At 69.7% G+C, this 57,671-nt stretch carries 27 protein-coding genes (2 of these 27 cut by a window edge); 13 read left to right on the forward strand and 14 right to left on the reverse strand.

Annotated features, from left to right (window positions below; translation table 11 throughout):
• Positions 1-1,119, reverse strand: partial view of a hypothetical protein gene (locus ABD292_RS10295; protein ID WP_344206853.1) — the 5' end (the start) only. 5,049 nt of this gene lie to the left of the window's left edge; only the first 1,119 of its 6,168 coding nucleotides appear in the window; its start codon is at positions 1,117-1,119; the stop codon falls past the left edge of the window.
• Positions 1,120-1,427: 308 nt separating this feature from the next.
• Between ABD292_RS10295 and ABD292_RS10300 the strand changes: the two genes are divergently transcribed.
• The 5 genes from ABD292_RS10300 to ABD292_RS10320 are packed head-to-tail and all read left to right on the forward strand — an operon-like array spanning position 1,428 to position 12,434.
• Complete coding sequence (locus ABD292_RS10300) at positions 1,428-2,429, forward strand: serine/threonine-protein kinase (protein ID WP_344206854.1); 1,002 nt, start codon at positions 1,428-1,430, stop codon at positions 2,427-2,429.
• A 10-nt stretch (positions 2,430-2,439) separates the two neighbouring features.
• A complete protein-coding gene (locus ABD292_RS10305; protein WP_344206855.1) occupies positions 2,440-5,184 on the forward strand; it encodes a DEAD/DEAH box helicase in 2,745 nt (914 codons plus the stop codon).
• On the forward strand, positions 5,184-10,145 hold the full coding sequence (locus ABD292_RS10310; protein WP_344206856.1) for a class I SAM-dependent DNA methyltransferase: 4,962 nt from the start codon (positions 5,184-5,186) through the stop codon (positions 10,143-10,145). Before ABD292_RS10305 ends, ABD292_RS10310 begins: the two co-directional genes overlap by 1 nt.
• 52 nt (positions 10,146-10,197) lie before the next feature.
• Complete coding sequence (locus ABD292_RS10315; RefSeq protein ID WP_344206857.1) at positions 10,198-11,376, forward strand: ATP-binding protein; 1,179 nt, start codon at positions 10,198-10,200, stop codon at positions 11,374-11,376.
• A complete protein-coding gene (locus ABD292_RS10320) occupies positions 11,373-12,434 on the forward strand; it encodes a ParA family protein (RefSeq protein ID WP_344206858.1) in 1,062 nt (353 codons plus the stop codon). The genes ABD292_RS10315 and ABD292_RS10320 overlap by 4 nt, the downstream gene beginning before the upstream one ends.
• Before the next feature lie 248 nt (positions 12,435-12,682).
• On the opposite strand, the gene ABD292_RS10325 is transcribed toward ABD292_RS10320, so the two are convergent.
• Positions 12,683-12,832: a hypothetical protein gene (locus tag ABD292_RS10325; protein WP_344206859.1), complete on the reverse strand. Its 150-nt coding sequence runs from the start codon at positions 12,830-12,832 to the stop codon at positions 12,683-12,685.
• A 41-nt stretch (positions 12,833-12,873) separates the two neighbouring features.
• Between ABD292_RS10325 and ABD292_RS10330 the strand changes: the two genes are divergently transcribed.
• From ABD292_RS10330 to ABD292_RS10345, 4 genes are read left to right on the forward strand one after another with little or no spacing between them, the layout of a single operon-like run.
• Positions 12,874-19,245 carry a DEAD/DEAH box helicase gene (locus tag ABD292_RS10330; protein WP_344206860.1) on the forward strand — a complete coding sequence of 2,124 codons (6,372 nt, stop codon included), beginning with the start codon at positions 12,874-12,876 and terminating at the stop codon, positions 19,243-19,245.
• Positions 19,242-21,368 (forward strand): UvrD-helicase domain-containing protein, encoded by a 2,127-nt coding sequence (locus ABD292_RS10335; protein WP_344206861.1) that lies wholly within the window; start codon positions 19,242-19,244, stop codon positions 21,366-21,368. The genes ABD292_RS10330 and ABD292_RS10335 overlap by 4 nt, the downstream gene beginning before the upstream one ends.
• Entirely contained in the window at positions 21,335-22,264 is a 930-nt protein-coding gene (locus tag ABD292_RS10340; protein ID WP_344206862.1) for a serine/threonine-protein kinase, read from the forward strand. Before ABD292_RS10335 ends, ABD292_RS10340 begins: the two co-directional genes overlap by 34 nt.
• 5 nt (positions 22,265-22,269) lie before the next feature.
• The gene (locus ABD292_RS10345; RefSeq protein ID WP_344206863.1) at positions 22,270-24,189 is read left to right on the forward strand and encodes an N-6 DNA methylase; all 1,920 of its coding nucleotides are present in this window, start codon (positions 22,270-22,272) and stop codon (positions 24,187-24,189) included.
• On the opposite strand, the gene ABD292_RS10350 is transcribed toward ABD292_RS10345, so the two are convergent.
• The 6 genes from ABD292_RS10350 to ABD292_RS10375 are packed head-to-tail and all read right to left on the reverse strand — an operon-like array spanning position 24,114 to position 35,561.
• Positions 24,114-26,168, reverse strand: a complete 2,055-nt coding sequence (locus ABD292_RS10350) for a hypothetical protein (protein WP_344206864.1) — start codon at positions 26,166-26,168, stop codon at positions 24,114-24,116. The two genes, ABD292_RS10345 and ABD292_RS10350, sit on opposite strands and share 76 nt — an antisense overlap.
• Positions 26,165-28,411: an AAA family ATPase gene (locus ABD292_RS10355; protein WP_344206865.1), complete on the reverse strand. Its 2,247-nt coding sequence runs from the start codon at positions 28,409-28,411 to the stop codon at positions 26,165-26,167. The genes ABD292_RS10350 and ABD292_RS10355 overlap by 4 nt, the downstream gene beginning before the upstream one ends.
• Positions 28,408-29,988: a hypothetical protein gene (locus tag ABD292_RS10360; RefSeq protein ID WP_344206866.1), complete on the reverse strand. Its 1,581-nt coding sequence runs from the start codon at positions 29,986-29,988 to the stop codon at positions 28,408-28,410. Before ABD292_RS10360 ends, ABD292_RS10355 begins: the two co-directional genes overlap by 4 nt.
• A gap of 4 nt (positions 29,989-29,992) precedes the next feature.
• The gene (locus tag ABD292_RS10365; protein WP_344206867.1) at positions 29,993-33,424 is read right to left on the reverse strand and encodes a DEAD/DEAH box helicase; all 3,432 of its coding nucleotides are present in this window, start codon (positions 33,422-33,424) and stop codon (positions 29,993-29,995) included.
• Positions 33,421-34,857, reverse strand: coding sequence for a protein kinase domain-containing protein (locus ABD292_RS10370; RefSeq protein WP_344206868.1), 1,437 nt, complete (start codon positions 34,855-34,857; stop codon positions 33,421-33,423). The genes ABD292_RS10365 and ABD292_RS10370 overlap by 4 nt, the downstream gene beginning before the upstream one ends.
• A 14-nt stretch (positions 34,858-34,871) precedes the next feature.
• On the reverse strand, positions 34,872-35,561 hold the full coding sequence (locus tag ABD292_RS10375; protein WP_344206869.1) for a vWA domain-containing protein: 690 nt from the start codon (positions 35,559-35,561) through the stop codon (positions 34,872-34,874).
• A 321-nt stretch (positions 35,562-35,882) separates the two neighbouring features.
• On the opposite strand from ABD292_RS10375, the gene ABD292_RS10380 reads away from it, so the two are divergent.
• Positions 35,883-36,053: a hypothetical protein gene (locus ABD292_RS10380; RefSeq protein ID WP_344206870.1), complete on the forward strand. Its 171-nt coding sequence runs from the start codon at positions 35,883-35,885 to the stop codon at positions 36,051-36,053.
• A 123-nt stretch (positions 36,054-36,176) separates the two neighbouring features.
• Here ABD292_RS10380 and ABD292_RS10385 read toward each other — a convergent pair whose 3' ends face one another.
• The 6 genes from ABD292_RS10385 to ABD292_RS10410 all read right to left on the reverse strand — a co-directional run bounded on the left by ABD292_RS10385 (position 36,177) and on the right by ABD292_RS10410 (position 53,546).
• On the reverse strand, positions 36,177-37,154 hold the full coding sequence (locus tag ABD292_RS10385; protein ID WP_344206871.1) for a threonine ammonia-lyase: 978 nt from the start codon (positions 37,152-37,154) through the stop codon (positions 36,177-36,179).
• Positions 37,155-37,168: 14 nt separating this feature from the next.
• The gene (locus ABD292_RS10390) at positions 37,169-45,361 is read right to left on the reverse strand and encodes a non-ribosomal peptide synthetase/MFS transporter (RefSeq protein WP_344206872.1); all 8,193 of its coding nucleotides are present in this window, start codon (positions 45,359-45,361) and stop codon (positions 37,169-37,171) included.
• A complete protein-coding gene (locus ABD292_RS10395; RefSeq protein WP_344206873.1) occupies positions 45,358-50,079 on the reverse strand; it encodes an amino acid adenylation domain-containing protein in 4,722 nt (1,573 codons plus the stop codon). The genes ABD292_RS10390 and ABD292_RS10395 overlap by 4 nt, the downstream gene beginning before the upstream one ends.
• 225 nt (positions 50,080-50,304) lie before the next feature.
• Positions 50,305-50,430, reverse strand: coding sequence for a hypothetical protein (locus tag ABD292_RS10400; RefSeq protein ID WP_344206874.1), 126 nt, complete (start codon positions 50,428-50,430; stop codon positions 50,305-50,307).
• 119 nt (positions 50,431-50,549) lie between these two features.
• Entirely contained in the window at positions 50,550-51,485 is a 936-nt protein-coding gene (locus ABD292_RS10405; protein WP_344206875.1) for a GNAT family N-acetyltransferase, read from the reverse strand.
• A 21-nt stretch (positions 51,486-51,506) separates the two neighbouring features.
• A complete protein-coding gene (locus tag ABD292_RS10410) occupies positions 51,507-53,546 on the reverse strand; it encodes a family 43 glycosylhydrolase (RefSeq protein ID WP_344206876.1) in 2,040 nt (679 codons plus the stop codon).
• A gap of 368 nt (positions 53,547-53,914) precedes the next feature.
• Between ABD292_RS10410 and xynC the strand changes: the two genes are divergently transcribed.
• The 3 genes from xynC to ABD292_RS10425 all read left to right on the forward strand — a co-directional run.
• On the forward strand, positions 53,915-55,588 hold the full coding sequence (gene xynC / locus ABD292_RS10415; RefSeq protein ID WP_344206878.1) for a glucuronoarabinoxylan endo-1,4-beta-xylanase XynC: 1,674 nt from the start codon (positions 53,915-53,917) through the stop codon (positions 55,586-55,588).
• Between the two features lie 194 nt (positions 55,589-55,782).
• The gene (locus tag ABD292_RS10420) at positions 55,783-57,108 is read left to right on the forward strand and encodes an extracellular catalytic domain type 1 short-chain-length polyhydroxyalkanoate depolymerase (protein WP_344206879.1); all 1,326 of its coding nucleotides are present in this window, start codon (positions 55,783-55,785) and stop codon (positions 57,106-57,108) included.
• Between the two features lie 22 nt (positions 57,109-57,130).
• Positions 57,131-57,671: the beginning of a glycoside hydrolase family 43 protein gene (locus ABD292_RS10425; RefSeq protein ID WP_344206880.1), read on the forward strand. It continues 836 nt past the right edge of the window; the window shows 541 of its 1,377 coding nt (coding positions 1-541); its start codon is at positions 57,131-57,133; its stop codon lies beyond the right edge, outside the window.

The raw sequence follows: 57,671 nt of genomic DNA on the forward strand, positions 1-57,671 counted from the left end.
CTCCTGGAGCAACCCCTCCAACTGAGAGGGTCCGGTGAGGTGAGCGAGGGGGAGAACCTCGTGGCGTGCCGTCTCTACCGACTCGAGAACAGTGAGCGCTTCATCGAGGCTGTCGGTGGTGGCTGCAGAGATGGGGCTGCCTTGCGCGGACTCCAGCTTGTCGCGAAGACCGTCGAAGTCCTGAACACCCTGTGCGATCATGTCGATGTCCTGAGCTGAGGGACGCGCACCGCGAGCGAAGGCCGTCCGTGTGCGTTCGGCGGCATCAGCTGCTTTCAGGAACGACTCGCGCAGGAGGCCCAACTCCGCTCGCAGAGCATCGATCGGGAATGGATCGCCTACGTGACCTGGCTCGTGAGAAGTCATCTCACTTCCTTCCGGCGCGCTGCCCTCGTCGTTGACCGGCGTCACCCCGACGATCGGGACTGGCCGAGGGGGAAGGGACAACGCGACGTCTCTGAGTTGATCTAACGAGACCGGCTGTTCGGGAAGCTCGGGGTGGAGAGCACGAAGCTCGGCCCAAGCCGAATCGACGGCCCGAGCGGCGTCCGGTGCCATGCGCTGGCTGGAATGGGTGAGAAGCGCGAGCGCGACGGGAGACAGCGGTACGTCAAGCCGGTAGATCTCCGCGAGCACAAGGTCGGTCAGCGACGCCCCCAGCGCTCTGGTGTTCGCCAGTCCCACGGCGAGTGCGTGTGTCTTGCCGAGGGAAGCCGCAGCGGAGGCGGGACGCAGCAGATCCGCGCAATCTTCCCGGGAGAGCTCGTCGTGATTCTCGAACGCCGAGATGAACGGACCGGCCAGGTTACGAACCAACGAGGTACGCCGGCGTCGGTCGTTGCCGCGCAGAGTCCGGGCGAGGCTGACGACCGTCAGCTTGGTGATCGACCGCATGTCGCGAAGCCCGACGTGGCTCAGAATGCTCTTACGGAGCGGTACAGGGTAGACGCGGATCGCGAGGAGATCATCCTCCGTCACCCTGGCGGCCACGTCCACGCTGACCAGGTCGGCCTGCCCGAACGCCGGAAGCGCGCTGACACTGCCCAGCGGTCTCGAATGCGATCGATGGGGGTTCTTGGCGCCGTGGCTTTGCTGCAAGATATCGCCGCCCTTCTGCATCGGTCTCGATCGTGAGACGGTGGGTCACGAGTTGGCTACTGGAGCGAACGAATCAGGACGCTGAAGAGTCGAAGACTTCAGAAGTGAGACATCGAGGGGCTGAATGCCTTTGTGCCGTTCCCCTCCGTGACCGGAAGTAGCTGGATGCTACCGACTATCGACATGCGGCGCAACGGCCTCGCAAGAAAGAGTATGTGAACTGAATACACTGGCCGTACCATGGGATCTTGCGCTACTGTTTGCTCCCCAGATGCTGCTGGTGCAGCATCGCGGATACCCTGAGTTCTTCGTCATGGAGGCGGGCGGGCATGGATCCTTTGGAGCGCTCCGATCCCAAACGGGTCGGCACCATCATGCTCCGCGGCCGCCTGGGATTCGGTGGCATGGGGCGCGTCTTCTACGGCGTCACTGACGATCACGAGGCCGTGGCGGTCAAGGTGATTCGTGAGGATCTGGTCGCCAGAGCCGAGGTACGGGCCCGTTTCGTCCGTGAGACGGACGCGCTGCGTACGATCCAAGGCCCGCACATCGCCGCTCTCGTGGACGCCTCGGAAGAGGACGAGGAGCAGCCGTGGCTCGCGGTCGAATTCGTCCGCGGCCTGACCTTGAAGGAATTCGTCGAGACGCGCGGCCCACTGACGGAGTCAGACGCGGCCGCGCTCGGTGTCGTGCTGGCCGGCGCGCTGAGCGACATCCATGCCGCCGGGCTGCTCCATCGCGACCTCAAACCGGCCAACGTCCTGCTCGGCCAGGACGGGCCCAAGGTCATCGACCTGGGGCTGGTCGCCTTCGCCGACGGTCCCACGGATCTGACCACGACCGAGTCGACATTGGGAACCCCCGCGTGCATGTCGCCCGAGCAGGCGAACACCCCCAAGCAGATCACTTCCGCCGCCGACGTCTACGCGGTCGGCGCCACGCTGTTGTTCGCGTTGACCAGGCACTACCCCTACGACGGCGGCAACGCCGCGGCGATGCTCATGAACATCATCAGCGCCGGCGTCCAGCCGAATCTCGAAGGTCTGCCTGACCGCACAAGACCTCTGATCGAGAAGATGCTCGCTCACGATCCCGTCGCACGCCCGACAGTCGCGCAGGCACGTGATCGGTTGAAGGAGCTGTGCGGTCCCGCACCGCTGAAGCGGCTCGTCGAAGCGACCTACGTCGAGCGCGAAAGCGATCCCGAGGAGATCGCTCCGCCGCCCAGACCTCGGAGGAAAGACCTTTCCGAGGTCGTGCGTCCCGGCTCGGTCGTCGCCAAGCTGGCCGACCGTCTGCGTTCCACCTACTCCGTCAATGCCGCCTTCTAGGAGCAGCTCAGTGCCTGAGACCGCCTACCCCCCGGGCGCCCGGATCGAAGTCCGGGACGCCGAGTGGATCGTCCGCACCTGCGCCAAGACCGCGCACGACGGACACAAGATCACGGCGGTCGGGGCGTCGGAGTTCGTTCGCGACGAGGACGCGGTCTTCTTCACCGCACTGGAGAAGGTCAGTCTGCTCAGACCTGAGGAGACCGTCCTCGAACAGGACGAAACCTCTCGTTTCGCCAAAAGCAGATTGTTTCTCGAAGCTGTTCTCCGCAGGACCCCGCTCCCTCAGACCGAAAAGGGTCTGGCGCTCGGCGACCGGTTCCTCCTCGACCCGCTGCCCTACCAGCAGCGTCCCGCCGAGCTCGCGCTCAAAGGGCTGCGCCCGCGCATTCTCATCGCCGACGTGGTGGGGCTGGGCAAGACTCTGGAGATCGGCCTCATCCTCGCAGAGCTGATCAAGCGCGGCAGAGGGGAGCGCATCCTGGTCGTCACCCCGCAACAGGTCCTGGAGCAGTTCCAGCACGAGCTGTGGACCCGCTTCGCCATCCCGCTGATCCGCCTGGACTCCGTCGGCGTCGAACGGATCCAGCGCGACATCCCGGCGGGCCGCAACCCCTTCACGTACTACAAGCGGATCATCATCTCCATCGACACGCTGAAGAACGCGGGCAAGTACGGCCAGCATCTGGAGAAGCTGCACTGGGACGCGGTCGTCATCGACGAGTCGCACAACCTGATGGGCGAGAAGACCGACCGCAACAAGCTGGCCAAGCTGCTGGCCCGCCAGACCGACGCGCTGCTGCTGGCCAGCGCCACCCCGCACAACGGCAACAGCGAGTCCTTCGCCGAGCTGATCCGCATGCTCGACCCCGCGGCGATCGCTGACGACAGCAAGTACTCGGCCGCCGACATCGACCATCTCTACATTCGCCGCACCAAGATCAGCCCTGAGGTGCGCGACCAGATGGGCGGCAAGTGGCCTGACCGCGGGCCTTCCGTCCCCGTCAGGTGCAAGGCCAGTGACGCAGAAGAGAAGATCTTTGAAGAGCTCACCCAGGTCTGGCTCGCGGGCGACCAGCGCATCGGCGGCCCTGTCGTCTCCGCCAAGAACCGCCTCTTCCCCTACACGCTTCTCAAGGCATTCCTGTCCAGCCCCGTGGCTCTCGCGAAGACGGTTGCCAACCGGCTGAAGAATGCCACGGAGGCCCGGGAGATCGATGCGCTGAAGACCCTCCAGCACCTGGCCGCCCAGATCGACGAGCCGGCCAAACTCGCCGCGCTGATCGACGAACTCCGGGCGATCGACCTGAAGAAGAACCGCGTCGTTGTCTTCTCCGAAAGCGTCGAAACCGTCAAATGGCTGGCCGCCGTTCTCCCCGAACGCCTCGGACTGAAGCAGGACGCCGTCGACGTCATGCTCGGCAACGGCATGTCCGACCAGCAGCAGCAGGACGTCATCGAACGCTTCGGCCTGGCCGAGAGTCCGGTCCGGCTGCTCGTCACCACCGACGTGACGAGCGAGGGCGTCAACCTGCACCGGCAGTGCAACCACCTGATCCATTTCGACGTGCCGTGGAGTCTCATCCGGATCGAGCAGCGCAACGGCCGAATCGACCGCTACGGCCAGGAGCACCAGCCGCAGTTCAAAGCGCTCATCCTCACTTCCGATGTCGAGGGTGCCAAGGATGACAGAACCGTCGCCGAGAAACTGCTGGAGAAGGAGGCGACCGCGCACCGCACTCTCGGCACCGCCGAAGCCGTGACCGGTGAGTATCGCGCCGAGCGCGAGGAACGGCGGCTCATCCAGGACCTGCTGGAAGGCAAGACGGTCGAGGAGTCCATCGAAGACCGCCCCATCGACGACTTCCTCGCCGACCTGCTCGGCTCGGTCGGCGCCGAGCCCGCCAATCCGGAACCGCGTAAGGCGGACGTGCCCAGGCTGTTCGACACCTCCGAGACCTTCGTCAAGGAGGCCATCGCCACGCTCGGCCTGCTCAAGGATCTGGAGGACGACGGCGAGTTGATGGCGTTCACCCCGCCGCCGGACCTGGTCCACCGGTTGTCGGCGCTGCCCGCCGACTACCTGCGCACTCATGATGTCCGCAAGCGGATGAAGGTCACCTTCGACCGGGCGCTCGCGCAGCGCAAGCTCACCGAGGCCCGGCGTACCAAGACGATGTGGCCCGAGATCGCCTACCTCTCCGACCTGCACCCGCTGGTCGACTGGATCACCGACAAGGTCCTCGTACGGCTCGGCCGCCAGAAGGCTCCCGTCATCACCGCGAAGGTGGATGAGCCGACCTTCCTCATCCAGGGCATCTACTCCAACACCCTCGGCCAGCCGACCGTGGTCGAATGGATGGCGGTCAGCGGCGAAGAAGTGCTCCGAGATCCGATGACCGAGGTCCTCGCCAAAGCCGGGGTCGGGCCGCGCATGACCAACACCGGCCGGCCCATCGACCTCCAGCCGCTCCAGACCCGCCTTCCCCAAGCGGTCGCCACCGCCCGCGAGCATCTGGAAGTCCGCCGGGCCGCATACGACGCGGCGGTCGTCGCGCCGCTCGACGCCTACCGCGAACACCTCGACACCTGGCAGCAGCTCACCCTCGACGGTGTGCACGTCTCCCAGCGCACGCGCAAGGAGCGACGCGTTCGCGACACCGTCGAACGGCAGAAGCGCCTGCTCGACTCCATGCAGACCACCGGCGAACCGCTGCTGCGGGTCCTCGCCGTCCTCGTTCCCCAGGATGTGTGATGAGACTCGACTCGCTGGTCAACCGTGGCGACTACTTCTCGGCTCACTACCTGGCCGAGGTGCTGCCCAAGGATCTGAAGAAGAAGGACGGTCTGCTCGCCCGCTGGGCCGCGGAGGAGAAGGACGGCCGCATCACGCCGCGCAAGGGCCTTCGCGCGCTTGGCAAGCCGTACTTCACCGACCGGCCCTTCTTCGCCGACATGGACGCACGGCTCAACGAGGGTGAGATCCCCGAGGAACTGCCGCAGTGGCGCAAGCAGCTCGGCCAGTTGCACATCCACGTGCTCAAGGCACTCGGCTACCAGGCCGAGCCCCGTGAGATCATCGTCGAACGGGCGGGCAAGGACTACCCGGTTCACGTCGCCTACGCGGACGAACACCTGATCGCGATCGAGTGCTCCTGGGCCGCCGAGGTCGACGCCGGTCTCGACGGGCGGCTCCTGCACCCCGTGCAACTGGACGGGCGCGAGCAGATCGAGAGCGGTCCCAAGCTGGCCTCCTGGCTGCTGGCCGGCGAGAACCCGCCGCGCTACGTCCTCATCCTGGCCGGCGGCGTGGTCATCCTCGCCGACCGGGCCACCTGGGGTGAGGGCCGCTACCTGGCGGTCTCCCTCGACGTCGCCCTGGGCCGCAACGACCCCGCGGAGCTGGAGGTCATCGCCGCTCTGTTCGGCGCCGACTCACTGCTGCCCCCTGCCGAGGGCGGCTCAGAACCACTCGCCGACCTGCTGACCAGCTCGCGCAACCACGCGGTCGGGGTGTCCAAGGAGTTGCGCGACGGGCTCAAGGAGTCTGTCGAGCTCATCGCCAACGAGGTCCTCGCCCGCATCCGCGCGGCAGGGGTGCAGGCCGGCGACATCATGGAGCCCACCGCCCTGGCTCGCGAACTCGGCCGCGAGTCGCTGCGCTACCTGTACCGGATCCTCTTCCTGCTGTACGCCGAGGCCAGGCCCGAGCTGGGCATCCTGCCGACCGACGACGAGGACTACACCCGCGGCTACAGCCTGGCCCGCCTCGGCGACCTGGTCGTCCGCGACCTCGCCGGCGAGGAGGCCAGAAACGGCTTCCACCTGTACGAGTCGCTCGACCTGCTGTTCCGCATGGTCAACGAGGGGCACCGGCCGCGGACCGGCGACGAGGTGTCCGAGGAGGAGGGACTGCACTTCGAGCCGCTGAAGTCCGCCCTCTTCGAATCGTCCGCCACCGGCCTCATCCGCCGCGATCTGCCCCTCGACGAGGACGACCCCCGCACTATCGACACCCGGCTGCGCAACGAGACCCTCTACAAGGTGCTGCGCAAGCTCATGCTCACGCGCGGGCGCCGCAAGGAGCGCGGCGGGTTCATCTCGTACGCGCAGCTCGGCATCAACCAGCTCGGCGCGGTGTACGAGGGCCTGATGTCCTATACCGGGTTCATCGCCACGGAGGACCTGTATGAGGTCGCCAAGGGCGGCGACCCCAAGGACGGATCCTGGATGATCCCGGCGTCCAAGGTCGACGACTACCCGTCCGAGGTCTTCGTCATCCGGACCGACGACGACGGCAACAAGACCGACGAATACGTGCGTTACCCGGCGGGATCGTTCGTCTACCGCCTGGCCGGCCGTGACCGCGAGACCAGCGCTTCCTACTACACGCCCGAGTCGCTGACGCGCGTCACGGTCCAGCTCGCGCTCCAGCACCGGGTCACCGAGGACACCACGGCGCGCGACATCCTGTCCTGGAAGATCTGCGAGCCGGCTCTCGGCTCCGGGGCGTTCCTCAACGAGGCCATCAACCAGGTCGCCGAGCTTTACCTGAAGCGCCGCCAGCAGGAGCTCGGCCGCTCCATCGACCCCGAGTCGTACGAGGAGGAGCTGCAGCGGGTCAAGGCGTACATCGCCCTGCACAACTCCTACGGGGTCGACCTCAACGACACCGCGATCGAGCTGGCCGAGGTCTCCGTCTGGCTCAACGTCATGCACCCCGGGCTGCAGGCGCCCTGGTTCGGGCTTCACCTGCGGCGAGGCAATTCGCTCATCGGGGCTGGGCGGCGCGTTTACGGCGCGGCACAGCTCACCAAGGGGGAGTGGCTCAAGACCGCTCCGGCGGACCTCCCCTTCTCGACCGGAGCTGTTCCCGCGGGCCAGGTCCATCACTTCCTGCTGCCCGCCGAGGGCTGGGGAGCTGTCGCCGACGCCAAGGAGGCCAAGAACCTGGCGCCGGAGGAGGCCAAGCAGCTCAAGGCCTGGCAGAAGAAGATCCGCGCCAAGGTCTCCGACAAGAAGCCCGCCGGTCGGCGGCTGTCCCAGCTCCAGCGGCTCCAGGCGCTGTCCGGTCGGGCCGAATACCTGTGGGACCTGGTCGTCCAGCGCCTCACCATTTCCGAGCGGGAGATCAGCCGCAAGATCGACGTCTGGGGCGCCGACTGGATCACCCAGCCTGCCGAGCCCGTGGGCAAGGAGAAGGTCTACGACGACCTGACCTCGCCGGGCACGCCGTACTGGCGGCTCAAGAAGGTCATGGACGCCTGGTGCGCGCTGTGGTTCTGGCCGCTCGACAAGGCCGGCCTTCTCGACGGCACCGATCCGATCTACGCGCCGACCGCGACCGCCGAACTGGAGTCGGTAGTCCTCGCCGAGTCAGCTGTACGGTCTGCGCCGGAGGAGTCGCTCGGGTTCGGGCAGGTGTACGTAACCGACTCGCTGTTCGAGACCGGAAACAAGCAACTGGACCTGGCCGATGCGAGGACCATGGTCGGAGGCGGCCCAAAGCGAACTGCCAAGCCACGCTCGGAGCCCGACCCGGTGCGCAGGGTCATCCCGCTGGCGGACCTGAACGACTGGCTCGACTTCGCCGAGGCCGTGCTCGGCCGGGCGGATATCCCGGAGGATTCGCTGGTTGCTAGCTTCGCGTCGCTGGCTGACCTGGAGACCTACGAGGACCAGCTTCCCGCGTGGATGGGGATGGACTCGGCGTTCAAGCTGTCGGAGCGCTTCCCTTGGTTGGGGGCGGCCGAGGACATCGCGGAGGACCAGGGGTTCTTCCACTGGGAGCTGCAGTTCGCGCAGATCTTCACCCGGGGTGGCTTCGACCTCCAGGTTGGAAACCCACCGTGGGTTCGGCCCACATGGCAGGAGGATGCGGTCCTTGCCGAGTGGGAGCCGTGGTTCAAGCTGGCGGACAAGCCGAGCGTGCCCGAGTGGCGCGACCGCAAGACCGAGGTGCTGGCCGATAATGTGGCGAACACATCATTCTTGGAAGAGCTTTCAGTCAATGTAGGGGTTACCGAGTTTCTCGGCTCGGGGATCGCTTACCCGCTCCTTGCAGGCACTCAGCCGGATCTCTATCGCGCGTTCATGTGCCGAGTGTGGGCGAACCTAAAGGATATGGGAGCGGCTGGTCTCATCCATCCGGACACTCACTTCGGTGGTGTTAAGGAAGGTCGGTTGCGAGCTGCCGCATATCGTCACCTCCGCGTTCACGCGAAATTTATCAACGCGGCCAATTGGGCCTTCGATGACCTCAGTCGAACACAGGAATTCGGCCTTCATGTCTACGGCTCAGAGCGCCAAATTGCATTCAGTCACTTCAGCGATCTCTATGGAGTAGAGGTTGTGCCGTACTCTCTGGCACATGATGGCGAAGGTGCTCTCCCGGGCATCAAACACGAAGGCAAATGGGATATCCGGCCACATCGCGCCCGGATCATCAAGGTTGATGATGGCGTTTTGCGTGAGTGGCGCCGACTCCTCAACGCCGAGGATATTGCGCCTGAACAGACGCCGTTGCTTTATCCCGTGACCGTAGCAGAGGCGGGCGCGATCGAAGCGCTGGCAAACTACGCGCGGCGACTGGGCTTCACTGGCCCGCGAATCAGTTCCGGCTATCACGAGAAGACCGCCAAGGACGACGGACTGATCCGCTGGTCGCCGGGAGCGCGGGACTCGCTGCGTGACGTGATTCTCCAGGGGTCGCACATCAGTGTCGCTACGCCTTTTGCCAAGCAGCCGCCGCTCTTTAAGAGCTCCGACCAGCCGCAGGACCTGACCGTTCTCGCAGTCGATGCGGTGCATGCGGCTAACTACGAGCGGGCGTGTGACGAAGATGCCTACCTTGCCGCACAGGACCGCTGGGGGGCGGCGGACGGCGGCACTCGCCGCTATGCAGAGCTCTACCGCCTGGCCTGGCGTGTCATGATTCCGTTCAACGGTGAACGTTCACTATTTGCGGCGCTGATTCCTCCCGGGCCGGCGCACGTGGATGCCGTGCACACGATGGCGTTGCCCAGCAATCGCGGCACTGCGCTGGCGGCTGGGTTCTGGGCGGCGCTGCCGCTTGACTACATGCTTCGTATAACCGGACGGTCACACCTCCGGAATGCGGAGGCCAATGCCATGCCCGCCGCCGATCCGGATCACCCCCTGGCTTCGGCGTTGCTCTTGCGTACCCTGCGCCTGAACTGCCTGACCAGCGCCTACACCGATCTCTGGACCGAGCTTCACGACCCGGCTTGGCAGCATGAAACCTGGGCCATCGACTGGTCGGGGCTCAAGCCGGTTGCCGAGAACGTCACCCCCGAGTGGCACTACGGCACGCCACTCCGCACCGAACGTGAGCGCCGCGCCGCCCTCGTCGAGCTTGACGCGATGGTCGCCCTCTGGCTCGGCATGACCGCCGACCAGCTCGTAGCGATTTACCGCTCCCGCTACCCCGTCCTGTCCGACTACGAAGCGCAGATCTGGTTCGACGCCAACGGGCGGAAGATCGCGGGCAACCACAACACCTACGGCTACGGCCAGACCAAGGCGGACTTCGAAGCGCTCATGGCGCACCTCGATCCCGAGATCAACGGCCCGGTTCCCGACGGCTACGCCGCCCCCTTCTACAAGGCTGACCGCGAAGCCGAATACCGCCAGGCCCATGCCGTCTTCGCCGAACGCCTCCGGCAGGCGGAAGCCGCGCGGGAGAGCAGCCGATGAATCAGGAAGCGATCACAGGTGCTCGTCGCTCCGAGGCGGCACAATGACTGGCATGACCTCGGATCTTGTCCATGGGCTGGGCGACCAGGAGAGCATCGTTCTGGAGTTCAAGGAGTCCGCGAACGATGGCAAGAAGATCGGGCAGGCGATCTGCGCGCTCGCCAACGATCTCTGCGGCCGCGGCGGAGGCGATCTGCTCATCGGAGTGGACAAACACGGGAGGCCACTGCCGGACGTGAAGACCGCCGATGGCGATCTGCTGAAGGTGACCGAGCATCGGGACAGCGGAAAGATCCTGCCCAGGCCGTCGATGATGGTGGAAAAGGCGCTCTTCAAGGGAGAGGCGATCATTCGGGTGCGGGTGGAGGCATCCGCGACCCCACCGGTCCGCTACGACGGTGTGGTATGGGTCCGCCCCGGGCCGACCACGCGGAAGGCCAACCGCGAGGATGAGCGCATTCTGTCGGAGCGCCGTCGTGCCGCCGACGGTCCGTTCGATGGCCGGCCGGTTCCCGGAAGCACCCTGAGCGACGTTGACCTGAGGCTCTTCCGGTCTACCTACCTCCCGTCGGAGGTCGCCTCCGAAGTGATCGAGGAGAACGGCAGACCGGAGTTGCTCCAGCTCAACAGCCTTCGCATGGCCGATGCGACCGGCACGCCCACCGTGCTGGGCCTGCTGGTGCTGGGATACGACCCCAGCGCTTTCGTCCCAGGAGCCTACGTGCAGTTCGTCCGATACGACGGTGACGGCATGGACGCCGCCATCATGGACGAGCAGGAGCTCCGGCTCAACGCGGTCGATCTCGCCGAGCGGCTGGAATCCCTGTTGAAGGGGCATCTTCACACCCGGGTCGTGGAGGAGACCGGCTTCCGGGAGAAGTCGCAACCCGACTATCCGATCGGCGCTCTACGCGAGGTCTGCATGAACGCGGTGATGCACCGCAACTACGAGAGCTCCAACGCGCCGATCCGGATCCTGTGGTTCGCCGATCGGATCGAGATCTCCAATCCCGGCGGCCCCTACGGACAGGTGCGCGAGGACAACTTCGACCGGGTGAACGACTACCGGAATCCGTCTCTGGCAGCGGCGCTGAAGTCGCTCGGCTACGTGAACCGCTTCGGACGAGGCATCGCCAAAATTCAGGCGGAACTGGCCCGTAACACGAATCCGCCCGCGGTGTTCAAGGTCGATGCCTCATCGTGGTCGGTGACGTTGAGGAGAGCCGCGTGATCTCGATAGCGCTCTTCAACAACAAGGGCGGGGTGGGCAAGACCACACTCACCTACCACTTGGCCCACATGTTCCAGCGCCTCGGCCATCGAGTCCTCGCAGTCGACCTCGACCCTCAGGCAAACCTGACGTCGATGTTCCTGAACGAGGAGTATCTGGCGGCGCTGTGGGCCGAGCCGGAGTTCCCCGCCTGGGGCGGTAACACCGAGTCGAGTCTCATCAAGCAAATGCGCAGCGCGATGGCCGAGAGCGACATGAGCGACGCGGGGACCGTTGCGGCTTCGGTGCAACCGATCATGGAAGGATTGGGAGACGTCACCTTCTATCAGCCGATCGAGATCACTGATGGGTTGTGGCTGGTCCCGGGAGATCTGGAGCTGAGCGCGTTCGAGGATCGGCTCTCGGCCGCGTGGCCCCTGTGTTTCACGGGAGACCTGGCCGCCATTCGCACCACGACCGCGTTTCATCGAATCATCGAGGACGCCGCCCGCAGGGTGGCGGCCGACCTCGTGCTCATAGATGTCGGGCCGAATCTCGGCGCCATCAATCGCGCCGCCCTGCTCGCCGCGGACACCGTTCTGATGCCCCTCGCAGCGGATCTCTTCTCGCTTCGAGGGTTGCGGAACTTGGGGCCGGCGCTGCGGGCATGGCGTAGCACGTGGCAGGACACGGTGCTCCCGAGAGTTCCGCCGAAAATCTCGGCGCCCGAGGGAACGATGCGTCCCATCGGATATGTGATCATGCAGCCGACCATGCGCTTGGATCGCCCGGTGAAGGCCTACCGGCGATGGCTGGAGCGCATTCCGAGCGTCTTCGTCGACTCGGTCCTCGCCGACGCTCCAGATCAAGCAGGCGAGTCGTACGAGGTGGCGACCATGCGCAACTACCAAAGCCTGATGCCGCTCTCGCACGATGCCCGTAAACCGATGTTCGATCTGAAAGCCGCTGACGGCGCTCTGGGCAGTACCCAGGCATATGTGGCCAAATGTCGGGCCGAGTTCCAGCAACTGGCCGAAAGCCTGCTCAGTCGATTGGAGACGCCAGGGGGGCGTGCATGAAACCGACGCTGGCGGCGGAGGAGGAACTGCGGGAGAGCCTGACTCAATACCTCACCACGTTCGCTCTGCCGGGCGCCACGACGCCGAGCGCTGCTGTGACCTGTCGGAGGGATACCCGCTTCCTCTCGCATAGCGCTGGCCTGATTACGCCCGGTGAGACAGGCTGGGACTTGCCAATCCCTCTGGGGTGCGGAAGTGAGGCCGGGCCTCCCGATGGAACCGGGCGTCCGGCCTTTGCGCTTCCCGAGCTAGCCGACGCAGATGGTCGACACCTTGAGCGACAGCAGATCGTAGAAGGTCGACACGGCATCGATCCACCAGGTGGTGGCGCTCACCACGGCGTCGGCCGCCCAGAGGAGTGGCCCAGGGACCGACGGCTGCGGGTTGAGTGTCGGCAACTCGTCCGAATGAGAGTGCGACAAGTTGAAAGGGAGGCGGCGTGAAGCCGACCCTTGCCGCCGAGGAGCTGCGAGAGAGCCTCACTCAATACCTCACCACCACGTTCGCCCTGTCGGACTCGACGACGCAGGAGGCGCTGAAGCTCTTCCTGGAGCACCCCGAGCAGGGTATCTTCCGGGGCCCGTACCTGCGGATCAGGACCCCGTTCCGCGAAGCGGCGGACGGGTGGCGGGACCGGGTGGAATGGGTGCCGAGCGGGTTCACGCCCTACCGTCACCAGGCGGAGGCGTTCGAGCGGTTGAGCACGCTCGGCAAGCAGGCCGAGCCCACGCTGATCACGACGGGCACGGGCTCGGGCAAGACGGAGTCGTTCCTGGTGCCGGTGCTGGACCACTGCCGCCGGCGGAGAGCACAGGGCAGGCACGGGGTGAAGGCCGTGCTGCTCTACCCGATGAACGCCCTCGCCACCGACCAGGCGCACCGCATCAACGACTACCTCCAGCAGAGCGGGATGGAGGAGGTCACCGCCGCGCTCTACATCGGTGATACGCCCGAGGTCGGCTACCCGAAGGTGATGACCCAGCGGTCGGAGATCCGGCGTAACCCACCGGACATCCTGATCACCAACTACAAGATGCTCGACCTGCTCCTCCAGCGGGCCGATGACCTGCCGCTGTGGAAGGACGCCGAGCCGGCGTACGTGGTCGTCGACGAGTTCCACACCTACGACGGCGCGCAGGGCACGGACGTGGCGATGCTCCTTCGGCGGTTCGCCGCGGCCACCGGGCAAGCGCGGCCGGGCAAGCCGCTCGGTGACATCTGTCCGGTCGCGACCTCGGCGACTCTGGGCGAGGGCGGCAACGGCGAGGTCATCCGCGAGGTGGCCGAGCAGGTCTTCGGCACGGCGTTCCCCGAGGGCGCCGTGGTGGCCGAGGATCGGTTGTCCGCCGAGGAGTTCATGGGCGACATCGACTTCGCCCTGCCGCTCCCGGGCCCCGAGGATCTGATCGCCTGCGGCGACCCGTTGATTCAGCCGGGGGCGATGGATCAGCTCGCCGCAGAGGTCACCGGCAAGAACATCATCAGCGACATCGAACTCGGTGAAATCCTCAAGCAGCACATCCTCACCCACGCGGTGCTCGACCTCCTCGGCGACGGGAAGCCGAAGACGCTTGAGGAGATGCTGGAGCGCCTGCCCAAGAAGGGCGCCTACAGCTGGGGCGCCTCCATCCAGGCCAACCCGGGCCAGGCGGCCAGAGCACTGGCCAGGTTCGTCGCCCTGCTCTCTCAGGCGCGGATTCCCAGCAAGGTGCCGGGACGCCCGGACCAGCCATTCCTCATGATCGAGACGCACATGTGGGTGCGGGCGGTGTCGCGGCTGCTGCGCCTGGTCCACCACTCGCCGGCATTCGCGTGGATCGGCGAGGAGCCGGTCACCGAGGCCGATTCGACGTTGAACGTGATGGGCAAGAGCCGGCTCCCAGCCGTCTACTGCCGTCACTGCGGACGCTCGGGCTGGGCGGCGTTCTCACCCGAAAAGGACCCGGCCGAACTGGTGACCAACCCGGAGAAGATCTACCGGTCCGCGATCGGCCCGGAGAAGAAGCGGGTCCGGGCGCTGATCCAGGCCACCAAGGGCGAGGTCGAGGCGAAGGCCAAGGGCCTGCAGATCCTCGACGGCGACCGGGTCCGTCCCTACGACCCCGACCGGGACGAGTACGGCAAGGGCGACATCGTCTTCGTGCTGGCGAACCTGAGCACCAAGCAGGACGGTAACCACGCGGCCAAGCAGGACCGCTGCCCGTCCTGCGACATGGAGCAGGGCATCCGGTTCCTCGGTGCGGGCCTGGCGTCGCTGGCGTCCGTGGCGGTGACGCAGCTGTTCGCGGGCCGCCAGCTGGACGCCGAGCAGCGCAAGACGCTGCTGTTCAACGACTCCGTGCAGGACGCGGCACACCGCGCCGGGTTCGTCGCCAACCGGTCGTTCGCCTTCTCCCTGCGGCGGTTGATCAGCTCCCGGCTGGACCCCGAGGCGCCGATCCTGCTCAACGACCTGATCGGCGAGCTGGCAGCGGCGGCCAGTGAGTCCGGCGTGCTGCCCGCCGTCGTGCCCCCGGACCTGCACGACCGGCCGGAGATCGACGCGATCCTGGCCGAGACGACCAGCGGCAGCCCGCAGGCGTGGGACCTGATCGGTGAGCGGCTGGCTTTCCAGACGATCCTGGAGTTCGGGCTGCGCAGCAGGCAGGGTCGTACCCTCGACCTGACCCGTACCGCGGTCGGCGAGGTGGTGCTGGAAGATCCACAGAAGATCGCCGAGCTGGCACGGGACGTGCACGTTGGATTGCCCGGATTGGTCGAGCTGCAGGACGACGGGCGCTATCTCGCGTTCGTCCGTGGATTCTTGGATCGGCTGCGCTATCGGGGCGCGATCAAGCACACCTGGCTGAATGAGTGGATCAGGATCGCCGGGACCAATCGTTACCGGGCGATCTGGGGACAGCGCCCCGACGGCATGCCGGCGTTCCCCCGTGGACTGAGCGCCCCGGCCTTCCTGCTCGACCGGTTCAAGAACAAGTCCGAGTTCGACCGCATCGACGCGGATCAGGGCTGGCCGCAGGACTGGGCGACCCGGTGCCTCAGGCTGGGCAAGGGCCAGGCCGGAGAATACCTGGCGCGGCTGCTGCCGGTCCTCGCCGCTGAGGGGATCGTCGCCAAGAGGGTCGTCGATGGCGCGACCGGTGTGTACGGCCTGCAACCCGGGCACATCATGGTGCACGCCCTGAAGGACGAGCACGTCAACGACGCGGGCCTGGGCTGCGACCAATGCGCCTGGCAGCAGACGATCCGGCCCGAGCTGGTCGCGGAGTGGTATGGCCAGCCGTGCCCGCGTTACCGCTGCGACGGCAAGCTGACCGACCGGGGGACCAGGAAGTACCGCGACGACTACTACCGGCGCCTCTATATGGGATACGAGCCGTTCCGCGTGGTCACGGCCGAGCACACCGGCGCGCTCACCCGCCGTCAGCGGGAGCAGGTCGAAGAACGCTTCAGGGCAGGAGCCCGATACAACGACCCGAACGTCCTGTCCTGCACGCCCACGCTGGAGCTGGGCATCGACATCGGTGACCTGTCCGCAGTGATCCTCGCCTCCCTTCCACCCGGACCGGCCAATTACGTGCAGCGGGTCGGGCGCGCGGGACGCCGGACGGGTAACGCCTTCATGGTGACGATGGTCGGGCGCTCCCCTCGGGATCTGTATTTCCTGAACGAACCGACGGAGATGATCTCTGGTGAGATCGTGCCGCCCGGCAGTTACCTGTCGGCGGTGGAGATCCTGCGCCGGCAGTACTTCGCGCACCTGGTCGACCTCTGCGCGCGCGGGAAGATCTCCGGGGTGCTGGCGCTGCCACGCCGGGCTTCCGCGCTGTTCGGGGAGACCGGTTGGCTGGCCTCGTTCGTCCCGGCGGCGCTCGGGTCGCGAGCCGTTGAAGGCTTCCTCGATCTGTTCGGGGACGCCGTGGCGCCTGAGGCCGCCTCAGATCTTCGCGCCTTCGCAGAGTCCGGTCTGGAACAGGCCGTGCGGAAGGCCGCTGACGAGTGGGACCAGAGGCTGGCCGATCTCCGCGAACGGCTGACCGCCATGGACGAGGCGATCGAGGCGCTGGTCGAGGCCGATCAGCTGCAACGGGCCGCCAAACGCTCCCTGATGGCCGAGCGGCGGGCCGTGGCCAAGATGATCGGCGAGATCGGCCGGGAGAACGCGCACAGCGCGCTCGTCGAGCTCGGGCTGCTGCCGAACTACTCCCTGATCGACTCGGCCACCACGCTGGAGGCGACCATCACCTGGGAGGAGCAGATCCCGGGCGGCAAGCAGTATCACTCCGAAGTCCGCGAGTACAAGCGGCCGGCCCGGCTCGCGCTCACCGAACTGGCGCCGGGCAACTCCTTCTACATGCGCGGATACGAACACAAGGTCACGGGTCTCGACATTGGCACGCCGTCACGGTCGACCTTGGAGGACTGGCGGGTCTGCGGAAGCTGTGGCTACGTGCGGACCAGCCAGGCCGTCGAGGACACCTCGTCCTGCCCACGGTGTGCCAGTCCCGGCCTGGGGGAGATTGAGTCGCTCCACAAGGTGTTGCGGCCGACCAGGGTCTACGCGCACGACCGAAGGGACGACGCGCAGATCGGCGATGACAGCGACGACCGGCAGCAGCGCTACTACGAGCGAGCGGTCGCGGTCGACATCGACGCGGCCGACATCGAGCAGGGGTCGTGGCGGCATCACAAGGTCGTCTTCGGGGTGGACTTCACCCGCAAGGCCGCAATCCGCCGATTCAACCTCGGCACGATGCGAAACGACCGGCAGGACTACAAGAAGTTCGCCGGCGAGGACGCCCGGCTCAACCCGTTCCACGTCTGCCCCGCCTGCGGCGGAACCACCGTGGACGGCCCTCCCTCCGTCGAGTCGGACGGCCTGCTGGCCACCTCATGGGCGGACAAGAGCCGTCGCCACCATCGACCGTGGTGCACTTTCCGCCGGGCGGCTCAGGACACCGAGCACCTCAAGGTGATCCTCGCGCACGAACTGCACACTGAGGCGCTGCGCATCCTGCTCCCGATCGCCACGCTGATGGCCACGGAGCGAACCGTCACCTTCGCCGCCGCCCTGATGGCCGGAGTCGCCGCGAAATACGGGGGCGATCCGGACCACTTGTCGATCGTGACGGCCACGATGCCCGACCGCGACACCGAACGCCGTCGGCGCTTCCTTGTGTTGCACGACACCTTGCCCGGAGGAACGGGCTATCTGCACAGGCTCGCCGAGCCCGAGGGCTTCCGCGAGGTGCTGACCGAGGCACACAAGATCGTGTCTGAGTGCCGGTGCAAGCAGGACAGCAGCAAGCGCGCCTGCCACCGCTGCCTGCTCTCGCATGTGCCGGGCAGCGACTACGACAAGGTCAGCAGGGCGGACGCCGAGGAGATGCTGTCCGAGCTGCTGGACGACTGGCAGGTCACCGACGTCACCGACACCAGCGAGATCTCGCTGTGGGACCAGGTCGAGAGCGAACTCGAGGCGCGCTTCCTCGGCGGGCTGGAATCGTGGGCGCGCCGCACCGACACGCCCGGCACCCTCGCCCGAGGCGAGGTGGTCGATGGGCGCAAGACCGCCGACCTGCGGATCCAAGGACCCGATGGCAGGATCCGGCACTGGCGGATGACCCTGCAGAACACCATCCGTGGCACCCGGCCTGACGTGGTGTTCCGGCTGGTCGACTCCGAGCCGCAGGAGGTCTCGGTCTACCTCGACGGCTATGCCTACCACGCGACCGCCGAGATCAACCGGCTCGCGGACGACGCGGATAAGCGTTCCCGGCTGCGAGCGCATCGCGGGCTGGTCTTTCAGCTCACCTGGGAGAATCTGGAGGCGTGGGAGGAGAACGCGTTCGCGCCGAGTTCCTCGCGTCAGCCGTCGTGCGCGCCGTACCTCGGGAACGCCCAGGCGAGCGCCCGCGGTTATTACCAGAAGCTCACCGGTCGCGACCCGGACGATCTGGTCCACACGATGTGGGCCAATCCGATCGAGACGCTGCTGGCCTACCTCGGCTCGCCGGATCCGGAGCTGTGGCTGCGCAGGGCCGAGGCGGTGGTCGCCGGCGCGCTGACGGTCTCGACGGACAAGAGTGTCTGTGACGCTGGGGGAGTGGCCGAGCGGGTCAACGCCTCGTTGCGAGGGCTGGCGCTCCCCGCGAGCGCTCCCGGAAAGATCGCGATCTGTCGTCGCGAAGCGCTGACGATCATCCTCGACCAGCGGGTTTTCAGCGCGTTCACCGTGATCGACGATCGGAACGAGGTGATCGTCGCCGACAAGGAGACCCACAAGCGCCGCTGGGCCGATTGGCTCTACTGGGGCAACCTTCTGCAGTTCCTGGATGCCGGCCAAGGTGACAGCGCGCAACTCGCCCGTACCGCACTGGACCTGTTCGACCCTGCGCAGCTCGCCGCCGCAGGCGGCGGCGGCTTCCTGACCGCGCTCAGCCTGATGCCGTTGCATGAGGAACTGCGCTCGGAGACGGAGGTCAGCGTGTCGCGGCCGGCGAAGGCCACGCCGGAGCTCCCGGAGCGCTGGGAAGAGGTGCTCGACTTGCTGGACCCGGACGAGCCGGGCCTGGCCGACTTCGTGCATGAGCTGGCGGCCCTGGGAGTGCCCGCTCCGCAGGTGGGCTTCGAACTGGGCGAGCAGTTGTGGCAGGCGGAGCTGGCCTGGCCCGCGGCCAAGGTGGCGATCGTGCTCGCCGGAGACGACGACGAAGCTCGAAGACGTGACGCCGCCTTCGCAGAGGCCGGATGGGACGCACGGACAGTGGCGGGCTGGACGCCCGAAGAGCTTATGGGAGGCATCGCGTGAGTGGGGCGACTCTTCGGCTGCTGGACAAGGCGGACAAGGAAATCCTCAAGCTGCCCAGGGCAGTCAAGGGCGCCATCTACGACTTCCAGCACAAGTTCCGGCAGGACATCAACAACCCGGGCCTGCGCTTCAAGCGGCTGGAAGGGCACCCAAGGCTGTTCTCAGCGCGCATCAATCTCGACTACCGGGCGCTGCTGCTGCACGCGGGAGGCAACGACTACATCCTGGTAGCGGTCAAACCGCGCCAGGAGGTCTACGAGAACCTCGACAAATTCGCCTATCAGATCAACCCGGTCACAGGCGGCATCGAGTTCGTCGACCTGGTCACCATCGAGGCCACGGTCGTGCAGGAGCCGACCGGGCCGGAGCCGCTGTTCGCCAAGTTCTCCGCTGAACAGCTTCGGGAGCTGGGCGTGGCCGAGCCGCTGCTCGGCCTGATCGCCAAGATCACTACTGAGGACGAACTCCTGGGGCTGGCCTCCTATGCGCCTCAGCTCACCGGGGAAGTCCTGCTCGCTCTGTACGCGGGCAAGACGCCGGACGAGGTCCTGGACCAGATCACCACTCCGGTCGCGGCCACCGAGGAGATCGACGCCGAGGACTACCAGGCGGCGCTGGTCCGCCCCGCCACGGTGACGACAGAGGACGCCGATCTGCAGGAAATCCTGGAACAGGGAGATTTCGGCCGCTGGCGGGTCTTCCTCCACCCGGCCCAACGCAAGGTCGTCGAACGGTCCTACAGCGGTCCGGCCCGCGTCAGCGGTGGCCCGGGCACCGGTAAGACGATCGTGGCGCTGCATCGGGTCAAGCATCTGGTGGATCGGCTCGGCCCCGGCTCGGGCAAGGTCCTGCTCACCACGTTCAACACCAACCTCGCCGCCGATCTGCGGCAGCGCCTGATCGACCTGGCCGGTGCGGAGATCCTGCAGCACGTGGACATCCTCAATGTCGACAAGGTCGCCAGCGGGATCGTCGCACAAGCCGCCTCCGGCGTGCGCCGCTCGCGGATCGACGACACCAAGGCGCTGAGGGAATGGGAGGAGCTGCTGCTGGAGGAGGGCGAATCCCGCTGGGACGCCGATTTCCTGCATGCCGAATGGTCACAGGTGATCCTCGGGCAGGCATGCGCCACCCGAGCCGACTATTTCCGCGCCCGCCGTGCCGGTCGTGGCCGTTCCATCAGCAGGGAGGACCGGGCGGCCATCTGGCGGCTCGCGGAGCGCTATGTGATGCGACTCGACGCGAAAGGCGTCTGGACCAACCAGCAGTTCGCCGAACGGGCGGCCCGGCTGGAGATGGAGAAAGCCAGGGACAGAGCCTCCTACGAGGCCAATGCGGGGTTGCAGCGGGAGTCCGGCGTGTGGCATCGGCCGCGCTACCGGCACATCGTCATCGACGAAGCCCAGGATCTCTTCGTCGCACACTGGAAGATGCTGCGGGCGATGATTCCGGAAGGTCCGAACGACCTGTTCATCGCAGGCGACACCCACCAGCGGATCTACGGCAACTACGTCTCCCTGGGAAGCCTGGGGATCAACATTCGCGGTCGATCCTCAAAGCTGACGCTCAGCTATCGCACCACACACGAGATCCTCGGCGCCGCCGTACGACTGCTGGGTCATGAGGACTGGGACGACCTCGATGAGGGGAGAGACGACCTGGCCGGCTACCGATCGGTGCTGCGCGGTCCCGAGCCTTCCCTCGTGGCCTATGCCACCTGGGCCGCCGAGCTGGACGGAATCGTCAAGCAGGTCGAGCAATGGGACGGCGGTTCGATCGCCGTCGCGGTGCCCCAACGGGAGATGGTGGCCCAGGTGGAGAAGCACCTCGGGCAAGCCGGGATCGTCTCGTGCCAGATCACCAGTGATGGTCCTCGGCTGGTCGAGGCGCCCGTGCACATCGGGACGATGCACCGGTTCAAGGGCCTGGAGTACCAGCGAATGATCGTCGCAGGAGTGGCCGAAGGATTGGTGCCCCGCAACCTGGACTTCGAACAGAGCGATCCGCTGCGGTTCCGGCGTGAGATGCGACGAGCTCGGTCGCTGCTGTTCGTGGCCACCACCCGGGCCAGGGACAGCATCGTGATCTCGTGGAACGGCAGGAAGAGCCGGTTCCTGCCATGAGAACCATCGCCGAACGGTACAAGATCACATCTCCCGTCGCGCAGGGCGGGATGGGAGAGGTCTGGGAAGGCAAAGATCTGCGGCTCAATCGGGCGGTGGCGATCAAGCTGATCAGCTCGGCAGATCTGGTCTCGGCTGAGGACGCGCGGCGGCGGTTCAGCAGGGAAGCGCGCATCACAGCCCGACTGAGCCATCCGGGCGTGCCTGTGGTCTACGACTTCGGCAATGACGGAGACCTGTTCATGGTGATGGAGCCGCTGCCCGGCGACAGCGTCGGCAAGCTCAAGGACGAGTACGAGCGCCTGCCGCACCCGTGGGTGGCCTTCATCGGCGCACAGGTGTGTGCGGTGCTGGCAGCGGCACACGATGCCGGGCTGCTCCATCGCGATGTCAAGCCGGAGAACCTGGTGCTCTGCCCGAACGGCATGGTCAAGGTCATCGATTTCGGCGTCGCGACCACACTCGGCGCAGGGGAGTTCTCCACGATCACCGGCCCCGGCCAGATTCCCGGATCGGCTCGCTACATGGCACCCGAACTGCTGGAGGGCGAGCCCGCCAGCCGGGCCAGCGATCTCTACACAGTTGGGTGCCTGCTGTACGAACTGTGCACGGGATCTCGGCCGTTCCAGCACGTTGATCTGCTCCGGGAGATCGCGCGGAGCAGACTGGAGGACCCCCCTGCCATGAAGGGAGTTCCCGTCGAGCTGGAGGCGTTGATCCGGCGACTGCTCGCCAAGAGACCGGAGCAGCGTCCAGACAGTGCGGTGACTGTGTATCAGGGGCTTCGCCCATGGATACGCGATCTGCCGCCGCTGTACGGATGGGTGGACCAGGATGTGTCCGCCGACCCCGTCCATCTGTACGCGGCGGCTCTTTCTGGCTTGGGTTTGGAGTGAAAGTTTTGCAAGACAGCGCCACGGTCGCAGCGGCCGACATCGCAAGGCTGGCGGGGGTTGGGCGCGCCGCCGTCAGCAACTGGCGTCGCAGATTCGCCGACTTCCCCGCGCCGGTCGGCGGGACCTCCAGCAGCCCCCTGTTCTCCCTGGCTGAAGTGGAGGAATGGCTGCGCCGTCAGGGGAAACTCGCGGAGGTCCCGCTCGACGAACGGGTCTGGCAGCAACTTCGTGCCGGAGTCGAGGACCTGCAGCTCGCACAGGTGGTCGGCAGCATCGGAACGTTTCTGCTGTTCGGGGAGGCGGAGGAACTACCGGTGACCTTCTCCCGGTCGTTGCTCGACGCCGTGTCCGAACTTGCCGCCGAGCGAGGCGCCGCATCGACGTTCGACTTCCTCTACGACCGTTACCTGGAGGCGCATTCCCGGAGGGTCGTCACCCTGCCGCCCGAGGTCGCGGATCTGATGACGGCCCTGGTGGTTCCCGATGGGGGCACGGTCCTCGACCCGACGTGCGGGCTGGGCGGCCTCCTGGTCTCCGCAGCCACCGCGGGCGCCTCCCGTGTTCACGGGCAGGACCGGGACGAGGACGCGGCCCGGATCGCGACCGCGCGCCTTCTCCTGCGCGGGCACGATGCCGTCATCAGGACCGGAGACTCCCTCCGAGCCGACGGCTTCGCAGAAGTCCTGGCCGATGCCGTGATCTGCGCACCGCCGTTCGGCGAACGGCACTGGGGATATGAGGAACTCGCCAGCGATGTGCGCTGGCAGTACGGCCTGCCACCCCGCGGCGAATCGGAGCTGGCCTGGGTTCAGCACTGCCTGTCCCACCTCAAGCCGGGCGGGCATGCGGCCGTCCTGATGCCCGCCGCTGCCGCCGGCCGGCGGTCGGGCCGTCGTATCCGCGCTCAGCTGCTACGCAGCGGCGCGCTTCGAGCAGTCGCGTCCCTGCCTGTCGGCGCGGCCCCGCACGCGCTCGGCGTGCCGCACCTGTGGATCCTGCGTAAGCCGGCGCCTGGCGACTCCGTCCCCTCTCACGTGCTCCTGTTCGACGCTTCGGACGTGCCATGGACGCAGCTCGGTACGACCGTCCTGGACCGCTGGCAGGCATTCGCCTCCGAAACAGGTGACCAGGGAGCGAGGGCCCTCATCGAATTGCTGGACGAGGAGGTGGATCTCACCCCCCTGAAGCCGGCAGCCGGCGCCGAGGAGACATTCAGTTCGTCATATCGGGGCCTTGTCGCGACCGTGGCCGAACTACAGCAGGCATTGCGCGACGTTCAAGGGCTTTCAGACACGCATTCCGAGCTGCCCAAGACGACGATCGCCGAGCAGGTGAGGGCAGGGTCGATCGTCGCGTATCAAGCTCCTCGACAGCAGGCCGATTCCGGAAAACTGCCTGTGCTCACCGTCGACGACGTGCTCGCCGGCCTTGACCCCAGCGGTCGCACTTCCCTTTCGGCGGACATGGTCAGGCTGGAGCCCGGTGACGTGGTGGTGCCGATGGGCGGCAGGGCGTTCGTCGCCCGGATCGTGCAGGAAGAAGACGCCGTCCTCGGCAGTGGCCTCCTTCTCCTGCGAGTGGATCCGTCACGGATCGACACCGCCTGCCTGGCCGGATTTCTACGGATCGCCGGCACCCAGGCTTCCGGACGCAGCCAGTCCGGAACCTCGCGATCCGATCTCCGGAAGGTGGAAATCCCCAGGCTTTCACTGGAGGAACAGCGTCGGCTCGGTGTGGCGTTCACCCGGCTGGAGAGGCTCAAGGAGATTGTCGGCAGAGTGGCGCAGCAGGGCGCGGCTCTTGTTGACCTGGCGATCACGGGTCTCGGCAGTGGGAAAATCGATTACCCCTATGACCGAGGGATCAGGGAACAACGGTCGCAAGCGGCCGACTCCGGGCAGTGGCCGCAGAAGGGGCAGACATAGCTGCGTGCGTTCTGCCAGCAGGGTACGGCCAGCACTTCCTGGGAGAATTCCTCGTCCAGCAGGTCGCCGTCCCCGCCCGTCCGATCGGCCAGCGTGGGAACGGTCACCACCGGATAGTTGCGCCGGCAGGAGGTGCAACGCCGAATTTCCCATGTGGTGGAGCACGAGCAGCGGCACCAGTAGGTGTCGTGTTCACGCGGTGCGAACGTGGTGGCCCGGCGCCCGCAGAAGGGACACAGCGACAGTGAGGTGATCTGGTCCGCGGCGGCGAGCAGGTCGATGCGCAGGCGGTCCAGCTCACCGGCGTTGTCGCCCTGCTGCCGGGCGGCGTCGGTACGGATTCGCAGGTCGGTCAGCGCGGGGGTGAGCCGGGCGAGCTCATGGTCGGCGGGCGGGCAGGTCACGAGGAGCTGTCCGTCGCGCCAGACGAGCCAGGGGAAGCGGCCGGCGAGGGCGCCGGCTCCGGCGATCTGGCAGGTCACCCGTGCCGGGTAGGCGAGCATGATCTTCTCGTCGAGCGCAGCGCGCAAGGCTCGGGCCACCCGCGCCATGCTGCCGAGATCGGTCGGGCTGACGGGCACCATCGTGGAGTTGTGCACGGCTAGCCGCCGGTCGAGCGGCAGCGCCTCGCGTTCGGATCGCTCGCCTGGGTAGAGCACCGCGACGCGGCACTCAGCGATCAGGCTCGTGAGATGCCCGTCCAGCTCCGCGAGGTCGCTCTGGCCGGTCAGGGCATGCGCGAGCGGCACCAGACGGAGCACCTGCTCGTCGTCGAGCAGCAGCGTGAAGGTGTCGTCGTGGTTCCAGTCGAAGCGAACCGTACGTCCCCGGTAGGCGTAGACGGGACCCGGTTCGCCGACGTGCGGGGCCCGCGTGCCCGTGGGGGTAAGGCCGAGCTGCTCCAGCGCGCGAAGCACGAGCACCAGGGCGTAGCGGGCGAAGTCGCGGCACCAGGCGGCCAACGCGTGCACGGGCTCGGCCAAGCCGTCCGCCCCCTGACGGGAGGCCGTCTCGACATCCCATAGGCGCCGGCAGTGCCGGTAGTTCACGTCGTTGTCGAACAGGTTTGTCGGCCGCAGCCGTGGCGGGCCCGTGTACGGACCGCGCACACCGGAGCGTAGCTCGGAGGCCAGCAGCGGGGCCAGCGCGTTGCGCAGCGCGAGCAGTTCCCGCCGCCGCCGGCTGATACGGGCCGGCAGGTCGTCGCCCATGAGCAGGTCCGCGATGAAGGCGTAGAGCCTGCGCTTCTCGCGCCAGTCGGGACGCATCTCCGCCTGCTGGATCAGGTCCTTGCCCTGGCCGACCATCGAGTCGATCTGGTCGATCTCGGCGATTCCCGCGAGCACGTGGCGCCACAGCCGGTCGAGCAGGGTGGCGACCACGCGGTTCTCGTACAGGTCGCGGTCGGCGATCTGCACGGGGGTGAGCAGCCGGGCCGGTTCGACGCCGTGCAGCCTGCGGGCCGCCCAGGTCTCGCTGTGCGCGGCCAGGTGCACGACGGTCCGCCAGGTGATGCGCCTGGCCTTGCTCACCGGGACCAGGACGTCCTCCGTACGCAGCCGCGCGTGCGGGCGCTGGCAGACGGCACGCAGGTGGCCCAGCCCTGCCTTCAGATGGCGTTCGAGCGGATGTGCGCGTAGCCGGTCCACCACCCCGTTGACCAGCGGCGGGACACTGGTCCACGCGCTCAGCGGGGCGGTGCCCCGCTGAAGATCGGCTACCTTGCCGGCGATGAAGGCGATGCTCTCCATGACAATGGGAGCGGGGGTGGGGGCGGCGCCGAAGTCCCCCGCCCAATGTTCACCGCCGCTGCGCAACGTCCAGCGCCCAGCGCCGGCCGCCAGATAGGCTCCGGGCTCCACGGCGACGCCGCTGACCACGTGCCGTCCGGCGGGGATGAGGTAGCGGCCCAGGAGGGTGGCCGAATCAGGCAGGAGGACAGGGGCGCCGCTGAGCCGGTCCCACAGCTCCGGCCTCACACCTGCCCCAGCGATCTGATCTCGGCGTTCAGCACCCGCAGGGACTTGGCCGGCGAAGTTCCGGGGAAGGCGGGAGCCCACAGCGTGGTGATGTCGTTGCGCAGGTCGCGTAGGTCTCCTGCGGAGATCTCGACACGGCCGGAGAGTTTGCGCAGCACCTTGGTGGCCAAGAGGTGGTCTGCCGCCTCCCCGAGCTTGCCACCGGCCGCGACCGTTACCGGGACGAACCGTCCGGCCTGCCTTTCGAGCCTGCTGCCCCAGGACACACCGAACTGGTCGCGTAGCCGGTCGCCCAGCTTCTGGTCGAGGAACGCGAGGACTTTGCCGGTCTCGTCGCCGTGCTTGGCCTCGGCTGCGTCGAACGCGCTCACCAGCGCCTTCAACGAGACCGGGGTGAGCGGGCCGTGCCCGTCGGGTTCGAACCGCCGTGGCTTGGCGGGGAGTTCCAGCACATGGGCACGGTCATAGGTCTTGTCGGCGAATCTGACCGTGGTCTCGTCGTGGTTTGCCGTGCCGATGAACCACACGTTGTCCGGCAGCTCCAGAGCGCGGCCGTCCCGCAGCAGCGCGGGCGCGGGTGACACGGCGGCGGTCATCAGCGGCAGCAGTGGCCGGGAGGCGGGGTCGCTCTCCTTACGCTCCATGGCGGACAGCAGGTCGCTGAAGTACTGCTCGGGGTGCGACAGGTTCATCTCGTCCAGCACCACGAAGAACGGCTTGCCGCTGAACAGTGGGAGCTGAGCCTTGTACAGGCTCTGGGTGAACTCCGACTCGTAGAACTTGCGCTCGAAGGAGTTGTAGTAGCCCAGCAGATCCTGTGGGCTGCGCCATTCGGCGGCCACCGGCACGGTCTCCCGTCCGGCCCCGGTGATCGCCGCGAACGCCTCAGGCAGGCGCGTCTTGCCGATGCCGCTGATGCCCTGGAGGAGATGGAGCCTGCTCGCCGCCAGACCGGCGACGAAACACCGCAGGTCGGCCTCGGAGTAGTACAGGCTCAGGTCAAGCGCCATACGCGCGCGCACCTGCTTGACGAAGTCCCGGAGCTGGACGGGGGACTCCTCCAGCCGCGGCTGCACGGCGTAGTCGCGATTGTCGTCCATGGCCGAGCAGGCGGGGAACGGCGGGGTGTCCCTGATGACGGCCTGCATCTTCTCCAGTTGCTGGGTCTGATGCTCCAGCTCCTGGGCGAGCACCGCGTTCTGCCGCTGCAGCACATCGTTGATCATGCGGGCGTTCTCCCTTTCGGTGCTGGAGATCATCGACGCGGCCGCGTGGCGGCGAAGCTCGGAGTTCTGCCGTACCAGCTCCTCGTGGTCGAGCATCAGATCGTGGTAACGGGCCTCCAGCTCCGCGACCCGCTCCCGGTCCTGAACCGGATTGGCTGCCGCGGCCTCGCGCAGCTGGCGGTTCTTCGTCTGGAGGTCTCGCAGCTTCATGCCCGCCTCGGAGGCGGTGAGGCCCCCCAGTTCGGCCACTCCCGCCTCGTGCCGGGCCAGTTCGGCGGTAGCGCGTTCGGCGACGCCCCGCATGGCCTCGTACTGCTGCTGGTAGCCGAGGCCGCGCTGGCGCGTCCGTTCCAACTCCGCCTGCAGGTGGGCGAGACGATCCCTGATCCGGTCGTCCACCTCCTGGTCCAGGTGGTTCTCACGGGCAGTCAGCCGGCGATCGGACCGCCGCTGCTCCAGCTCCTTCTCTTCCAGGAGCGCCGCGCGCTTGTCCAGCTCGGTGGCGCGCTGCAGCATCGCGCCTTCGCGCTCGGCGTACCGCATGTCATGTGCGGCCTCCGCGTCGCGCTGGCGCTGCTCGAAGTCGTGCCTGCGGGCCGCCAGCTCCTCGCGCAGTTCGTCGAGACGCGCCTGCCGGTAGCCGGCGAAGTCCCGTTTGGCGTCCTCCTCCAGAGCGACGAGCTGCTGCCGACGCTCGGCGAGGGCCTTTTCCGCCTTGTCCACCTCGCTCTCGCGCCGCCGGAGATCGGCACGGTCGGCCGCCAAGCCGGCGCGGGCAGTGTCGAGTTCGGCTTGTCTGCCCCTCAGCGTGGCCGCCTGTTGCTCGGCCGCCTTGCGGGCCCGTTCCGCGAGGCCGATGGCCCGGCGCAGCCGATCGGTGTCCACCTGGCCGTCCACCTCGGGAACGGGATCATCGTCCACCCGGTCGGCGTCCAGTTGTTCGGCGGCCTCGACCAGTTCCTGCGCCTTCTTGACCTTCGCGCGCTGGCTGTCTCGCCTGCTGCGGCTCGGCGTCATCGGACTTCGTATCCTTCCCGTGGTGGCGGCATGGAAATGAGCAGGCGAGCGGCGTCGAGGGCGAGCTGGCGGCACCAGTCGATGTCGTCCTCGACCGTTGCGTCCCGCAGGGAGTGCGAGCCGCGGTTCCGCAGGCCGCTCAGCACGCTAAGGTCGTCGAGCACTCCGGGACGGCGCCGCACCAGCGCACGCATGGGGTGGCCGGCCCGATGGGGACTGCGGGAGTCGGCTGCCGCGACCAACACATAGGGAACCAGGCTGGGCAGGAAGGCCAGGTCCAGATCGGGACGCCTGCCCCTGATCAAGGGCCGCACCTTGCGCTCCTGGAGATAGTGTCCTGGCACCCGTTCGATGCCGAGGTCTTCGGCGGCCATCCGCAGGTTCGCCTGCACGACCTCCAGCGAAGGCCGTGTGCCCGCCATCCAGCTCGGCTCGTCGGGCGCGGGATATTCGATCAGCAGTTGCCTGAACAGGTACTCGTGGATCCGGAACGCCTCGCGGGCGACGGACTCCACTCCCGACTCGCCGCCGCGGGCCGCCGCCTCCTCCAGCCCTACCAGCAACTTCAACACTTCGGGGCGTCGCCGCAGCTCGCTGCCGAGCAGCTGGACGAGCCGCGTCTCGGCGGCCTGTCTGACCTGGCTCCCCTTCGCCCTGTACTCCTCCGCCAACCTGGCAGCGGACGAGTCGGCGACCCCTTTCATCACCTTCGCCAGATCGGGATCACTGGTGAGCCGGCCGGCCAGGAGCCGGCGCGCCATCGGGTTCGGGTCCAGCCCGAACGGGTCGAGCAGCCGCGGGCCGCGAGCCGGATCGTCTCCCTCATCCACCCACATCAGCAGGTATTCGGCCATCGGCCGGCCGATGTCCACCACGCGCTGCACGGCGGTCTCGTGCGGCAAGGTCAGCTCGGTGGACATGGCGTGCAAGTCCGCCTCGGCCGCGTGCGCTGCCGGGTTGCGGCCATCCGGCCGCTCGGTGAGCCACACGGCGTTGTGCGCCAGCTCCGCCCGCCGGTGCGCCGCCACGGCGGCGATGATCTCCTGCGGTACGGGCGGCCTCGGCAAGGGCACCTCGGCCGTTACGACGTGGGCACACGCGGGGCGGGCGGATCCCGCCGAGTTGAGCCGCAACTTGGCCTGGCCGTCCTGCAGGCCGTGGACACGCTCGAACACCAGGTCCCGGGCCGATCGGGGCCACAACCGTCCCGTCCACGGGTCCTGGAAGACATGGGTGACGATGAGCTCGGGCTCCTCGTCGACGCGGTTGAGCGCCAGCGTCTCGCGGCCCTCGGCGGTCAGCGCTCCGTGCCGGTCGACTCGGCCGCCCGCGCGGAGCTGGCGCAGAACGTAGTTGCAGAGGTCCTCGCTCTGGTGGATTTTCGCAGCCAGCTCGTCCGGCTGCCGCACCCCGGCCTCGCACAGCGCGAGGATCACCTTCTCGATGATGTTGAGATGGCGCGTCCGCAGCACGGGGGCGACCACCCGGTACACCAGTACGGGCCAGCAGAGGAACATCAGGTCGCCGGAGTCGGGCGGCCGGCGGAAGCGCAGCGCTCCCCGGAGGATCTGGAACATCGCCTCAACTCCCCGGATTCAGCACGACGCCGGTCGGCGGCACGCACAGTTCGTGAAAGTCGCGAAGCGGCTCCACCGACTTGGGGATGAGCGGCGTGGTGAACATGGCGTCGTCCCCGACCACCACCAGCAGGCGTTCCTGGCGGCTCATGGCCACGCAAAGCCGGTTGCGCAGCATGAGGTGGCCGTACGCGCGCCGCGCCCACTCCTCGTAGTCCGCGTGCCCGGGATGATCGGGCTCCCGCTGGGAGGGGTGGAGATCGGGCAGATGGCTCGACCGGGCGATCGACAGCAGGACCACGTCGAACTGCTTGCCTTGGAAGGCGTCCACGGTGCCGACCTGTAACCTGATCCGCTCGGAGCCGTCGGCGTCCCGCCGGAGCTCTTCGACCGGCCGGAAGCCCGACTTGTGCCGCTCTGCGAGCTTCTCCTTGACCAGCTCTTCCCAGATCAGTCGGACCTGGGCCGAGTAGAAGCTGATCACGCCGAACCTCAGATCGGGGCGTGTGAACATGTGCCGGGAGAGTTCCTTGGCGATGGCCCGCGCCTCGGCCCTGCGCGCCTTGCTCTGCCCGGCGTGCTCGCGGCCCGCGCTCTGGGGCACCCGCAACCACGCCGCGGGCCGGTCGTCGTACCCGTCCAACTGGTGGGAGAAGTCCTCATCGGGCCGTGGCGAGTCCAGGGTGTCGCGGTAGAAGCTGCGACCCACGAATTTGCCCAACACCTGGTGCATTCGGTATTGGCTGCGCAGCCGTACCGCGCGCCGCGGCCCCGGAGTGTCGTCGCCATCGTGCAGGAGCGTGAACAGCCTGCCGAACAGGCTCTCCCTCAACGTAACCAACTCCTGGCTGTCGTCGGAGCGCAACTCGTGCTCCACGTCGGGCTCCAGCATGTGGGGGAGCTGGTCCTGGTCGCCCACCAGCACCACTCGGCGCGTGGCCAGCGTCAGCGGGATCAGCAGGTCCAGCGGGTTGGCCCTGGCCGCCTCGTCCACGATCACCGTGTCGAACAGCCGCTCACCATCCTTCGCCGCCTGCACCGCCGGCGAGTCGGCCTGCTGGCAGGTCGCCGCCAGCGATGTGGTGTACAGGCGCAACGTGGCCAGCACGGCCTCGGGGTCGCCCTCCAGCTCGTCGAGGTATTCCAGCAGTGCCAGCCGTACGCCCTCGGTGGTGGCGCGGCTGCGGCTGCTCAGGTCGTCGACGATGTCGTTGAGGAGGTCGACCACGTCCTCCCTGGCCGCAGGGCGGAACAGCCGGTCGGCCCGGTCCGTGAGCCGGTCGAGCAGCTCGTCGCGGACCGCCGACAACTCGGCCAGGAACGGCGGCGGCTCGGCCTCGACCCAGTCGGAGGCGCGGCGCAGCAGCTCACGATGCCGCTCGTCCACGGCAGGTACGTGATCCAGGAAGGTCAGCGCGGCCGCCGCCTTGAGCGGGCCGTCATCACCGAACGACTCCGGCAAGCAGCGTATGCCGCGAACCGCCCGCAGCGTGCTCGCCCGCCGGTGGTCGGCCTGGAACCCGGCCACGCGGGTGGCGGCCGCCAGCTCGGCGACCAGCTGCCTCAGGCGGCCGAGCAGCTCGTCCGACACCAGCCCCGAGACCTGCTCGGCGGTGCGGCCGAGCACCCGGGCCAGCTCCTCGACCGGCATCGGCGCTCGGCAGTAGTCGGCGGTCTGCCTGGCCACGGCACGCAAGACCATCGAACGGCGGCCCTCTGGCGTGCTGTTCACCTCCTCTTTCAGACCCCGGATGGTCGCCAGCCGCCAGTTCTCGATGTGCGCGGTCGAACCCCGGCTCTGCGAGTCGATCTTGACAGCTGGCAGGTCCCAGACGTTCGAGCGCTCGACCAGGTTGTCCACGGCGGCATGCTGGTAGCTGGTCAGCAGCACGCTGCGGCTGACCACCGCGTGGTCGCGGCCCTCCTCAGCGAGGCGGATCTGGAGTGCGGCGATGAGCTGGGTCTTTCCGGTGCCCGGAGGGCCCTGGATGATCGCGATATCAGGGGTGTTCAGCGCGGTGTCCAGGGCGAGCCGCTGCTCGGCGTTGGGATCTCGCTTGGCGAAGCAGGCTTTCGCGGCCTCGGACATGGCGGGAACCGGGCGCCGTGAATTGCCGCGGACGGCTGTGCCCTGGAGCAGGGACAGCAACTGGGGGAGCGGGATGTTTTCGTTCAGCAGCCGCCGGAGCGCGCGGTTGCGGCGTTCGAGGCGACGCCGGTCGCCCCTGATCGCCGCATGAAGGAAACCCCTGCCCGGCGGCTCGGCCTGGCGCTCATCGTCACCGCCGTGTCGGACCATCCGCAGGTCCACGAACCGTTCTTCCTCGTCGGCGTTGACGACCGCGCCGGTCATGTTGCCCGGCACCAGGTCGAGGCCGAGGAGTCCGGCGTAGGGGTCGACGACGCCGGAGCCGCCGAGCACCTCGGGGAGCTGGACGGTGCACTCCAGGTCCGTCTCGTGGCCCGCGCTCAATTCCTCACGCACACGGGTGAGCAGCTTGTCCCGGCCCGGGACGATGGTGAACCGGATGACGTCTTCGCTGTCGTCCTGGTACGACCAGCCCGAGTATTCGAGGAAGTCCAGTTCGGCCAGCCTGCGCAGCGCGTACCGGTCCTCCATCTCGTGGTAACGGCGCCAGATCGCCATGAACGTCTGCTCGCCCTCGTCGCTGCTGAGCCGGGTCAGCTCTTCTTTCATCTTCCGCCTGAGCCCGGCCTTGGCCGTCGCGTTGTAGATCTCGACATCGACCTCGATCAGGGCGGTGCGGTCGAACTCGCGGGCCTGACGGCTCTCGTGGTGCACCTGGCGCAGCCGCCATTCGCCGTTCTCCTGCTTGAGCGTCGCCACCACCTCCGCGCCTATGAGCTTGCAGGAGACAGGCTGGGTCAGATCCTGGTTAGGACGGACGACCGCGACCAGGCGCCGTCGCTGGGTACCGCTCGGCGGTACGGCCAGGTCCAGCGGGCTCGGGGCTCGGCCGGGCGGCGGGGGGAACAGGAGTTGCCGCCTCAGCCAGCTCAGGGACTCGCCCCAGCCGCGTGCCCCTCTGTCCTCGCCGGCTCCGGTGATGCGCTTGACGGAGCCGAGCGTCTTCTCGTCCGCCCCCACGCGCAGCTCGCCCCACTCGAAGCGGCCGATGATCTCGTAGACCCGCAGGTGCAGCCATCTGCCCGCGTCGATGTCGCCCGCGAACGCTATGACCCGGCTGTTCTCGGTCACCAAGTCGCGCAGTGTGGCGTTGTCCGCCGCCGACCGGCCGCTCGCCTGGTGCTCGCGCACCGACCCGTCGGCGAGGGTATACGTCGCGATCAGCGCGGGACCCAGTCGTTCGAGCCCGACTTCCCTGCCGATCAGGCCCTCGGGCCGTACGCCTGCAGGCAGTTCGACCCAGGCGAATCCGGCCCGGCCCGGCAGCACGTTCGCCAGCGTGTTCATCGCCCTCCCGTCCGCGTGACCAGGACCTTCATGAGACGGTGCACCTCACTCTGCCCGCCGAAGTGGATCATCCATCGCCCGGCATCGGCCAGGCCGAGCGACCACGTCTCACCGACGTCCAGTACGACACTCCGCCGGGCGGACCGGTTGACCATCCACACCGGATGACGGCCCACCCGCTGGATCGTGAGCTGTGCGCCGCCGTCCCATGCCAGTTCGATCAGGGGTTCCCCGGGATCGATCGGGAGGTCGGACGGCCCGCGGTCGAGGCACAGCAGGCCGTTGCGCGCCCGTACGACGACGGGTTGCCGGGCGGCCACGACCATCGACAGCAGCCGTTCGGTCTCGGCCTCACCCGAATCCGCCGTCACCTGCCCGGCGGGCAGGAACCCGTGCACGTCACACCGCAGGACCGGCGGCCGCTCCTGCCGGCGACACCACGGACACATCGGCTCCCCGGCGTGGTAGGTTCCGCCGCAGCCTGGACAGCCGATCATCATCAACGCCGCCCGGTCGAGCTGCGTATGCCACTCCCACAGGGACGGGCGCCTCTCCGGCCGGTGCAGGCCTTCCTCCAGGGCCTGCGTGGCCAGCCTCCGCAGTCCTTTGGTCAGAACGAGCTTCCGCGGCAGCCCCTTCCTGCTGTGGTTACGCAGGTCGGAGCCGTGATCGATCCACGGCAGGTCCCCCCTGAACGCCTCTTCCTCCTTCTCCGGGTGCAGCTCCACCACCTCGCCGATGAACGGATGCACCAGCGCCAGCACCTGGAAGGCCAGGACGGCGAAGGCGAAGGCGTCCGTCAGACTGTCCTGGCCGGCTCGTCCGTTGACGAGCTCCGGTGCGGCGTACCCCGGGGTGACGTACGGCGCGTCGGACAGCTTGGCCTGCACGGACACGTTATCGGGGTCGATCAGCCACACCTGGTCGTACTCGCTGCGCGCCGACACCAGGATGTTCCCGGGCGACACATCGCCGTAGGCCAGTCCTCTGGCGTGGAGCCGGTCCAGCGCCTCGGCGGCCCGCGCCAGCAGCCGCAACCGCCTGCGCAGCCCGCCCGTCGCCTGGAACCATCCCCCCACGTTCTCGGGGGGCACAGAGGCCAGCGAACCGATGGCGACCATCCCGGCCAAGAGCTCCATGGTGTAGCCGACCTCGTCGCCGACCAGCAGCGACAGCGGCCGGGCAATGGGGATCCCGGCCAGGTCGAACCGTCGTACCGCGGCCACCCGTGACCGCAGCTCGGCCGCCCGGGCCCCTCGCTTGAGGATCTTGACCGCGACCTGTTCCCCGGTGAGCGACCAGACCGTGCCCTGGCCGCCGCCTCCGAGTTCCTCGCGCAGTTCAAGGGACTCGCCCCGATCGTCGTGCACGATGTCGCCCGGCCGGTACTCCTTCTTGCGCCTGACCTGCCTCACCGACGGAGGTGCCGTCACTTCGTGCTTTCCCTTCAGTCCAGGTCGGCCAGTTCATCCGGATCGAAGACGGGGACTTCGTCGGGCCGGGTGCTGTTGACCCGCATGCTCATGCTCCTGGTGAGCACATTGAAGATCTCCAGCACGCGGTCGGCCTCGTCGGCCCGTACCACCGGATACAGTCCGTCGGCCACGAATGACTCCAGCACCCGGTAGGCAGGGGTGCCGGCCTCGGGGCCGATGGCCACCGCTAGCCGCGCCGACCTCTTGCTCTGCGGTGAGCCGAGCAGCGCGTCGAGCTGTGCTCGCCAGGCCGAGGTCGGCTCGCCGTCGGAGATCAGGACCAGCGTGGCTGGGTGGGCCTGCTCGGACATCAGCTCTTTGTCTTCCAGCACTGCTTGGGCCAGCTCGAAGGCCGCGCCCATGGGGGTTCCGCTGGGGCCGGCCGTCGCGGTCATGTCGGTCCATTTCACCGAGGCGGCAGGCAGAGGCTTCTGGTGGAGCACGGTCCCGGTTCCGCCGAACGTGATCACACCGATCGTGATCTCAGCGCGAGGGGACCGTTCCCGGGCGAGGGCCCGGATCATGGTGGACATGGCACGGTTCAGAGAATTGATCTTGCCGTGTTCGGCCATACTCCCACTGACATCCGCCAGGACGAGCACAGGCAGCGGCCGGGGGCGTTGGACGGACGCGAACGGTGAGTCGGTCTCATCGAGCGACATGGAGTCTCCTTCGCAGTGCAGAGCATTGCAGGATTTCCACTCACCGATGCCACGTCAAGCGGTATAACGAACTTACTATTCAGTACTTGAAGGTTTGGGTGAAATTCCCTCCTTGATGCGACGTAATGGGTGATTGTCGCAACTCGCACCTATTAGGGATATTTGCGAGCGCCGGGCACGAGGCAGCACGATCCGGTCTGGCGGCCTGCGGGTGATCTGGACGTCATGGCCGTTCAGCTCATGATCAAAGCCAATCATCAAAAGAACCGGCCGGGGAACGCCATGTGAGTGCTTTTCCGAACGGCCTTACTTCTGGCCATCGTGACGGCGTCGCCGCTCGCGGTGGTCCCCGTCCACACGCCGCACGGCAGCCACGTGGCCTACGGCCGCAAGAGCGACGGCGCTCTGGTCGTTCATGACCTGACCACGGGGAAGATCCGCGCCGGCCCGGGCAGTTGGTCGCCCGGCGCCGGCCCGCTGAGATACACATGATGCGTCGCGGTTCGAAGTTCGGCGCCTTGCGGATGGGCGGCGCGGTCGTCGCCTACGTCGATTCGCAGACCGTCGGGAAGCCCCTTCCCAAGGTGCGTGGGGCCGGCGTCGTCGAGGGCAGGGTCAATTGGCCTCCTGGATTCGGCCGCCCGGCCGCACCATCGGCCCCTCCTCGGTGGCTGCGCCGGTCGCGACGTTGCCGCCGGAGAGGACCGCGACCACGGGCCCCGGCGGCAGGTGCGTCCGGTGGGCGAGGTAGGCGGCCGTGGTGACCGCGCCGCTGGGCTCGGCGCGTTCTCCCAGCTTCCCCATGAGCAGGCCGGCGGCGGCGTCGATGGCGTCCTCGGTCACGGTCACCATGTCGTCCACGTACCGGTGGATGTGCTCCCATGCCAGGGCCCCCAGCACCGGGCCGCGCAGCCCGTCGGCCCGGGTGCGGTAGGTCAGCTCGACCGGCCATGCCGTCCGGATGCCGGAGCGGAAGCTGGCCGCACCGTCGGCGGCCAGCTCGGGCTCGACGCCGATCACCCGGATCGCCGGGTCGGCGGCCTTGACCGCCACGGCGACCCCGGCGAGCAGGCCGCCGTTGCAGACGGGCACCAGGACGGACCCCGCGTCCGGCAGGTCCCGGCCGATCTCGGCCCCGGCGCTGCCGTGCCCGGCGATGACGTCAAACGCGTCGGAGCTGATCACCGTCGCGCCGAACCGTTCGGCCAGCGCCAGGCAGGCCTCCTCCCGCAGGGCGGGCGGCACGATCACCACCTCGGCGCCGAGCCGGCGCGCGGCGCTCACCTTCAGCTCCGGCGCCGTGTCCGGCAGGACGACGGTCGCCCGGATGCCCTGTTCGGCAGCGGCGTAGGCGATGGCCTGGGCGTGGTTGCCCGACGACTGCGCGATCACGTGCCGTACGCCCTGCCCGGCCAGCCGGACCACGGCGTTGACCGCGCCGCGCACCTTGAACGAGCGGGTGGGCTGCCGGTTCTCCGGCTTGACCCAGAGCCGTTCGCCGGGCAGCCGCAGCAGCGGCGTGCGCCGGACGTACGGGGCGATGCGCTCGCCCGCCGTCCGGATGTCGGCCGCGGTGACGAGCCTCGTGCTCACTGCGAGTTCCATGTTCACGCGCTCAGCACCCTCTCCTGAATGGCGTCCAGGTCGGCCGCGGCCTCGGACGGCGGCGCGGCGTCGGGGACGAGGTCCTCCAGGTGGTGCAGCGGCCGGTACCGCAGCCCCAGCAGTCCCCACACCACCAGGAACACGCCGCTGGCCAGCAGCACCGCCCCCGCGCCTCCGCCGGGACCGTCGGTGAACCGCCCGGCCCACTCCGCCAGCGGATCGGCGGCGAGGAAGCCGATCGGCTGCATGGCCGTCGCGATCATGATGTTCACCGCGAGCACCCGCCCCTGCAGCTCCGGCCCCACCTTGACCTGGATGATCGACAGCCAGTGCGCGTTGCCGATGCTCATGCACGCCAGCCGGATGAACAGCCCGGCCGCGACCAGCCACACGACCGGCCACACGCCCATGAGGATCACGCCGAGCCCGGACCCGGCCACGAAGCCGATCATGCCGGTGGCCCGCCGCCGGGTGCCGCCCCACACCAGCACCACGCCGGTGCCGAGGGCCGCGCCGACACCGCCGATGGCGGTCACCGCGCCCAGGTCGGCCGAGTCGCCGATGGACAGCACGACCGGGGTGACGAGCACCCACATCAGCGCGGTGCAGAAGTTCACCACCGCGAAGTAGAGCGCCATCACCAGCAGCGGCCGCCGCCTGCGCAGGAACCGCCACCCGCCGGTGAGCGCCGCCGTGAACGTCTCCTCGCGCCGGTGGAACAGCCGGTCGGGGAAGCGCACCAGCAGCAGCGTCACGACGCCGACCGCGAATGTGGCCACGTCCACGGCCACCACCGCCGACAACCCGAACAGGCCGATCAGCGCGCCGCCCGCGAGCGGCGCGACCACGTTGCCCACGCCGAAGCCCACGTTCGCCAGCGCGTTGGCCTGCGGCAGGTACGGTTTCGGCACCAGCTGCGCGACCGCCGCCAGCCAGGCGGGCTGCTGGAACGCCGACACGACCGAGGTCACGCCCACGATGAGGCAGACGTTCCAGAACTCCAGCCCCCCGGTGGTCAGCAGCAGCACCAGCGCCACCATGGCGAGCCCGGACAGCGCGTCGCAGGCCAGCATGATCTTGCGCCGGTCCACCCGGTCGGCCAGCGCGCCGCCCAGCGGGGTGAGCAGCACGGCCGGGATCTGCGCCAGCATCGTGACCAGCGCCAGGTCCAGGATCTCGCCGCTGCGCTGGTAGGCCCACACGCCGAGCGCGAACGAGCTCAGCGCCGTGCCCAGCGCCGAGACGATCTGCCCGCTCGCGACCGTGTAGAAGGGCCACAGCCGCGTACGTTCGGGTGGTCGTACCGGTTCCGGCAGTGTTCCGGCCGCCCAGCGGGTCAGGTGCTCCAGCACCAGGGCGGCCAGCGGCTCGGCCTGGTGGCGCAGGAAGTAGTGGCCGGCCCTGGGCAGCACGGCCCGCTCCACCCGTGGCGCGAACGCCGACCACTCGGCGTAGCGCTCCTCGTGCAGCTCGGTGGCGCGGTCGCGCTCGCCGACCAGGCTGAGGATCGGGGCGCGCAGCGGCGTCCCCTCGCCGGCCAGCTCCTGGCTGAACCACTCCTGCGCCTGGTCGGCGTCGTGCCGCATGGCGCGTACGGCGGTGCGCTTGGCGGCCTCGTCCATGTCGTCGAGCAGCCCGCCCGAGGCGCGCAGCGCGTCGCGGAACATCCGGTCCGACACCCAGCGGTCGCCGCCGAACAGCCGCCTGATCGCGCCGGGCAGCCGGGCCGCGGGGAAGCTCGCGGCGGCGATCACGCCCAGCACGGGCACGCCGTCCGCCTCCAGCCGGCGCGCGAGCGCGACGGCGGGCGCGGAGCCCACGCAGTGGCCGTAGATCGCGACCGGGCCCGACGCGCTCTCCGCCACCTCGGCGGCCAGCACGTCCACCAGCTCCTCCAGCGGCAGCGGCGGCTCGTCGGGGCGGGCGGGGTCGTGGCCGGGCAGTTCGGCCGAGAGCACCTCCACCCGGTCGCCGAGCGCCTTGGCCAGCGGCTGGTACACCGCCGCGGACCCGCCGCCGTACGGCACGCACACCAGCGTGAACTCGCTGGTACGGCCGCCGCCCAGGCGGTGCAGCAGCCCACCGCCGTCCTCGCGCCCGAGGAACGCGGCCAGCTCGGCCACGGCGGGCCGGGTGAACAGGTCGATCACCCGCAGCCCGCGGCCGATCTCCTTGACCGCGCGCACCGCGGCGAACGAGTCGCCGCCGAGGGCGAAGAAGTCGTCGCCCGCCCCCACCCGCTCGACGCCGAGCACCTGGGCGAAGACCCCGGCGACCAGCTCCTCGTTCGGGGTCGAGGGCGCCGCGTACGCGGCCTGCTCCGCCACCGGCTCGGGCAGGGCGGCCCGGTCGATCTTCCCGTTGGGGTTGAGCGGAAGCCGGTCGAGCGCCACGACGTGCGCCGGCACCATGTAGTCGGGCAGCCGCTCGCGCAGCGCCGAGCGCACGGCCGCGGCCTCCACGGTCGCGGGCGTCACCCAGGCGGCGAGCTGCCTGGCCTTGCCCTCGCCGACGGGCAGCACCACGGCCTCGGCGACCTGCGGCAGCGCCCGCAGCGCGGTGGTGACCTCGCCCAGCTCCACGCGGTAGCCGCGCACCTTGACCTGGTCGTCCACCCGGCCGCGGAACTCGATCCGCCCGTCGGAGGTGACACGCAGCAGGTCGCCGCTGCGGTAGCAGCGTCCCTCCCCGGTCAGCGGGTCGGGGACGAACCGCTCGGCGGTCAGCTCGGGCCGGCCGATGTAGCCGCGGGTGACGCCGGGGCCGCCGACCACCAGCTCGCCGGGCACACCGGGCGGCACCGGCCGCAGCGCGGCGTCCACCAGGTGCCCGTACACGCCGGGCAGCGGACGGCCCAGCGGCACGATGCCGGTCCGCCGGTCGGCGGGGATCTCCTCGGTGTCGCACACCAGGCAGATCATCGTGGACTCGGTGTGGCCGTAGTGGCTCTGGATCCTGAGCCCGGGCCGGGCGGCCCTGGCCCGCTCCACCAGGTCCCACGGGCACGCCTCGCCCGCCAGGATCAGCAGCTCGCGCGGCAGCACGGCGGCCAGGTCGCCGCCCGAGGCCAGCAGCTCCAGGTGGCTCGGCACGCACTTGACGACGTCCACCTGGTGCTCGGCCAGGTAGCCGGCGAACGCGGCCGGGTCCATCGCGGTCTCGCGCGGCACCAGGTGCACCGTCCCGCCCGTGGTCAGCGCGCCGAACACGCAGGTCAGGCCGAAGTCGGCGGCGGGCGTGGAGACCACGGCGAACGACCCGCCGGGCACGCCGATGCGCGGCAGCATGCCGCCCAGGTAGTTCAGCACGCCGCCGTGCTCGGCGGCCACCGCCTTGGGCGTGCCGGTGGACCCCGACGTGAAGATCACGTGGTGCAGGTGCTCGGGACGTACGTCGACCTCGGGGCGGGTGTCCGGCAGGGACGGCGGCCGGTCGAGCGTCAGCACCCGCCTGCCGTCCCCGATCAGGTGCGCGAACTCGCCCACCGTCACCACGGCCCGCACCCCTGCGGCCTCCAGCATCGCGGCGATCCGCGCCGCCGGGTACGCCGGGTCCATCGGCAGGTAGCCGCCGCCCGACTTCTGGATGCCGAACAACGCGCACGCGAGGTCCGCGCCCGGCTCCAGCAGCACGCCGACCGGCTCGTCCGCGCCCACCCCGGCCTCCAGCAGCCAGTGCGCGATCCGGTTCGCGGCCGACTCCAGCTCCGCGTACGTCAGGGCGCGGTCGGCGCCCACCACGGCCGGGGCGCCGGGAGTCTCGTCCACCCAGCGCTCGATCAGGTGGTGCACCGCCCCGGCGGCCGGCTCGGGCGGCGGCCCGCCGGCCACGACCGGGCCGGTCACCGGCTCCAGCGGCACCGCGCCCACCGGCGCGTCCAGGTCGGCGAGCAGCCCGTCGAGCAGCGCCGTGTACCAGCGGGTCAGCTTGGCCGCGGTGCCCGGCTCGAACAGGTCGGTCCGGTAGGCGAGCCCGCCGCGCAGCGGCACGCCCGGCCCCTCGTCGACGACGTGCCAGCTCAGGTCGAACTTGGTGGTCAGCTCCGGCAGGTGGATCTCGGACGCCTCCAGGCCGGCCAGCTCCGGCCGCGCCACGCCGGAGATGTAGTTGAGCATCACCTGGAACAGCGGCGTGGCCGCAAGGTTCCGCTCCGGCCGCAGCCGGTCCACCACCCGGTCGAACGGCGTGCCCGCGTGCGCGAGCGCGCCCAGCGCGGACTCCCGCGCGCGGGCCAGCAGGTCGCGCCCGGTCGGGTCGCCGCCCACGTCGGTCCGTACGACGACGGTGTTGAGGAAGCAGCCCACGACGCCTTCGGTGTCGGGGTGGTCGCGGCCGGAGACCGGCACGCCGACCGCGATGTCCGCGCTCGCCGACAGCCTGGCCAGCAGCGCCTGCAGCCCGGCCAGCAGCACGATGAACGGCGTGGACCGGTAGGCGGCGGCCACCGCCCTGACCCGCTCGCTCAGCCCGGCCGGCAGCTCCAGGTCGAGCGCGGCCCCGCCGGGGTCGGGCACCGCAGGGCGCGGCCGGTCGGTGGGCAGGTCGAGCACCGGCGGCAGGCCGTCCAGGTGCCCGGCCCACCAGTCCAGGTCGGCCGGGTCGGGGACCGGCGACACCTCGGCGTACTGCGCGGGCGGCGGGTCGAGCGGGGGGCGCAGGCCGAGGCGGGCGGCGTACAGGCCGGACAGCTCCGACAGCAGCAGGCCGCGCGTCCACGCGTCGGTGGCGATGTGGTGGAAGGTGAGCGAGAGCACGTGCTCGTCGTCGCCCCCAGCATCGTTGATGGCGAGCAGCACCGCCCGCATCGGCGGCTCGCGGTCCAGCGCGAACGGCGTGGCCAGGTGCGCGGCCAGCACGTCCTCGACCTCCGACCGGTCCACGCGCGCGGTGGACACGGGCACCTCGCCGGCGTCGCGCACCACCATCACCGGCTCGGGGCCGGAGTCGTCGATCACGCCGCGCAGCACGTGGTGCCGCTCGGCCAGGTCGCGTACCGCGCCCAGCAGCGCCTCCGCCCGCAGCGGGCCGCGCAGCCGCAGCGCCACCGGCACGTTGTAGGCGCTGCTGTCCGGTTCGAGCTGCGCCAGGAACCACAGCCTGGCCTGCACCCCGGACAGCGGCACCGGCCCGTCCGCCGGCGCGCGCCGCACCCGCGCGGCCTCGGCCGGGCGGGGGAGCGCGGCGGCCAGGTCGGCCAGCACCGGGTGCTCGAACAGCAGCCGCACCGGCACCGCCGCGCCCAGCCGCTCCCGCAGCCGCCCGGCCACCCGGGTCGCCGCGAACGAGTGCCCGCCGAGGGCGAAGAAGTCGTCGTCCGCCCACACCTCCGCGAGGCCGAGCACGTCGGCCCAGACCTCGCCCACCAGGCGCTCCGCCGGAGTGCCCAGCGGCACCCGCACCGCGGGCCCCGCCTCGGGCACGGGCAGCGCGGCCCGGTCCACCTTGCCGTTCGGGGTGAGCGGCAGCGCCTCCAGCACGCCGATCGCGGCCGGCACCATGTAGTCGGGCAGCCGCTCGCGCAGCGCCGCCCGCACCTCGGCCGCGTCCACCGTCGCCGGGGTCACCCAGGCGGCCAGGCGCCGCTCCATGCCGGCGCCGACCGGCTGCACGTACGCCTCCGCGACCTGCGGCAGAGCCCGCAGCGCCGCGGCGACCTCACCCAGCTCGACGCGGAAACCGCGCACCTTCACCTGGTCGTCGATCCGCCCCAGGAACTCGACGATCCCGTCCCCGGTCACCCTGACCCGGTCGCCGGTGCGGTACCAGCCGCCGGTGAAGCGCTCCGCGGTGAGGTCGGGGCGGCCCAGGTAGCCGCGGGCCACGCTGGGCCCGCCGATCCACAACTCGCCGGGAACGCCGGGCGGCAGCGCCCGCCCGGACGGGTCGGCCACCCGGCACACCACGTCGGCCAGCGGCCGGCCCAGCGGCGCCCGGCCGGGTGAGCTCTCGCTCGCGTCGCAGGCCAGCACCGACACCGTGGTCTCGGTGGGGCCGTAGTGGATCTGCACCTCCAGGTCCGGCCGCGCCTCACGGACCCGCGCCACCAGGTCCGCCGGCACCGCCTCACCGGCGAGGATCAGCAGCTTCTCCGGTAACGCGGCCGTGCCGAGGAGTTCGAGCTGGCTGGGCACCATCTTGATCGCGTCCACCGGGTGCGCCGCCAGCCGGGCGGCGAACGCGGCCGGGTCGGTGGCCGTCTCGTGGTCGATCAGGTGGAGGGTGGCGCCCGTGGTCAGCGCGCACCACACGTTCGTCATGCCGAGGTCGGCGGCGGCGGTGGAGACCAGCGCGTACGAGGTCAGCCCCGAGGGGACGACCTCGGCCACCGCGCCGAGATAGTGCGTGATGTGCCGGTGCTCGACCGCGACCCCCTTCGGCCGCCCGGTCGAGCCCGAGGTGTAGATCACGTACGCCAGATGCGCCGGCCGCACGGCCACGCCGGGGCGCTCGGCGGAGGCGTCCGCGGCGGCGGCCAGCTCGGCGTCCGTGAGCACGAACCGAGCCCCGGCGTCGGCCACCACCGCCTGGTTGCGCCGCTCCGGATAGACCGGGTCGAGCGGCAGGTAGGCCGCGCCCGCCTTGAGCACGCCGAGCATGGCGACCACCAGCTCGGGCCGCCGCTCCAGCAGCACGCCGACCGGCTCCTCCGGCCGCACCCCGCTCGCCAGCAGCCACTGGGCCACCTGGTTGGCGCGGCGGTCCAGCTCCGCGTAGGTCAGCGAGTCCGTGTAGGTCAGCGAGCCGACCGCGACCGCGTCCGGGCGGGCGTCGGCCACCCGCTCGACCAGCGTGTGCAGCGGCACGTCCACGGGCAGGTCCGCGTCCCGGCCGCGCAGGTCGTCGCCGGCCGGCAGCCGCACCGGCGCGTCCGGGTCGGTGAGCATGCCGTCCAGCAGCTCCAGGTACCAGGCGGCGAGCCGCCGCACGGTGGCCTCGTCGAACAGGTCCGTACGGTAACGCAGCTCGCCCGCGAACCGGGTGCCGTCGTCGCCGAGCTCCAGGTTCAGGTCGAACTTCGCGGTCGGCGCGTCCGGCGACCCGGCCTCGACCTCCAGCCCGGCCAGCGACACCGGCGCGCCGGTGTCGTAGACGTTGAGCATCACCTGGAACAGCGGCGTGACCGCGAGGTTCCGCTCCGGCTGCAGCCGCTCCACGATCCGCTCGAACGGCGTGCCGGCGTGCGCGTACGCGTCCAGCGCCGCCGTGCGCGCCCGCGTCAGCAGCTCCGCGCCGGTCGGGTCGCCCGAGGTGTCGCCGCGCACCACCAGGGTGTTGACGAAACAGCCGACGACCCGCTCGGCGTCGGGATGGTGACGGCCCGCGTGCGGCACCCCGATGGCGACGTCCTCGACGCCGGACAGGCGGCTCAGCAACGCCTGCAACCCGGCCAGGAACACCATGAACGGCGACGTCCCCGCCACCGCGCGCACCTTCGCGGCCAGCGGCGCGGGCACCTCCAACGGGACCGCCGCGCCCTCCCATCCGGGCACGGACGGGCGCGGGCGGGCGAGCGGCAGGTCGAGCACCGGCGGCAGGCCCGCCAGGTGCCCGGCCCACCAGTCGAGGTCGGTGTCCGGCCGCCCGGCCTCCCACGCGGCCACGTCCGCGTACTGCAGGGCGGGGGGAGCGGGCGGCGGCTCCAGGCCGAGGCGGGCGGCGTACAGGCGGGCGAGATCGTCCAGCAGCACGCGTTCCGACCAGGCGTCGGTGGCGATGTGGTGCAGGGTGAGCGCGAGCACGCACTCGTCGCCCGCGAGCCGGAACACCGTGGCCCGCAGGGGCGGCTCGGCGTCCAGCCGGAACGGCCGCCAGGCGTGCGCGGTCAGCTCGCGCTCCAGCTCCGCCGGGTCCACGTCCACCACGGGCACCGGCACGGCGGCGACGGGACGCACCCGTCCGTCCTCGATGACGCCGCGCAGGACCCAGTGCCGCTCGGCCAGGTCCGCCACCGCGCCGGTGAGGGCGGCGACGTCCACCGGGCCGCGCAGCCGCAGCGTCAGCGGCACGTTGTAGGCGGGCGTGTCCGGTTCGAGCTGGGCCAGGAACCACAGCCGCTGCTGCGCCGGCGACAGCGGCATGTCCGTGGCCGACGTCGCCGGGATGCCGGGGGCGGCGGCCTTCTCGTTCTGCTTCAGCGCGGCGGCGAGCCTGGACCGGACGAGTTCGGCGATCCGGTCCTCACGTACTTCGGTCATCCCTCGTTCCCCTCCATCAGGTCGGCGGCCAGCAGCTCCTCCAGCGCGGCGGCGAAGTCGGCGAGCACCGGGCGGTCGAACAGCAACCGCACGGGCACGGCGAGCTGCAACATCTCGCGCAGGCGGGCGGCCACCCTGGTCGCGGCGAACGAGGCCCCGCCGAGGGCGAAGAAGTCGTCGCCGGCCCAGACCTCGGGCCGTTCGAGCACCTCGGCCCAGACGGCGGCCACCAGGCGCTCGGCGTCGGTGGCCGGCGCGACCCGCGCCGGGTCGGGGCCGGTGTCCGGCTCGGGCAGCGCGGCCCGGTCCACCTTGCCGCTGGGCAGCGTGGGCAGGGCCGGCAGGGCGACCCAGCGGCGCGGCACCATGTGGCCGGGCAGCCGGGACCGGGCGTGCCGCTCGATCGCGGCCAGGTCCGCCGTCTCCGGCGCGACGTAGCCGACCAGGTGGGCTTGCGCGTCGGTGCCCGCCACGGTCACCGCGGCGTCGGCGAGCTCGCGCAGCACGGCCTCGATCTCGCCCAGCTCGATCCGGTAGCCGCGGACCTTCACCTGGTGGTCGCGGCGGCCGTGGAACTCCAGCGTCCCGTCCGGCCGCCAGCGCACCAGGTCGCCCGTGCGGTAGCACCGGCCGCCCGGCGTGAACGGGTCGGCCACGAAGGCGGCCGCGGTCAGCTCGGGCCGGCCCCGGTAGCCGCGGGCCACTCCGGCGCCGCCCAGCAGCAGCTCGCCGACCGCGCCCGGCGGCACCAGCCGCAGCCGCGCGTCCACCACGTACGCCCGCTCGCCCGGCATCGGCGACCCGATCGGCACCCGGTCGGCCTCGTGCGCGCGCACCCGGTGCAGCGTCGAGGTGACGGTGGTCTCGGTGGGACCGTAGGCGTTCCACAGCTCGCCGACGCGGAGCAGGATCTGCTCGGCCAGCGCCGGGTCCAGAGCCTCGCCGCCGGCGACGGCGCGCAGCGCCGGGCCGCCCGCCCAGCCGGCCGCGACCAGCATCCGGTACGAGGTCGGCACCAGGTCGATCACCGTGGCCCCGCTCGTGGTGATCAGCTCCGCCAGCGCGTGCCCGTCGGCGGCCGTGGCCCGGTCCACCACCACCGACGTGCCGCCGGCGGTCAGGACGCTCCACAGCTCGGAGGCCGAGGCGTCGAAGCTCAGCGGCGCGACCGCGGGCTGCACGTCGGCCGGGCCGAGGCGGAGCGTCGAGATCATCCCGGCCACGAGGGCGGCCAGGCCGCCGTGGGTGACCTCCACGCCCTTGGGGGCGCCGGTGGAGCCGGAGGTGTAGGTGAGGTACGCCAGGTCGTCGGCGCGGACCTCCGGCAGGTCCGCACGCGGACCCGCCGCGAGCCGGTCCGCGTCGAGCGCCACCGGCCCTGTTTCAGTGGGCGTTTCGCCGCGCGTGAGCACCACGCGGGCGCCCGCGTCCTCGGTCAGCAGGCGCAGCCGCTCGGCCGGGTGGTCCGGGTCCAGCGGCAGGTACGCCGCCCCGGCCCGCCACACGCCCAGCAGCACCGCGGGCAGCATGTGATCGCGCGGCACGCGGACGCCGACCACGTCGCCCCGCGACACCCCGTGCGCCAGCAGCCCGGCCGCGATCCGGTCGGCGCGGTCGTTCAGCTCGGCGTGGCTCAGCGTGACGCCGTCCGGGCCGACCGCCGCCGTGCCCGCCGTGTGCGACGCGAGCGCCGACGGCACCGGCGGCAGGTCGTCGGGCAGCCGCGGCCCGGCCGCGCGGGCCAGCAGCGCGGCGCGCTCGTCGGGGGTGATCGGCTCGAACGCCGCGATCACCAGGTCCGGCTCGGCCACCGCGCGCCGCAGCAGCCACAGCAGCCGGTCCAGGTACGCCTCGGCCGCCTGCCTGCCGAGCAGCGCGACCGCGTACTCCAGGTGCAGCTCGGCGCCGGCGGCCGTCCGGTTGACGAGGACGCTGAACTCGTGCACCGCCGCGCCCGAGCCGACCTCGGTCAGCAGTTCGAGGCAGCCGGCGCGCACCGGCACCTCGGCGTGCTGCATGGCCAGCAGCGCCGGGGCGCGGGGCAGGTCGGCGGGCGGGACCTCCTGATGGACCAGCGCCCGCGTGCTGGCCTCCCCGGCCTGCCTGACCAGGTCGCGGAAGGTCGGCGCGGCATCCGTCCGCAGCCGCACCGGCACCGTGTCGATCAGCGGTCCGACGATCCGGGCCAGCTCCGGCTCGGCGCGCCGCGCCGCGACCATGCCGATCAGCGTGTCGGGCTCCCCGGCGGCCAGGGCGAGAGCGGCCAGATACACCGCGAACGGGGTCGTGCCGCACGTGCGGGCCAGCGCGGCCACGCCGTCCGTGAACTCCTCGGGCAGCGGCCTGATCACCCGGCCGGTCGTCAGGTCGCCGGGCGGCGGCCCCGCCACCGGCGCCCCCTCCAGCTCGGTGCGCCAGAACTCCCGCAGCCGCGCGAGGTCGGCCCGGCCCTCCTGCTCGCGCGCCGCCACGTCGCCGAGCTGCACCGCAGGCTCGGCGACGGGCTCACCCGCCAGCTCGGCGGCCAGCTCCTCCATCAGCACGCCGACGGAACCGCCGTCGAAGGCGAGGTGGTCCGTCACGAGCACCAGCTCGGCAACGTCGTCCCCTGCCGGGCACAGGCTCGCGCGCAGCAGCGGCACCTCGTTCGTCACGTCGAACACGTGCTCCGCGGCGGCCCTGGCCACCTTCACCGGGTCCGCGCCCGCCGGATGCTCGACCAGAGGGACGGGGACGGGCGGGTGCACGACCGCGTACGGGACGCCGTCCTCGCCGACCGAGACCGTGCTGCGCAGGGCCTCGTGCCGGCGCAGGATCGCGTCGAGTGCCGCGCGCAGCGGCGCGCTTCCGCCGAGGCCGCGTACGCGGAGCCGTACCGACACGGTGGTGACCGGACTGTGCGGGTGCAGCTGGCGTAGCGTCCAGAATTCGCGTTGCGCGGCGGTGAGCGGGTGCCGGGTCGCGCCGGTCCGCCGCACCGGCGCCGATCCCGGCTCACGCAGGCGCGCCGCGAGCCCGGCCGCGGTCGGCTCGGTCAGGAACGCCGCCAGCGGCACGGTGTGCCCGAGCCGCCGTGACAGCTCCGTCACCACCCGTGCGGCCGCCAGCGAGTGCCCGCCCAGGTCGGCGAACCGGTCGTGCACGCCCACCTCAGGCAGGTCCAGCACGTCCGCGATGACCTCGGCCACCTGGCGCTCGTCGTCCGTCCGTGGCGCGACCAGCGCCTCGCTCCCCGTACGGGCGGCGCGCAGCTTGGGCAGGGCCGCGCGGTCCACCTTGCCCATCGGGGCGATCGGCAGGTCGGCGGTCACGCCGATCCTGGCCGGGACCAGGTGGTCGGGCAGGCGGTCACGCAGCCAGTCGCGCAGCTCGGGCTCGGTCACGCCGGAAGCCGCCACGTGGGCGGCGAGGTAGGCGATGCCGTCGTCGTCGGTGTCCGCCAGCACGACCGAGCGGTGCACGGCGGGGTGGCGGTCCAGCGCCGACTCGACCTCGCCCAGCTCCACCCGGTAGCCGCGGATCTTGACCTGGTCGTCGGCGCGGCCCACGTAACGCAGCAGGCCGTCCACCCACCGGACCAGGTCGCCGCTGCGGTAGACGCGGGTGCCGTCCGGCTCGGTGCGGAACGCCTGCGACTCGTGGCCCAGGTAGCCGCGGGTCACGCCGGGCCCGCCGATCCACAGCTCGCCCACGTCTCCGTCGGCGACCGGCCTGCCGTCGGGGTCGCGCACGCTGAGCAGCGCGTTCGCCATCGGCCCGCCCAGCGGCGGGTCGTCCTGGGAGCCGCGGCTCACCTCATGGAGGGTGCAGCCGGTGGTGCACTCGGTGGGGCCGTACATGTTGAGCACGCGGCGTACGCCCGGGTTGGCGTACATGCGGGCGACCAGGGCGGCGGTCAGCCGCTCGCCGCCGGAAAGGATCATGCGCACGCCGTCCGGCAGCGGCTCGCGCAGCAGCACCGACAGCGCGGACGGGACACCGAAGACCGTGCGCACCTCGTCGCGGGCCGGCAGCGTCGGCAGCGACAGCACGTTGTCCGCCATGATCACGGTCCCGCCGGCGCAGAGCGGCGTGAAGATCTGCGTGATCGAGGCGTCGAAGCAGATGGAGGAGCCGGCCAGCATGCCGCTCAGCTCCTCGGCCGTGTAGGCGGACGCCTCCCAGCGCACGAAGTTGAGGGTGTTGCGGTGCTCCACGACCACGCCCTTGGGGCGGCCGGTGGAGCCGGAGGTGTAGATGACGTACGCGGCGTCGCCCGGCTCGCCGGGCACCTCGGGCCCGCGCGCCGCGGGCGTCGTGTCGTCGACGAGCACGGTGCCGGCGCCGGTCAGCGCCGCGGTGTCGCGCTGCGCCGCAGAGGTGACCACCACGCCCGCGCCGGAGTCCTCGGCCATGAACCGTAACCGCTCCGCGGGGTAGGCCGGGTCCAGCGGCACGTAGGCCGCCCCCGCCTTCAGCACCCCGATCAGCGCGGGCACCAGCCACTCGTCGCGGCTCAGGCAGATCCCGACCAGGTCGCCGCGTCCGACACCCCTCGCGACCAGGGCGTCGGCGACCCCGTTGGCCATGCGGTCGACCTCGGCGTAGGTCAGCCGGCTCGTGCCCGCGACGACGGCCACACGATCGGGCGTACGCCGGCACTGCGCCTCCACGGCCTCGTGGAGGCGGCCGGGCGAGTCGGTGAGAGGACGGTTCGCGCCCGTCACATCCGTGTTCATGTGTCCTCTTTCCAGCAAAGGTCGAACGTGCCCGGGCGAGGTCGTCGCTGGGCGCGCGAGGTCGCGCGGGCGGCTCACCGGCGCATGGTCGGCGCGTGCGTCCGCGGCGCGGGTCTTCTCCGTGGGGTCATCTGCTCGCTTCGCAAAGGATCATTATCCTCCGCAGATCAGCATCAATGACCCGGCTTGCTACTGACTTGGAACCTGCTTGATCTTGCTTGCAGGTCAGGTCAGGGCGAGCCCGGAGAGCTGTGCTCTGCTGGTCACATGGAGCTGGGGAAAGGCCCGGTAGAGGTGGTAGTTGACGTTCTCGGGGCTCAGGAAGAGCCGCGCTCGACGGCCTGCGCCCACGCCAGACCCGGATCAGGCGCAGACCGGGGGCACCGACACTCTGGCCGCCGCGACGGCCGCGGCGGACCCGGCGACCACGGGGAACGCCCGGCCCGTCAACGCCGGCAGGCCGACGGCGGTCAGGCGGTCCGTCGCATCACGTGGAACCGCCGGGTGACCTCGTAGCCCGCCTTGGTGTAGAGCTGGCCGGCCGGAGTGGCCTCGCCGGTCCACAGGAACCACGACGAATGCAGTCCTTCTGCGCGCATCCTGGTCATGGTGAGGTGGAGGAGGATCTTGCCGAGGCCGGTGCCGCGCCGGCCGGGGTCGACGCCGAAGGGGCCGAAGCGCTCGGGGGTGCCGCGGTAGGCCCCGTACAGGGCGAAGCCCTCTATATGGTCTTTTTTCGCGATGACGACGCGTTCGGGGTCGCGGTGCTGCCGGATGGCCTCGCCCCAGTCGGGGTTGAAGGCGCCGGCCGCGAAACGGATCAGCTCCGGCAGCTCGCCCACGGTGGGGCTGCGGAAGACGTACCCCTCGCGCTCCCGCTCGCGCAGCAGCCCGTGCACCTCGGGCGGGGCCTGGTAGCCGACGAGGGTGCGGTCCATGGCGACCGGTGAAGAGAGCGTACGGAAGCCGAGCTCGCCCAGCAGCCGGTAGGCGCCGGGATAGAGCTCGGCGTCCACGCCCGGCAGCACGTAGTTGGGGGTGTACGACGAGAAGTCCACCGTCGTGCGGCCGAGGCCCTCCAGGAACGCCACCGCCTCGCCGACCAGCCGCCGCCCCAGGCCGCCGCCCCGGTGCTCCGGGACGACGAAGAAGAACGGGATCCAGCCGGCGTCCGGCTCCAGGCCCGTGCCGGGCGCCAGGGGGACGAGGCGGCGGACGGCGTACGCGCAGCCCACCACCTCGTCCCCGTCCACGGCCACGCGCAGGCCCTCGGGGTCGAAGTTCGCATCGAGCAGCACCCGGTCACCGAACCAGCGGGACGTCGTCGGGTCGGCGGGCATGCTGCGGTTCCAGGCGGCGACGAGGGGGACCTCGTCGCAGGACCGGAAGGGGCGGACGGCGACCATGGGGGAGAGCCTATGCCCGCGTCAGGGCGTGGTGAGATCGAAGCGGCGTACGGTCACCGCCCCGCCGAGCGACTGCGTCGCGTAGTTGAAGATCCCGAACCGGTAGCCCATGAAGAACTGCCAGGCGTTGTTCAACGTGAAGGCCGGCCCGAGGCTCGTGAACGTGCTGCCGTCGGTGCTGTAGGAGAAACGGGCCTGCCTGCCGGACCCCGGCCGGATGTCGGCGGTGGCGCGCAACCAGATCCGGCCGCCCGAGACGTTCGCGCTCGCCGCCTCCGTGCCGGTGCCGGTGGTCTGCCACGAACTGTTCATGGTCAGTCCGTTGGTCATCACGACCCGGTTGACGCCATTGTCGCGTTTGACGCCGATCCAGGCCGACTGGTCGCGCAGCATGGCCAGCCCGGCGCGGTCGCCGTTGCTCATCTGCGAGTAGTCGAGCTCGATCGTCGCCGTGGACGAGGGGCCCTGGATGCGGTGGGTCAGCGTGTTCCTGGCGTTGTAGAGGTCGTTCGTGACGGTCGCGGTCTGCAGGCGCAGGCCGTTGCCGGTGGAGAAGCGGCTGGTGTCGGGGTTGTGGTTCCACTCCCAACGGTGCCCGAGGCTGCCCGAGGTGAAGGTGTCCGGCCCGATCATGGACGAGACGGTGCGGCTGGTCTGGATGTTCGGCTTCGGGTAGCTGGCTCCCCAGCCGCCGTTGACGGTCTGCACGGTCGGCCAGTCGCCGCTCCAGGTGATCGGCGCGAGCGCCGGCACCCGGCCGCCGGGGTAGGCGTCGACGAACGACATGTAGTACCAGTCGCCGTTCTGGGTCTGGACAAGGCCGCCCTGGTGGGGGACGCCGCCGCCGGAGATGGGGCTCGGCATGTTCAGCAGGACCTGGCGCATCTCGTACGGGCCCCACGGCGAGGTGGAGCGGAGCACGTACTGGCCGTTGGCGGGGCGGGTCAGCCAGATGTAGTAGTAGCCGTTCCGCTTGTAGAAGCGGGAGCCCTCCAGGGTGCCGACGCTGCTCGGGGTCTGGAACACCTGCTGGGCGCGGACCTGGCTGAGCCCGTCGGCCGAGAGCTGGGCGACGCTGATGGTGCCGTTGCCGTAGGCGACGTACATGGTGTCGTCGGTGTCGACCAGCAGGCCGGCGTCGTAGTAGCAGTTGTTGATCTGCGAGCGTTTGGTCCACGTGCCGTCCACGGCGGACGCGGTGTAGACGTAGGTCCGGTTGAACTCGATGCATCCGATCCAGTAGTAGGTGCTGTTGCTGGGCCGGTAGTTCAGGGTGGAGGCCCAGATGCCCTTCACGTACGCCCGGCCGCCGTTGAGGTCGTAGGCATTGGAGCCGAAGTCGAGCCTCGGGACCGAATGTCCCGCGTACTCCCAGTCGACCAGGTTGTAGGAGCGCAGGATCGGCGCGCCCGGCGAGTAGTGCATGGTCGAGGCCGAGTAGTAGTAGGCGTCGCCGACCCGGATGATGTCGCCGTCGGCGAAGTCCTGCCAGACGACCGGGTTGGTGTAGCTGCCGTTGCCGTTGCCGCTGCCGTTGACCGGGACGAGTTGCCATTGCTGGTTGGCGCCGCCCCAGTCGTCGTACTGGACGATGTTGCCGCCGTCGGCGGTGGAGGCGCCCTGCACTTCGAGGGCCTTGTTGCTGTGGCGGGCGATGAGCCTGACGTAGCCGTCGGGGCTGTCGGCCAGGCGCCACTGCTGGTTCGTGCCGTTGGTGTCGGTCCATTGGACGATGGCGGCGCCGTTGGCGGTGGACTGGTTGGAGACGTCGAGGACCTTGCCGGAGTGGCGGGACTTGACGCGGTAGTAGCCGCCTCCGGAGTCCACGAACTGCCACTGCTGCTGGTTCTGGTTGTTGCGGGTCCACTGGGTGATGCGGCCGCCGTCGGCGGTGGACAGGTTGTAGACGTCCAGGGCCTTGCCGCTGTTGCGGTTCACCAGGACGTACCAGGCGTTGGTGTCGACGGTGGCCGCGTTGGCGGGCTGGGTCTGCAGGGCGACGAGCAGGCCGGCCAGTAGGGCGGTCACCGTCGCCAGGATGGACAGAGGTCTGTGCTTCATCGGGCGCTCCGCTGTTAGCGCTAACACGAACGGGGCTTCGTCGCGGAGTACATCCGACAGGCGGCCCGGCGTCAACGAGAGGGGTCGCCCGCCGAGCGGGAGTTTCGCCGTCATCCGGCCTTCCCTCCTGGAGTTTCGCCTCCGGGGAGGGCGGAGCGGCAGCGCTCGTACGCATGAAAGTTTCATGGAATTCGCTGGGCGGCACTCCTTAAGTTGCGAAAACCAGGCCATTAAGTTTCCGGCCTCACATGGTTGACGGGCCGGAGTCAGGGCTTTACGTTCCTCCGGAAAAGCCACCAGGAGGAACCATGACAGAGCCCGCGCCCGGAGATCGCCGATCGCTGAGCCGGAGAGCCGTCCTGACGACGATGGGAGCACTGCCGGTCCTCGCGGCCACGACACGGCCCGCGACGGCCGCCGCGGCGGTGGTCATCGACCCGTCGGCGCGCAGGCAGACGATCCGGGGCTTCGGCGGCATGGCCCATGCGGCCTGGATCGGCGACCTGACGGCCGCCCAGCGGGAGACGGCGTTCGGCGCCGGCGAGGGGCGGCTGGGGTTCTCGGTGCTGAGGATCCCCGTTCCCGAGAACCAGGCGGACTGGAGCCGCGACCTGGCGACGGCACGGCGCGCGGCCGAGCTCGGCGCGACCGTGATCGCCTCGCCGTGGAACCCGCCCGCCGCCATGGTCGAGACCTTCGTCCGCGGCAGCCAGACCAACGCCAGGCGCCTCAAGTACGGCTCGTACGCCGCCTACGCCCAGCACCTCAACGACTTCACCACGTACATGCGGAACAACGGGGTGAACTTATACGGCATATCCGTGCAGAACGAGCCCGACTACGCGCAGGAATGGACGTGGTGGACCCCCGCCGAGATGGTGCGCTTCCTGCGGGAGAACGCCGGCTCGATCAGCACCAGGGTCATCGCGCCCGAGTCCTTCCAGTACCTGAAGAACATGTCGGACCCGATACTCAACGACCCCACGGCGCTCGCCAACGTGGACATCATCGGGGCCCACCTCTACGGCACGTCGTACGCGAACTTCCCCTACCCCCTCTTCCAGCAGAAGGGCGCGGGCAAGGAACTCTGGATGACCGAGGTCTACTACCCCAACAGCAGCGACTCGGCGGACCTCTGGCCCCAGGCGCTGGACGTGGGGGAGCACATCCACCACGCCATGGTGGACGCCGAGTTCCAGGCGTACATCTGGTGGTACATCCGGCGCAGCTACGGCCCGATGCGGGAGGACGGGCAGCTCAGCAAGCGCGGTGCCAACATGGCGCAGTTCGCCAGGTTCGTCCGCCCGGGGTACGTGCGGATCGCGGCGACGGCGAACCCGGTGTCGAACGTCTACGTCTCGGCGTACCGGGGCGGTGACGGCACGGTCGCCATCGTCGCCATCAACAAGACGACCTCCGCGGTGAGCCAGCAGTTCACCCTGGCCGGCGGCACCGCGTCCAGCGTGTCGTCGTGGGTGACCGACGCGAGCAGGAACGTCGCGCCCCAGGGCGCGGCCGGCGTGTCGAACGGCTCCTTCACCGCCACGCTGCCCGCCCGCAGCGTGACGACCTTCGTGACCGGGGTGACCCAGGCCCCCGGCGGCGTGGTGGACACCACCGCCTGGTACGTCCTGGTCAACCGCAACAGCGGCAAGGCGCTGGACGTCTACAACCTGTCCACCGCCGACGGCGGCCGCATCACGCAATGGACCCGTAACAACCAGAACCAGCAGCAGTGGCAGTTCGTGGACTCCGGCGGCGGCTACTACCGGCTCAAGTCCCGCCACTCCGGCAAGGTCCTCGACGTCTACAACTTCTCCACCGCCAACGGCGGCGCGATCGTGCAGTGGACCGACTCCAACGGCACGAACCAGCAGTGGCGCCTGGCCGACAGCCCCGACGGCTACGTGAGACTCATCTCCCGCCACAGCAACAAGGCACTCGAAGTGCAGGGCGCCTCCACCGCCGACGGCGGCAACATCGTCCAGTACGACGACTGGGGCGGCACCAACCAGCAATGGCAGCTCGCGCGCGTGGGCTGACCGAACGCCGAAAGTTTCACAGCAGGCCCGAGTCCCGCAGGACCGGAAAATCCGAGGTGAGCGCATTCACCCGCTGCCGTCTCCATTCGGCCGCAAGCTAAGGCGCTCTTGACAGTACCTTTCTGCCCCGTATTTGCTCCGTCCTGCCACCACCTCCAGCACATTGTTAGCGCTAACACAGGAAAGGCGAACCGATGAAGCGTACGAGAAGACGCGCGGGCATCGGAACCGTCCTGGCGGTCCTGATCACGGCGGCGGTCACCGCGCTGTCCGCGTTCCTCACGGCCACGCCGCAGGCGTCGGCCGCGGTCCTGACCGAGGTGACGGGCTTCGGGACCAACCCCGGCGGCCTGCGGATGTACCTCTACGTCCCCGACAGGGTGGCATCCCGGCCGGGCGTCCTGGTCGCGATGCACGGCTGCAACGGCTGGGCGCCGGGCTTCCACCAGGGGACCGAGTTCGCCTCGCTGGCCGACAGGTACGGCTTCGTCGTCATCTACCCGCAGGCCAACAAGAGCGCCAACGGCATGTCGAACTGTTTCGACGTGTGGTCGAACGAGGCCCTGCGCCACGGCGGCGGCAGTGACCCGGTGTCGATCGTCTCCATGGTGAACCACGTGCTGCAGCGCTACAACGGCGACCCGCAGCGGGTGTTCGCCACCGGGTTCTCCTCCGGCGCGATGGAGACGCTCAACCTGCTGGCCACGTACCCGGACGTGTTCAAGGCCGGCGCGCCGTACGCGGGAGTGCCCTACGGCTGCCTCGGGCCCGCCGGGTGCGGCGACAAGACGCCGCAGCAGTGGGGCGACCTGGTCAGGAACGCCTACCCCGGCTACACCGGGCCCCGGCCCCGCGTGCAGGCCTGGCACGGCACCGCCGACTCCGTGCTGCAGTACACGATGCTGCAGGAGGAGGTCGACCAGTGGACGAACGTGCACGGGCTGAGCCAGACCCCGGCCTCCACCGACAGCCCGCAGTCCGGCTGGACCCGGCGGGTGTTCGGCTCGGGCCAGGTCGAGGCGTACACCATCTCGGGAGCCGGCCACGACCTGCCGCGAGCGGGGATGGCCGCGTACGCCATCCGCTTCTTCGGCCTGGACGCCGGCGGCTCCCCGACGACGACGCCCACGTCCGGTGACGCGACCGGGCCGCTCAGGGGAGTCGGCTCCGGGCGCTGCCTGGACGTGCCCGGCGCCGCCACCACCGACGGCACGCAGGTGCAGCTGTGGGACTGCAACGGGCGGAGCAATCAGCAGTGGGCCGCCACCTCGGCCGGCGAGCTCAGGGTCTACGGCAACAAATGCCTCGACGCGGCCGGCAGCGGCAACGGCGCGGCCGTCCAGATCTACTCCTGCCACGGCGGGGCCAACCAGTCGTGGCGCCTGAACTCCGACGGCACCGTCACCGGCGCGCAGTCCGGGCTGTGCCTCGACGCCGTGGGCCAGGGCACCGCCAACGGCACCCGGATCCAGCTCTACACCTGCCACGGCGGCGCCAACCAGCGCTGGACCCGCACCTGACCCCCCCTAACAGAAGGTGATCATGAATCTTCGGTTCGGCGCTCTCTCCGGGCGCGCTGCGCTCGTGATCGCGGCGCTGCTCTGCCTCGTGGCGGTGATCCCCGGCACGGCCAGGGCGGACAACCCGATCGTCCAGACGATCTACACGGCCGACCCCGCTCCGCTGGTGCACAACGGCCGGGTCTACCTCTACACCGGACACGACGAGGACGGCTCGACGTACTTCACCATGAAGGAGTGGCGGGTCTGGTCGTCCGCCGACCTGGTGAACTGGACCGACCACGGCTCGCCGATGAACGTGGCGACCTTCAGCTGGGCGAGCGCGGACGCGTGGGCGGGCCAGACCATCCAGCGGAACGGCAAGTTCTACTGGTACGTCCCGGTCAAGGACCGGGCGAGCGGTCAGATGGCCATCGGCGTCGGGGTCTCCGACAGCCCCACCGGACCCTTCAGGGACGCCATCGGCCGCCCCCTCGTCAGGAACGGTGAGATCGACCCCACGGTCTTCATCGACGACAACGGGCAGGCGTACCTGTACTGGGGCAACCCCAACCTCTGGTACG

This window comes from Nonomuraea bangladeshensis (genome assembly GCF_039529455.1).
In the GTDB taxonomy this organism is placed as follows: domain Bacteria; phylum Actinomycetota; class Actinomycetes; order Streptosporangiales; family Streptosporangiaceae; genus Nonomuraea; species Nonomuraea bangladeshensis.

Coding starts and splice junctions, on each gene's coding strand:
- ABD292_RS10300 (WP_344206854.1), top strand. CDS start 1,428: ATGGATCCTTTGGAGCGCTCCGATCCCAAACGGGTCGGCACCATCATG.
- ABD292_RS10310 (WP_344206856.1), top strand. CDS start 5,184: ATGAGACTCGACTCGCTGGTCAACCGTGGCGACTACTTCTCGGCTCAC.
- ABD292_RS10315 (WP_344206857.1), top strand. CDS start 10,198: ATGACCTCGGATCTTGTCCATGGGCTGGGCGACCAGGAGAGCATCGTT.
- ABD292_RS10355 (WP_344206865.1), bottom strand. CDS start 28,411: ATGACGCCGAGCCGCAGCAGGCGAGACAGCCAGCGCGCGAAGGTCAAG.
- ABD292_RS10360 (WP_344206866.1), bottom strand. CDS start 29,988: ATGTTCCAGATCCTCCGGGGAGCGCTGCGCTTCCGCCGGCCGCCCGAC.
- ABD292_RS10365 (WP_344206867.1), bottom strand. CDS start 33,424: ATGAACACGCTGGCGAACGTGCTGCCGGGCCGGGCCGGATTCGCCTGG.
- ABD292_RS10375 (WP_344206869.1), bottom strand. CDS start 35,561: ATGTCGCTCGATGAGACCGACTCACCGTTCGCGTCCGTCCAACGCCCC.
- ABD292_RS10390 (WP_344206872.1), bottom strand. CDS start 45,361: ATGACCGAAGTACGTGAGGACCGGATCGCCGAACTCGTCCGGTCCAGG.
- ABD292_RS10395 (WP_344206873.1), bottom strand. CDS start 50,079: ATGAACACGGATGTGACGGGCGCGAACCGTCCTCTCACCGACTCGCCC.
- ABD292_RS10405 (WP_344206875.1), bottom strand. CDS start 51,485: ATGGTCGCCGTCCGCCCCTTCCGGTCCTGCGACGAGGTCCCCCTCGTC.
- ABD292_RS10410 (WP_344206876.1), bottom strand. CDS start 53,546: ATGAAGCACAGACCTCTGTCCATCCTGGCGACGGTGACCGCCCTACTG.
- xynC (WP_344206878.1), top strand. CDS start 53,915: ATGGGAGCACTGCCGGTCCTCGCGGCCACGACACGGCCCGCGACGGCC.
- ABD292_RS10420 (WP_344206879.1), top strand. CDS start 55,783: ATGAAGCGTACGAGAAGACGCGCGGGCATCGGAACCGTCCTGGCGGTC.